40 protein-coding genes and 1 pseudogene (2 of these 41 cut by a window edge) are annotated in these 57,671 nt (G+C 33.6%); 21 read left to right on the top strand and 20 right to left on the bottom strand.

Going from position 1 to position 57,671, the window contains the following annotated elements; genetic code table 11:
* Positions 1-732: the beginning of an excinuclease ABC subunit UvrC gene (gene uvrC / locus AMD28_RS11905; protein WP_055444321.1), read on the bottom strand. 1,062 nt of this gene lie to the left of the window's left edge; 732 of the gene's 1,794 nt are visible here — the first part of the coding sequence; its start codon is at positions 730-732; its stop codon lies beyond the left edge, outside the window.
* Positions 733-864: 132 nt separating this feature from the next.
* Here uvrC and AMD28_RS11900 point away from each other — a divergent pair, with 132 nt between their 5' ends.
* From AMD28_RS11900 to AMD28_RS11885, 4 genes are read left to right on the top strand one after another with little or no spacing between them, the layout of a single operon-like run.
* Positions 865-1,290, top strand: a complete 426-nt coding sequence (locus AMD28_RS11900) for an ATP-dependent zinc protease family protein (RefSeq protein WP_055444320.1) — start codon at positions 865-867, stop codon at positions 1,288-1,290.
* Positions 1,287-2,159, top strand: a complete 873-nt coding sequence (gene rimK / locus AMD28_RS11895; protein ID WP_055444319.1) for a 30S ribosomal protein S6--L-glutamate ligase — start codon at positions 1,287-1,289, stop codon at positions 2,157-2,159. The genes AMD28_RS11900 and rimK overlap by 4 nt, the downstream gene beginning before the upstream one ends.
* Positions 2,160-2,166: 7 nt before the next feature.
* Complete coding sequence (locus AMD28_RS11890; RefSeq protein ID WP_055444318.1) at positions 2,167-3,135, top strand: succinylglutamate desuccinylase/aspartoacylase family protein; 969 nt, start codon at positions 2,167-2,169, stop codon at positions 3,133-3,135.
* A complete protein-coding gene (locus tag AMD28_RS11885) occupies positions 3,132-3,698 on the top strand; it encodes a 5-formyltetrahydrofolate cyclo-ligase (RefSeq protein ID WP_055444317.1) in 567 nt (188 codons plus the stop codon). Before AMD28_RS11890 ends, AMD28_RS11885 begins: the two co-directional genes overlap by 4 nt.
* On the opposite strand, the gene AMD28_RS11880 is transcribed toward AMD28_RS11885, so the two are convergent.
* The 11 genes and pseudogenes from AMD28_RS11880 to panC form a co-directional block, all read right to left on the bottom strand.
* On the bottom strand, positions 3,695-4,516 hold the full coding sequence (locus tag AMD28_RS11880; protein ID WP_055444316.1) for a M23 family metallopeptidase: 822 nt from the start codon (positions 4,514-4,516) through the stop codon (positions 3,695-3,697). The genes AMD28_RS11885 and AMD28_RS11880 overlap by 4 nt on opposite strands.
* A gap of 68 nt (positions 4,517-4,584) precedes the next feature.
* Positions 4,585-5,205: a lipoprotein signal peptidase gene (locus AMD28_RS11875; RefSeq protein ID WP_055444315.1), complete on the bottom strand. Its 621-nt coding sequence runs from the start codon at positions 5,203-5,205 to the stop codon at positions 4,585-4,587.
* A gap of 122 nt (positions 5,206-5,327) precedes the next feature.
* Entirely contained in the window at positions 5,328-5,948 is a 621-nt protein-coding gene (locus tag AMD28_RS11870; protein ID WP_152975590.1) for a DUF4097 family beta strand repeat-containing protein, read from the bottom strand.
* A 150-nt stretch (positions 5,949-6,098) separates the two neighbouring features.
* Positions 6,099-6,479, bottom strand: coding sequence for a TraR/DksA family transcriptional regulator (locus tag AMD28_RS11865; protein ID WP_055444313.1), 381 nt, complete (start codon positions 6,477-6,479; stop codon positions 6,099-6,101).
* A gap of 4 nt (positions 6,480-6,483) precedes the next feature.
* Positions 6,484-9,890: pseudogene (gene ileS, locus AMD28_RS11860) on the bottom strand (isoleucine--tRNA ligase).
* Positions 9,891-10,007: 117 nt separating this feature from the next.
* On the bottom strand, positions 10,008-12,938 hold the full coding sequence (locus AMD28_RS11855) for a PQQ-dependent sugar dehydrogenase (RefSeq protein ID WP_083478293.1): 2,931 nt from the start codon (positions 12,936-12,938) through the stop codon (positions 10,008-10,010).
* A 20-nt stretch (positions 12,939-12,958) separates the two neighbouring features.
* Positions 12,959-19,471: a GEVED domain-containing protein gene (locus AMD28_RS11850; protein ID WP_055444311.1), complete on the bottom strand. Its 6,513-nt coding sequence runs from the start codon at positions 19,469-19,471 to the stop codon at positions 12,959-12,961.
* 511 nt (positions 19,472-19,982) lie between these two features.
* Complete coding sequence (radA, locus tag AMD28_RS11845) at positions 19,983-21,341, bottom strand: DNA repair protein RadA (protein ID WP_055444310.1); 1,359 nt, start codon at positions 21,339-21,341, stop codon at positions 19,983-19,985.
* 92 nt (positions 21,342-21,433) lie between these two features.
* Positions 21,434-22,582 carry an alpha/beta hydrolase gene (locus tag AMD28_RS11840; RefSeq protein WP_055444309.1) on the bottom strand — a complete coding sequence of 383 codons (1,149 nt, stop codon included), beginning with the start codon at positions 22,580-22,582 and terminating at the stop codon, positions 21,434-21,436.
* Between the two features lie 128 nt (positions 22,583-22,710).
* On the bottom strand, positions 22,711-23,061 hold the full coding sequence (gene panD, locus AMD28_RS11835) for an aspartate 1-decarboxylase (RefSeq protein ID WP_055444308.1): 351 nt from the start codon (positions 23,059-23,061) through the stop codon (positions 22,711-22,713).
* Positions 23,062-23,237: 176 nt separating this feature from the next.
* Positions 23,238-24,086: a pantoate--beta-alanine ligase gene (gene panC / locus AMD28_RS11830; protein WP_055444307.1), complete on the bottom strand. Its 849-nt coding sequence runs from the start codon at positions 24,084-24,086 to the stop codon at positions 23,238-23,240.
* A gap of 195 nt (positions 24,087-24,281) precedes the next feature.
* Here panC and AMD28_RS11825 point away from each other — a divergent pair, with 195 nt between their 5' ends.
* From AMD28_RS11825 to AMD28_RS11795, 7 genes are all read left to right on the top strand, one after another.
* Positions 24,282-25,091 (top strand): glycogen/starch synthase, encoded by an 810-nt coding sequence (locus tag AMD28_RS11825; protein ID WP_055444306.1) that lies wholly within the window; start codon positions 24,282-24,284, stop codon positions 25,089-25,091.
* 15 nt (positions 25,092-25,106) lie between these two features.
* Positions 25,107-26,708, top strand: a complete 1,602-nt coding sequence (locus AMD28_RS11820) for a BamH family beta-barrel-assembly machinery protein (protein WP_055444305.1) — start codon at positions 25,107-25,109, stop codon at positions 26,706-26,708.
* Between the two features lie 6 nt (positions 26,709-26,714).
* On the top strand, positions 26,715-28,562 hold the full coding sequence (gene glmS, locus AMD28_RS11815; protein ID WP_055444304.1) for a glutamine--fructose-6-phosphate transaminase (isomerizing): 1,848 nt from the start codon (positions 26,715-26,717) through the stop codon (positions 28,560-28,562).
* A 174-nt stretch (positions 28,563-28,736) separates the two neighbouring features.
* A complete protein-coding gene (locus AMD28_RS11810) occupies positions 28,737-31,541 on the top strand; it encodes a TonB-dependent receptor (protein ID WP_055444303.1) in 2,805 nt (934 codons plus the stop codon).
* A 10-nt stretch (positions 31,542-31,551) separates the two neighbouring features.
* Positions 31,552-33,108, top strand: coding sequence for an SGNH/GDSL hydrolase family protein (locus AMD28_RS11805; RefSeq protein WP_055444302.1), 1,557 nt, complete (start codon positions 31,552-31,554; stop codon positions 33,106-33,108).
* 194 nt (positions 33,109-33,302) lie between these two features.
* Complete coding sequence (gene atpD / locus AMD28_RS11800; RefSeq protein WP_055444301.1) at positions 33,303-34,811, top strand: F0F1 ATP synthase subunit beta; 1,509 nt, start codon at positions 33,303-33,305, stop codon at positions 34,809-34,811.
* An 18-nt stretch (positions 34,812-34,829) separates the two neighbouring features.
* On the top strand, positions 34,830-35,108 hold the full coding sequence (locus AMD28_RS11795; RefSeq protein ID WP_055444300.1) for a F0F1 ATP synthase subunit delta/epsilon: 279 nt from the start codon (positions 34,830-34,832) through the stop codon (positions 35,106-35,108).
* A gap of 95 nt (positions 35,109-35,203) precedes the next feature.
* Here the strand turns inward: AMD28_RS11795 and AMD28_RS11790 are convergent, their stop codons facing one another.
* From AMD28_RS11790 to AMD28_RS11765, 6 genes are all read right to left on the bottom strand, one after another.
* A complete protein-coding gene (locus AMD28_RS11790) occupies positions 35,204-35,644 on the bottom strand; it encodes a LexA family protein (RefSeq protein WP_055444299.1) in 441 nt (146 codons plus the stop codon).
* A 43-nt stretch (positions 35,645-35,687) separates the two neighbouring features.
* Positions 35,688-36,950: a Y-family DNA polymerase gene (locus AMD28_RS11785; protein ID WP_055444298.1), complete on the bottom strand. Its 1,263-nt coding sequence runs from the start codon at positions 36,948-36,950 to the stop codon at positions 35,688-35,690.
* A gap of 66 nt (positions 36,951-37,016) precedes the next feature.
* Complete coding sequence (locus tag AMD28_RS11780) at positions 37,017-38,837, bottom strand: M61 family metallopeptidase (protein WP_055444297.1); 1,821 nt, start codon at positions 38,835-38,837, stop codon at positions 37,017-37,019.
* A 32-nt stretch (positions 38,838-38,869) separates the two neighbouring features.
* Positions 38,870-39,076, bottom strand: a complete 207-nt coding sequence (locus AMD28_RS11775) for a helix-turn-helix domain-containing protein (RefSeq protein ID WP_055444296.1) — start codon at positions 39,074-39,076, stop codon at positions 38,870-38,872.
* Positions 39,077-39,078: 2 nt separating this feature from the next.
* A complete protein-coding gene (locus tag AMD28_RS11770; RefSeq protein ID WP_055444295.1) occupies positions 39,079-39,591 on the bottom strand; it encodes a DUF2975 domain-containing protein in 513 nt (170 codons plus the stop codon).
* Positions 39,592-39,593: 2 nt separating this feature from the next.
* Positions 39,594-40,037, bottom strand: coding sequence for a hypothetical protein (locus AMD28_RS11765; RefSeq protein ID WP_055444294.1), 444 nt, complete (start codon positions 40,035-40,037; stop codon positions 39,594-39,596).
* 155 nt (positions 40,038-40,192) lie between these two features.
* Between AMD28_RS11765 and AMD28_RS11760 the strand changes: the two genes are divergently transcribed.
* The 5 genes from AMD28_RS11760 (at position 40,193) to AMD28_RS11740 (ending at position 44,319) form a co-directional block, all read left to right on the top strand.
* Positions 40,193-40,606 carry a putative signal transducing protein gene (locus tag AMD28_RS11760; protein ID WP_055444293.1) on the top strand — a complete coding sequence of 138 codons (414 nt, stop codon included), beginning with the start codon at positions 40,193-40,195 and terminating at the stop codon, positions 40,604-40,606.
* A 181-nt stretch (positions 40,607-40,787) separates the two neighbouring features.
* Positions 40,788-41,363, top strand: coding sequence for a hypothetical protein (locus AMD28_RS11755; RefSeq protein ID WP_055444292.1), 576 nt, complete (start codon positions 40,788-40,790; stop codon positions 41,361-41,363).
* A 7-nt stretch (positions 41,364-41,370) separates the two neighbouring features.
* On the top strand, positions 41,371-42,789 hold the full coding sequence (locus tag AMD28_RS11750) for a flotillin family protein (RefSeq protein WP_083478291.1): 1,419 nt from the start codon (positions 41,371-41,373) through the stop codon (positions 42,787-42,789).
* A gap of 95 nt (positions 42,790-42,884) precedes the next feature.
* Positions 42,885-43,850 (top strand): alpha/beta fold hydrolase, encoded by a 966-nt coding sequence (locus AMD28_RS11745; protein WP_055444291.1) that lies wholly within the window; start codon positions 42,885-42,887, stop codon positions 43,848-43,850.
* Positions 43,843-44,319, top strand: coding sequence for a hypothetical protein (locus tag AMD28_RS11740; RefSeq protein ID WP_055444290.1), 477 nt, complete (start codon positions 43,843-43,845; stop codon positions 44,317-44,319). The genes AMD28_RS11745 and AMD28_RS11740 overlap by 8 nt, the downstream gene beginning before the upstream one ends.
* Before the next feature lie 30 nt (positions 44,320-44,349).
* Here AMD28_RS11740 and AMD28_RS11735 read toward each other — a convergent pair whose 3' ends face one another.
* On the bottom strand, positions 44,350-45,852 hold the full coding sequence (locus tag AMD28_RS11735) for an aminotransferase-like domain-containing protein (protein ID WP_055444289.1): 1,503 nt from the start codon (positions 45,850-45,852) through the stop codon (positions 44,350-44,352).
* A gap of 78 nt (positions 45,853-45,930) precedes the next feature.
* On the opposite strand from AMD28_RS11735, the gene AMD28_RS11730 reads away from it, so the two are divergent.
* From AMD28_RS11730 to AMD28_RS11720, 3 genes are all read left to right on the top strand, one after another.
* Positions 45,931-47,748, top strand: a complete 1,818-nt coding sequence (locus AMD28_RS11730; protein WP_152975589.1) for a TonB-dependent receptor plug domain-containing protein — start codon at positions 45,931-45,933, stop codon at positions 47,746-47,748.
* 145 nt (positions 47,749-47,893) lie between these two features.
* A complete protein-coding gene (locus AMD28_RS11725; protein ID WP_055444287.1) occupies positions 47,894-48,757 on the top strand; it encodes a cupin-like domain-containing protein in 864 nt (287 codons plus the stop codon).
* 32 nt (positions 48,758-48,789) lie between these two features.
* The gene (locus AMD28_RS11720; RefSeq protein ID WP_055444286.1) at positions 48,790-49,284 is read left to right on the top strand and encodes a DUF6646 family protein; all 495 of its coding nucleotides are present in this window, start codon (positions 48,790-48,792) and stop codon (positions 49,282-49,284) included.
* Positions 49,285-49,295: 11 nt separating this feature from the next.
* On the opposite strand, the gene AMD28_RS11715 is transcribed toward AMD28_RS11720, so the two are convergent.
* Positions 49,296-49,769 carry a regulatory protein RecX gene (locus tag AMD28_RS11715; protein WP_055444285.1) on the bottom strand — a complete coding sequence of 158 codons (474 nt, stop codon included), beginning with the start codon at positions 49,767-49,769 and terminating at the stop codon, positions 49,296-49,298.
* A gap of 650 nt (positions 49,770-50,419) precedes the next feature.
* Here AMD28_RS11715 and AMD28_RS11710 point away from each other — a divergent pair.
* Together AMD28_RS11710 and AMD28_RS11705 are read left to right on the top strand one after the other, a co-directional pair.
* The gene (locus AMD28_RS11710) at positions 50,420-56,905 is read left to right on the top strand and encodes a GEVED domain-containing protein (protein ID WP_161804636.1); all 6,486 of its coding nucleotides are present in this window, start codon (positions 50,420-50,422) and stop codon (positions 56,903-56,905) included.
* A gap of 320 nt (positions 56,906-57,225) precedes the next feature.
* Positions 57,226-57,671, top strand: partial view of a GEVED domain-containing protein gene (locus AMD28_RS11705; protein ID WP_055444283.1) — the start only. The gene runs 5,542 nt beyond the window's last position; the window shows 446 of its 5,988 coding nt (coding positions 1-446); the start codon lies at positions 57,226-57,228; its stop codon lies off the right edge, out of view.

The following is a 57,671-nucleotide window of genomic DNA, read 5'->3' as shown; positions in this document are numbered from 1 at the left end:
TGCTTGATAGTTTTCTAGCACTTCTACTTTTTCCTTTATTTGCTGTGCTTCTTCAAAATGCATTTCTTCAGCAAACTGCTTCATTTGCTGTTTAAATTGCGAAAGCGAATCTTTAAAATTTCCTTTTAAAATTTCTCGAATTGCTACAATATTTTCTTCATAAGCTTGTGCTGTTTGAAAACCTTCGCAACCACCTTTACAGTTTCCTAAGTGATACTCTAAACACACTTTATATTTTCCTGTTGCAATTTTTTCTGGTGACAAGTCGTATTTACAGGTACGTATCTGGTATAAGCCTTTTATTAAATCTAAAAGCGTATACACGGTTTTCATACTGGTGTAAGGTCCAAAATACTCACTACCGTCTTTAAAAACTCTTCTGGTAGAAAATACTCTAGGGAATCGTTCTTTTTTTATGCAAATCCAAGGATAGGTTTTATCATCCTTAAGTAGTACATTATAGCGTGGCTTGTTTTTCTTAATCAGATTGTTTTCTAACAGTAAGGCATCTGTTTCTGTGGCTACTACAATATGTTTTATGCTTGCAATTTTCTTAACAAGTACTCGGGTTTTACCATTTTCATGTGTTTTGGTAAAGTAAGAGCTTACTCTTTTTTTTAAATTCTTAGCTTTACCTACATAAATAAGCGTGCCTTCCTCATCAAAGTATTGATATACTCCTGGAGCATTTGGTAAGGTTTTTAGTTGTATTTTTAAAGCAGGTTCGCTCATCTTGTAAATGTACTTATTTTAATTTTTTCTACAGAAAAAACACCATGCTTTTAACGGATAAATTTTTAATAAAAAAAAGATGATTTTGCTAACACATAATTATTACATTGCGCCACTTTTTTAAAATAAAAAATGACTAAAAAAACAATAGGAAGAGTAGATAAAGTAGACTTCCCAAAGCTTGATTTATATAACATAGATGTAAAAATAGACACAGGAGCCTATACCTCTGCCATACACTGTTCGCAAATTGTTGTAGATGGTGAAAATTTAAAATGCACCTTTTACAGTAAAGGACATCCTAACTTTAGCGGTAAGGAAGTAATTTTTGAAAATTTCACTAAAACAGATGTCAAGAGTAGCAATGGTTTTAGGGAAAATAGATTTAAAGTGAAATCAGAAGTCATTTTCTTTGGGAAAACGTACAAGATTAACTTAACTTTAAGCACAAGAGAGGAAATGAAGTTTCCTGTACTTATAGGTAGACAATTTTTAAAAAATAAATTTTTGGTTGATGTAGACCAAGAAAACATATCACACAATTTAAAAACATTATGAACATAGTTATTTTATCGCGTAACGCAAATTTATATTCTACAAACAGATTAGTTGAAGAAGGCGAAAAACGCGGTCACCAAGTAGAGGTTATAGACCCTTTAAAGTGTGATATTATTATTGAACAACACAAACCATCCATCTACTACAAAGACAGATACCTGGATTATGTAGACGCTATAATTCCAAGAATTGGAGCATCTATAACTTTTTATGGCTGCGCAGTAGTTAGACAATTTGAAGAAATGGGTGTTTTTACTATTGTAACTAGTGATGCTATTCAACGTTCTAGAGACAAATTACGTAGCTTACAACGTTTAAGTAAAGCAGGAATTGGTATGCCAAAAACTGTTTTCACTAATTATTCTAGAGATGTTGAAGAAGTTATAGAACATGTTGGTGGCGTTCCTGTAATTATTAAATTATTAGAAGGAACACAAGGACTTGGAGTTGTTTTAGCCGAAACCAAAAATGCAGCAGAATCGGTATTAGAAGCTTTTAACGGACTAGAAGCTAGAGTGATTGTTCAAGAATTTATTGGCGAAGCAAAAGGTGCCGATTTACGTGCTTTAATTGTAGATGGTCAAGTAGTTGGCGCAATGAAAAGACAAGGTAAAGAAGGTGAGTTTCGTTCTAATTTACATAGAGGAGGAAGCGCAAATGTGATTAAACTTAGCGAACCAGAATTAAAATTAGCGCTTAATGCTTCTCGTGCTTTAAAACTTCCTGTTTGTGGTGTAGACATGCTACAATCTAGTAGAGGGCCACTTATTTTAGAAGTGAATTCTACCCCAGGATTAGAAGGTATTGAAGGTGCAACCGGAAAAAATATTGCCAAAAATATTATCTCGTATATTGAGAAAAACAGATAGTTAATTTATGACAGACCATAAAGAAGCAATTACCATTCTTGGGGAAACCATAGCGCTTGGGGAAAGTAAAGAAATCTCTTTTGATGTTGCTAAACTTCATACGTTTAACTCTGTAGAAGTTCCTGTAATTATTGAACGTGCAAAAAAACCTGGTCCTACAGTTTTATTAACTGCAGGAATTCATGGTGATGAAGTAAATGGTGTTGAAATTATACGCCAAATCATTGCTAAAGGAATTAATAAACCCAAAAAAGGAACCATTATTTGTATTCCGGTGATCAACGTTTTTGGGTTTATAAATCTTTCTAGAGATTTTCCAGACGGAAGAGATTTAAATAGAGTTTTTCCAGGTTCGTTAAAAGGTTCTTTAGCAAGCAGAGTTGCATACAAACTGATACATGAAATTGTACAGGAAGTCGATTTTGTTATGGATTTCCACACAGGAGGTTCTGGTCGTTTTAATGCACCACAAATTCGAATTATTAAAGGAAGCGAAACGCTCGATAATTTAGCGGAAAGTTTTGGTGCTCCTTTTGTTGTTTATTCTAAAAACCTCAACAAATCTTTTAGACATACCTGTAGTAAACTAGGAAAACCGATGCTTCTTTTTGAAGGTGGAAAATCCTATCATATAGACGATAATGTTGCCAATCATGGTGTAAATGGTATTAAACGCGTGATGTATAGCTTAGGCATGCTTTCTTCCAAATTTAAAGTTTCTAAACCTAAAACAAACTGTGTTTTTATCAACGAAAGCAAATGGATTAGAGCAAAATATTCTGGTATGTTTAAAGCATCCATACCAATAAACAGTATGGTTAAAAAAGGAGATGTACTTGGTAATATTACAGATCCTTATGGCAAGTTTAACCATTTTGTAAAAGCAAGTAATACGGGCTATATCATTAATGTCAACGAATTACCAATTGTATACCAAGGGGATGCCCTGTTTCATATTTCAACCGAATTATTATGACAAAAGCAGAGTTACGAATAGCATACCGATTGCAACGCAGAGAATTAACTGCACAACAATTAGACGATTATAGTTTAGAAATCGCTAATCAACTCTTGCAATTAGATATTTGGAACTTTTCTTTTTACCACATTTTTTTAAGTATTGAAGAACAACACGAAGTAAATACCGATTATATTTTAAACATTCTATCTGGAAAAGATAAAAACATCGTGCTTTCTCAAAGCAATTTTAAAACAGGATTACTGAAGAATTTTTTACTGACAGATAACACCATCATTAAAAAGAACAAATATAACATCCCAGAACCTGTACATGGCATTCCTATTCCTTCGGAAAGCATTGAAGTGGTATTTATACCTCTTTTAGCTTTTGATGACAGCGGAAACAGAGTAGGCTACGGCAAAGGGTTTTACGATACCTTTTTAGCTTCTTGTAAACCTGGAACTATTAAAATCGGACTTTCCTTTTTTGAGGCAGAAGCAAGAGTAATTTCTGATATTTTTGAAGGAGATATCGCTTTAGATTATTGTGTGACACCAAAAGAGGTGTATCGATTTTAGTTATAATCTTTAGTATACTTTTCTTTTTCCACTAAATAGCCAGGTTGTAAACCACCTGCTAATTCAAACTTGGTTTTTACATATTCACGTGTTCCTCCAAGTCTTTGCAAAAAAACCGAGAAATGTAAGTGCGGACCAGTAGACCAGCCAACATTACCACTTTCTGCAATAATCTGTCCTCTCTTTACTTGCTCTCCAACCCTAACTTTTGCTCCTTGTCTTTTAATATGTACGTACTCTGCAATGGTGCCATCTTCATGAAAGATATAAATTAAGTTATTGAATTTTTCGCAATCTTCTGTTCCACAATGTCTATTAAATTTATCTACCACTTTAATAACGACACCTTTTCTTGCGGCCACTATTTTAGTTCCAATTGGCATGGTAAAATCTAATTGCTTTTTGTTTTGATGAGAAAAGCTTCCGTTATAGCCTTGATACAAACAATAACTCTCTCCTTTTAGATACGGCAAACTATATGCAAACTCGGTATCATATTTCTTTTGAAAATGATTTCCGTAGTTATACCATGTAGAACCACTTACTTTATACTTCTTGTTTTTATCTATTTTAGTTAAGGTAGTTAGTTCTATTTGCTTTGCATTGGCAGGAAGCACGAATATTTTCTCTACACCTGTGGAAGAATGCAAATTTTCTAATTGCAGTTTTATTTTAATAGAAACGACACAGTTTTCATTATTGTCGGCATAAAATACGGTTTTGTCTTTAGCGTTTTCATAGTACGTTTTTACATGTAACTGCGAAAAACTACTATTAAAACTAAAGAATAAAAGAAAACTTAAAACATATATTTTCATAAAAGTATTGCATTACACAATACAATATATAGAAAATATTCTATTAATTATAAACAATTGTAGAAAATTTACTCTTTGTGAAATGCTTTTTTATTAAACACAATAAGCATTATAAATCCTGTACTTATTGCCATATCTGCAACATTAAAAACAGGTTCGAAAAAAGTAAAATATTTACCACCATAAAACGGAAGCCACTCTGGCAAGTAGCCTTTCCATAAAGGAAAATAAAGCATATCTACCACCTTACCTTCTAGTATATGTCCGTTAACACCACTTTCTGGCAAAAAGGAAGCCACTTGATGGTAACTATCACTAAACAAAACACCATAGAAAGTAGAGTCTATAATATTACCTAAAGCACCTGCAAAAATTAAAGTAATTGCAAGAATAAGTACATTTGGGTTTTGTTTTTTAATTGCGGTAACTAGCCAATAACCAATACCAACAATAGCAACTATTCTAAAAAGGGTTAAAGATATTTTGGCTGTTCGATCACTAATAAAAGTAACAAAATCGCTAATCTTAGTTCCCCAAGCCATGCCATCATTTTCTATAAAGTAGATTTTAAACCAATCGAAAACTTCCACACTTTCGCCTAAAAGGAAATTTGTTTTTATATATACTTTGCTAATTTGATCTATTAGTAAAATAAGGATGATAAGTAATATTGATTTTTTAAGATTCATTTAGTTTGAAAATAAGACCTTTCGACTAGCTTTGCTAGCTACCTACAAACAAAATATATTTTGTTCTTGGCTATGCTCAAGGTGACATTCAGTTAATAGCAATGATTGCAAAAATAGGAATATTATTGACTTTTAGATACTGTAACGTTTCCGTTTATGGTTTTAATTATTATTTCATGACTCCCAGAATCTATTTCTTCTTGTTTAATATCTCCATTTTTAGAAGTAGCACTAATATTCGCTTTGTTGGTTTGTACAGCAATATTTCCATCTCTTGTGTATATTTTTGCATCCCCATAAAACGCATTAAAAAAACAATTACCACTATCGGAATTCACGCTTACACTTTTATAATTTCCGTTTACAATTAAATCACTTTCATATAAATTAATACCCATACTTAAATACTCTGGTATCACTAGATTAATTTCAACAGAGATTACCTTGTGCGCACTTAACTTATCGTTTGCATCTACAAATAAAGGTTGCTGTTTTATGGCTATATATAAATTGCTGTTTTTCGTTTCGGTGACTAAAACGATGTTTTCGTTATTTTCTCCTTCTACTCGAGAATGTACTGTAATTTCATGCACCGGTTTTGCATCCACAGTAATTTTAAATACATTTTTACCATTAATACTAATGGTTGAAATATCCCCTTCTGAAAATGTTTTTTCGTGAATGTTTTGCGCATGCAACATATAGGTAAAACAAAAGAGAAATATGTAAATACTGTGTTTCATTGCATTAAGATGCTTCACTTAGACTACGCTCGGTGCAGGTTAGTCTGGAAGGATAAAAGGTGATATAAATAAAAACGCCTCAAAGAAATTGAAGCGTTTTAGTATAGTTAAAAATCTCTTTATAATGAGATTCCTGCCTTTGTAGGAATGTTACTGCATGTTTTTAGCTTCAATACTTAAAGTAGCATGAGGTACTAATTTTAAACGTTCTTTAGCAATCAGTTTTTTGGTAACACGACACACACCATAAGTTTTATTTTCAATTCTGATAAGCGCATTTTTTAAATCGCGAATAAATTTCTCTTGTCTAATAGCAAGTTGTGAGTTAGACTCTTTACTCATAACAGCACTACCTTCATCAAAAGCTTTAAAAGTTGGTGAGGTATCTTCTGTACCATTACCAAGATCATTCATATACGCGCTTTTAATAAGCTCTAAATCGTGTTTTGATTTTTCAATTTTCTCTTGAATTAACGTTTTAAATTCTGCTAAATCGCTATCGTTATATCTTACACTTATGTCTCCTGCCATAATTTTAATGTTTTGTAATAAATAATTTGGTGTTTATAGCATCAAATGCAATTTCTATTCCATTATCTATTTGTTCTACAATCTCTAAGGTTTCGGTTAAGGTTTCCGCTTTAATATACGCGATATTAGTTTCTACAGCCTTAACAATTTGGTCGTCTTTTTGAATCTTCACATCTATTCGATCTGTAACTTCAAACCCAGAATCTTTACGTAAGTTTTGAATGCGATTAACGAGTTCTCTGGCAATTCCTTCTTTACGTAATTCTTCGGTTATAGTAACATCTAAAGCAACGGTTAAGTTTCCTTCATTTGCTACAAGCCAACCTTCAATATCTTGCGATGTTATTTCCACATCACTGAGTTCTAAAGTAATACTTTTTTCGTTTACTTCAACATCTAAAACACCGTTTTGCTCGATTTTTTTTATGTCTTCTGCTGTAAACTTCTGAATTTCTCCAGCAATCGCTTTCATATCCTTACCAAAACGAGGTCCTAAGGTTTTAAAATTAGGCTTTATTTGCTTCACTAATATATCGGAAGCATCCTCTAAAAGCTCAATGTCTTTAATGTTTACTTCATGTTTTATTAAATCGGCAACGGCTAAAATCTCTTCCTTTTGTTCCGCAGAATCTACAGGAATCATAATTTTTTGCAATGGCTGACGTACTTTAATTTTTTCTTTAGCTCTTAACGATAACACTAACGATGATATAGTTTGCGCTGCTTCCATTTTACGCTCTAAAGATGTATCTATAAAAGAGGCATCACTTACTGGAAACTCTGCCAAATGTACACTTTCAAACGTTTCTGTTTGTGTTGTTTTTGTTAAGTCTAGGTAAAGTTTATCCATGAAAAATGGTGCAATTGGCGCGCCAAGTTTCGCTATGGTTAACATACAGGTATATAAAGTTTGGTAAGCCGAAATTTTATCGGTTTGGTAATCGCCTTTCCAGAAACGTCTTCTGCTTAAACGCACATACCAGTTACTTAAATATTCTTGTGTAAATTCTGAAATTGCTCTTGCAGCCTTTGTTGGTTCGTAAGCGGCATAGAAATCGTCTACTTTCTGAATTAAGGTATTTAATTCGGAAAGAATCCAACGATCAATTTCTGGTCTTTCGTTTAACGGAATATCTGCTTCCGCATAACTAAACTTATCAATATTTGTATATAAGGTAAAGAAAGAATAAGTGTTATATAGTGTTCCGAAGAATTTACGTTTCACCTCTTCAATCCCATCGACATCAAACTTTAAATTATCCCAAGGATTTGCATTTGCAATCATGTACCAACGCGTAGCATCTGCGCCGTAAGTAGACAATGTTTCAAAAGGATCTGTTGCGTTTCCTAAACGCTTCGACATTTTTTGTCCGTTTTTATCTAAAACCAATCCGTTAGAAACTACGTTTTTATACGCTACAGAATCGAAAACCATTGTTGCAATAGCATGCAAGGTATAGAACCAACCACGTGTTTGATCTACTCCTTCTGCAATAAAATCTGCTGGAAAGGATTCGTTATTATCAATTTTCTCTTTATTTTCAAAAGGGTAATGCCATTGTGCATACGGCATAGAACCAGAATCAAACCAAACATCTATTAAATCGCTTTCACGTTTCATTGGTTGTCCGCTTGGGGAAACTAATACAATTTCGTCTACAATATTTTTATGTAAATCTATTTTAGCGTAGTTTTCTTCGGAGTTGTTTCCAACTTCAAAATCTTCGTAAATAGCTGCCTGCATAACACCAGCGGTAACGGCTTTTGCCATTTCTGCTTTTAATTCACCAACAGAACCAACGCATATTTCTTCCTTACCATCTTCTGTTCTCCAGATTGGTAATGGAATTCCCCAATAACGAGAACGCGATAAATTCCAATCGTTTGCATTTGCAATCCAGTTTCCAAAACGACCTTCTCCAGTCGATTTTGGTTTCCAGTTAATGGTTGTATTTAACTCATGCATTCTACCTTTTACATCGGTGATTTTAATAAACCAAGAATCTAATGGGTAATATAGAATTGGTTTATCTGTACGCCAGCAATGTGGATAGCTATGCTTATATTTTTCAACTTTAAAAGCTCTATTTTCTTCTTTTAATTTAATCGCTAACTCCACATCGATAGAACGTTCTGGAGCTTCACCATCGTTATAATATTCGTTTTTCACATACTTGCCAGCATACTCACCCATTTCTGGACGGAAACGACCTTGTAAATCTACAAGTGGTACTAAGTTGTCATTTTCATCTTTTACTAATAACGGTGGAATTTCTGGTGTTGCTTGCTTAGCAACTAATGCATCATCTGCTCCAAAAGTTGGTGCTGTATGTACGATTCCTGTACCATCTTCGGTCGTAACAAAATCTCCAGCAATAATTCTAAAAGCATCTTGCGGATTATCGTTTGGTAAGGCATACGGTAATAATTGTTCGTATTTAATTCCGACTAAATCTTTCCCTATAAATTCTTTTACTACGTAATATGGTATTTTTTTATCTCCAGATTTATAGTCTAATAATTCTGGTTTTGTTTGTACCTGTACATTGTTTTTTCCTGCAAACTGCTTATTTACTAAAGCTTTTGCTAACACTACATTTATTGGCTCAAAAGTATATTGATTATACGTTTCTACTAAAACATAATCTATTTTCGGACCAACGGTTAATGCGGTATTACTTGGTAATGTCCATGGTGTTGTAGTCCAAGCCATGAAATAAATATCCCCTTCGTTTTGTAAAAAATCTGGCAATGTTTCTTCTAATGCTTTAAACTGCGCAACAATGGTTGTGTCTGTTACATCTTGATATGCACCAGGTTGATTTACCTCATGCGAGCTAAGTCCGGTTCCTGCTTTTGGCGAATACGGCTGAATGGTATAGCCTTTATACATCAAGTTCTTAGAATAAATCTCTTTAAGCAACCACCAAACCGTTTCCATGTATTTCGGTTCGTACGTAATATATGGATCGTCCATATTTACCCAATACCCCATTTTATTGGTAAGGTCATGCCAAATATCGGTATAACGCATTACGGCTTTACGACATGCTGCGTTGTAATCTTCGACAGAAATAGTTTTACCAATATCTTCTTTCGTAATCCCTAATTCTTTTTCTACACCAAGTTCTATTGGTAAACCATGTGTATCCCAACCAGCTTTACGCTTTACTTGATACCCTTTCATGGTTTTGTAACGCGGAAAAATATCTTTAATAGAACGAGCTAATACGTGGTGTACACCAGGTATCCGTTTGCCGAAGGAGGTCCTTCAAAAAACACATAAGGTTCTGCACCTTCTCTAGTGGTTACACTTTTTTCGAAGATGTTATTTTCTTGCCAATAGCTTAAGATTTCGTCTGCAACTTTTGGTAAGTTAAGTCCTTTATATTCAGGAAATGTCGTGCTCATTATATCGTTTACTTTTAAGAGTTGCGAAATTAATGAATTTCAGTGAATTTGTTAAGTTTATAAAAAAGAAAAGCCTCTGAAATTTCAGAGGCTTTTCTTTTTCGTATTTTAAAGTACTTAAATTTTTATAAGTTTCTTAGATATTAAAGTTTTACTTCCTTCTGTAATTCTCATAAAATAAACACCATTACTTAATTCTCCTAAAGCATTAAAACGGATTTCACTTTGTGAATTAGTTACTGTTTTACGACGAATAATTCTACCTTGTAAATCGAATAATGTTACCGTTAATTCTTGATAATTAAAAGCGGAAGGCAATTTAACAACTACATTATCTTTTACTGGATTTGGATATACCGAAATCGCTGCCAAGCTATTATCTGGAGTAGACAAGGTACTATTAATAATGTATACGGTATAATCTTCTACTTCACCATCGGAAGCGTTATTAATCATATTTCCACAAGATTCATGACCATTATCACCAGAAGGAATCCAGTATTGTCTAGATGCAATACGCATTCTAGTATTTCCTGGTAATGCACTAATAGGAACTGTTATTGTTTCGTTATTAGGGCTACTACCATATAAATTATTAGATGCATGCTCCCAAACTTTTTCGTTGGTATCTTCAAAATCTCCATCTTGATTAAAATCTATCCATACAACAATTCCTATTGCATTGGTATAACTTGTAGATACTGATAGAGAATAACCATAGCCAGCTTCTAAACTTACAGGTGAAATGGATGTAAAATCAGTATAATCTTCATTTGCACTAGAAGAATTACTAATAAATGTTCCCATTTCTCCGTTGATTTGCACATTATTTATTTGTCCGTTATCATTTCCTCTTGCATCACAATAGGTAACTGCAACAGTAGTAAAAAACACGGTATTACTATAAGCAGATTGTGAAGTACCACAATCACTACTAATCTCTAACTCATAATCTGTTGCCAAATTTAAACCAGTAATTGTTGTTGCATTAATAGCAGAAGTGATAGTAGTCCATGTACCAGACACCTCACGATATCTAACATTAAATGTAACATCATCTATATTGTCCCAAGAGACATCTGCAGAAGTAGATCCTGGATTTACTGAGATATTTGTTGGTACCGTTAATGCATTAACGCTAACATTTTGAGTTGCAGTATCCGTATTTGTACCATCATTAAACATCCATATAATTGTTCCACTTTGTCCAGCAGTATAGGTAGTATTATCAGTTGTGGTTGCTGTAATTTCTGCACAAGCATTATTAATTAAAGTTGGAGCTTGCACAGTAATTTCACAATTACTTATTACATCTTCTAATATTGGAGCAGTAAAAGGGCTTGGGTTAGCATTAGGCTGCACTGTAACGGTAGAAGAACATTTACTTTCATTACCATCAGCATCGGTAACCGTTAACCAAACTGTTTGTATACTATCTGTATGTGAACAGTTAAAAGTATCTAAGTTTATAACTAAGCTATCGGTAGTTGCTGCACCAGCTGCACCAAAAGTTGAAGCATTATCTATATCTGCAGGAGTAATTGTTGCATTTCCATCTGCGTCTAAAGTAACTGTTATGTCTTGACAGTTTGCAACAGGAGGATTAGTAACTAATGCCCCAACATATTCCATTTTAACGATAGTTCCACCATTTTCAATAGAAACACCTGTTCCTGAAGATGGACCAGAAGTACCTCCGCTATTATCTGTAACCGCATAAATGGTTAACCCATCTGGAGAAATTGCAACGTCTCTATATCTATCATTAGAAGAATGAAATTCTTCATAACCGTCAATAGAACCTGGATCATCATCTCCTACAATATCATTTCCATCTGAAGTTAATTTCGCTCTATAAATAGTTCCCTTTTTTAAAGTTGGCACTAATAGAGATCTTCCCCAGCCTGGAATATTCCCAGCCTCATGGATATCAATACTGGAAGGTGCTACACTTGGCCATGTGAACCAACCTCCAGGAGGATCTGTTGATACGGTACCTCCATAGGTTCCTATTGGCGGCTGAAAATTTGCAGGTACGTCTCCTGCTGTTGGATACGATTCATATTCTGTTGCAGTATCTGCTCCTGACGGACAGTTATGATCACTAAAATCTCCTGCATTACAAGCATTTCCTAAAGAAGACCAGTTGCAATAGCTATATGCCATATTATCATAATATCCAGCTATTTCTGGCCAACCATAATTTTTTCCACTTTCAACTACATTTATTTCATCATCCACTTTTGCTCCATGTTCTGAATTATATAACGTACCATCTTGAGCAAAAATAATTCCTTGCGCATTTCTATGTCCGTAACTATATACATGACTTTGTACGCCATTTAAAACTGGGTTATCGGAAGGAATGGAACCATCTAAACTAATTCGTAATGTTTTACCTGGATAATTATCATAATCTGTTGGAGATGTTGGTAAGACTTGTGCTAAGTTAGGATTACAAGAATAATCAAATTGATTTGCTCCTTGATCCCCAATAGTATAGTATATTTTTAAATCTGGCCCAATAATAAGTCTTCCAGAGTTATGATCTCCACTACCTGGTAACCCTTCTAAAATAGATCCATTTGCATTTAAACTAGTATCTTCAGTCAAGGTTCCAGTACTGTTATCATAAACCAATCTTGCGATTCTTAATTTTAAACCATTATCTGCATACGTATATGCTACATATACATAATTATTTGTAGTGGTAGCAGGGTTGGTGAATAATGCAGGATGAATAGCCATTCCCATTAAACCTCCTTGTTTAGAGTATTCTACCTTAGTACTCAAATCTATCATGGTAGTTATTGTACCACCAGAAGTACCAATTCTAACAATTTTTTCACCTACACGTTCTGTTAACCATAAGTTTCCATCAGGCGCATAGGTTATTTCCCAAGGAAAGTTAAAAGCTAAATCTGCTGTTAAATTTGTTGTTGTCCAATCGGAACCACTAGTTACCGAAGAAGTCAGTGGAATCATTGGTCCTTGCGCATACATAACGCAAGTAAATAACATCATTAAAAAGGGTAAAGTTCTTTTCATTAAAAATATAGATTAGGGGGTTATTGTATTATAATTTTTTTAGTTATAGATGAATTACTCTTTGTATTTAAAGTAACTAAATACACGCCAGTACTTGTATTTTTAAGTGGGATTCCATTTTCTAATTCCGAAGCTTTAACACCTTCTTTAGCATAGACATTTTGACCTAACATATTATGCACAACTAAAGATTTAATATCTTCATTAAGTTGTTTAACGTACAGTAAATTTTGATTGGAATTAAAATAAAGCACTACATTATTATTTACAGTTACCTCATCGACACTCAAACTTTGATTTGAAAATACGATTTCGAAACGTTCATTAAAGACTCCTTCATCTGCTAAAAAGGTATACCCTTCATCTTGACGTAAATCATAGTATATATCATTTAAGTTATCTCTTAAATAGATTTCTTGACCTTCCTCTATATTTTCTATTTCTGAAATTTTGATATTATAACTGTTATTTCCCGATGTTTTTAATGCTAGAGGCACCACTTTATCTGGTGTTATTTCTCCGTACGATTGTATAGACATATATTCACCATCTAATAACAGGCTTAAATCATCATGATTATCATCAGTATTTTTTGCTTCGTATCCATAATCATAATCGTCTGAGGTTATATCACTAAAACCTAATAATAATTCTCTTCGCGTTTCTTGACCATCTAGCGCATTAAACTCTAATCTTATTTTACGCATAGTGGATGTAGATGAAACACCTTCTGTTGTTCTAAAAAACACAGAACCATTAGATGAAGATCCATCGGCATCTGCTTCTTTTATAAAAACACGTTGGCTATTATTAAAAACTACAGATCCGCTATTCTTTATTTCTGCCATAAAACCTTGTGCTACTGCCAAATATCTTGAAGGGGTTTTGGTTCCGTCTTGCGAACCATTATTTTCACCTTCGCCTCCTACAAATTGATATGCGCGTACAGAACCTGTTTTATTTACTTGTGCATAACCACCTTCATATTCTGTGGTTACATGAGAAGTACCTGCCCATTGTTGCCATAGTTGAATACTTCCTTCTAGGACAGCAGCATTATCATCTATAAATTTATAAACGTCTATAGCGGATGCATAAGGATTACCAAAAAGATATTCCGTTTTTGACACTCCTGGTACGGATCCTGAACCTCCAACATCGGAAACACTTACTTTTATGGTTCCATTATTAGGTTTACCTTCAAAAACATACTCCTGTGCAACCCCAACTCCTTTATGAATATAACCTATTCCTGAATTTATGTTTGTATTTGTTGTTAATGTTGCATAATCATAATAAGTTACACCATTTTCATACGTATACATCCAACGAGAACTTAACTTTCCGGTTTGGTGATTAGAACTAGTGAATTCTATAGCGTCTCCTGCATCATCCTTTAGCATGTTGATTTTAAAAGGCGTATTGTTTTCATTATTAGAAGTACTATTATTATTCGTCAAGGTTGTCGCTTCTGTATTTCCGACAGGAGAACCCCAATAGTTATACCAGTAATAACTAGATGCACCTTCTTGACGTCTTAATATTTTTCCTGTTTCAGAGGTTACTAAATCACTATTTTCTGTTTGAACAAGTTGTGAGTCTTTCAGTAAATCAATAGTACCATCAAGTTCTATATACCATGAATTATTAATATAATTATCGTCATTAACCGTAAACCTTTTCGTGTCTTGCACTAATAACCCTAAATTTGTGTGTGATGCTACTGTAGTGATATCATTATTTATTTCAACAATACTCCAATCTTTATTATTTGCTACAACATCTATATCCCAAACGTTACCATGCTCCCAATTTTCTTGAGCGGTCCATAAACCATCTTGAATTGTTTTGTATGGTAGTGGTGCTGTTTGAAAGTAAATTTTCTTGATATTATATAACTTAGCGCCATTCACTTGATCTATTGTTGGCGTAACTTTATCATCTGTAATATCATCTTTAAAGCTATCCATTTTATAATAACGAACTAAATTTGCTCCTATAGTATTTTCAGAAATATCTTTTGGAATTATTTTTCCTTGGTTAAAATTTTCTGTTTCCTCTAACTCCTGATATACAGTTCTTTGAATTTCTGTTTCCGTAAGACTGCTATTAAAGACTCTTACTTCATCTATTTCTCCATGGAAATAATTTAAATCTGTATCTGCTAGTCTTCCTATTGTAAAATTGGAAGTATCTTCATTAACTTCTCCAGAACCTAAAGGCGCTCCTTGTGCTTCACCATTAACATAAAGTACAGTTTCTCCTCTATTAGTTGTTGCTGCTACATGTGTCCAAATAGCATCTACAACTAAATCTATAGATGTTAAAACAGCACTACCATTTAGCATTACTGTTACCGAATTATCCGAATCATTAACTACGAGGTAAAAGTACTTTTGACCTGCAACAATTCTATTGGTGTTTAGTGTATTATCTCCCTCTGATTTGATCCAAGCCATGATTGTTGCGTTTCCGTTGGAAATAACATTATCATCTTCTACGTAATCATTTCTTCCATCAAAGAAAAGACTATAGGATTTATCTAAATCTCTAGGAGAACCAAAGTTATTATCATCTGTATCAAAAACATCTAATAATCCATCTGCATCCGCATCTGCATCACCATCAATAACTCCATCATAATTTGCATCTAATGCTGCGTATATGGTTTCACTAATATCTGTTCCATTAGAAGCATCATTACTAGCGTCATTACTATCTGTATCTAAATAGTCTGGGATACCATCTCCATCGGTATCTATAGGTGCATCATAACTAAAGGTACCATGATCGGTATCAAAACCTCCATCGGTATCATCATCATTATCATCAATAGAAGGTAAAATACCATCACCATCTTGGTCGTCATCAGTAGCATTAACTAAAGTATCTTGGTAATCGGAACCGTTTCCTACCCCATCTCCATTTATATCTATATCACCAAATCCATTATATTCTACGTTGTCAAAAACACCATCATTATCACTATCTAAATCGATATGATTAGGTACGCCATCCCCATCTGAATCTAAAGCAGTTAAACCTTCATAAGCATCATGCATTCCGTTTCCATTAGCATCTACCCAAACGTTGGTAGCGTCATTATAAACAGTTGCATCAAAATTATCATCAACATATCCCAACTCTACGACGTTAGGAATTCCATCATTGTCATTATCTAAATCAATAACATCTGCAACACCATCGCCATCTAAATCACAAAGTGTTTGTTTTACAAAAATATCGTCAATTGCTAAATCATTTCCTTGTCCTCCTAATTGAGAGTTTGTTAATACTACCGTGAATTGCGAAACTGTACTAATAAAACTTGCGGAAACCTCTACCCAATCTCCAGCTGGACTTGTTGCTGGTATTAATCCAGATGTTTCAGAAGCAATTACATTACCAACATTATCATAAATAGTTATGGTAACTTCGGGCTTATTTCTACTACTTACACCTGGAGCATTTGTACGATCTAAATTTATAGCATAAAACCCAAATTGTATTGGTACTCCTGTTGTTACTCCTATTATATCTTGACTATAAAAAATACCTGGATCTTCTGCTGCATTAAAAATAGCCATTCTACCATTTACATCTCCTGCGGTATGATCTCCACCTGTATACCAGTAATCTTCTGCCCAATCTGAAATATCTACATTAATATCGCCTGTAACACCATCTCCATTAGTAATAGTATGATGTACAGTATAATCTCCATCATTTACACTTGTTGGGTTATAGGTTGCAGGGCAAGAACCTGTCCCATCTTCGTAACAATAGGTAGTTGTTGCTCCTGCGTAATTACCATTAATTTGAATTCTATTGGTTCCTGCTCCAAAGGTTTCGTTTAAAAAAACAAGGTCTGTGGTTGTCGCATTCGGATAACTAGCACAAGTTATAGATTCATACGTATCTGTTAAGCCGTCATTATCATCATCAATATCAATATTATCAGGCACACCATCACCATCTGTATCTGGAAAAGTTTGTGCCCCCTCTCCTTCTACCACAAAAGTAAAAGGATTTTCATCTGGGTCATTAGATAAAATAGAAACCAAACCAGTAAATGTATTTACGCTATCTGGATCAAAAGCAATTGAAAATGTTGTTTCTTCTCCTGGCGATAATGTTGTTAATACTGGCTGTGTATCTACAGAAAAAGCAGCACCAGTTACACTTACATATGGTGATTGTAAAATTAAATCTGCTATACCTGTATTTTCTAGAACAAAAGTTCTAATTACTGCTCCAGAATTAATATCATAAATACCATAATGGGTATAATTATCTGTACTTGTTGTTGTAGTACCAGACACAATATTTATGTTATTTCCAGACACATCCAGATCTTGTGAAGTGGCATCATTTTTAATATTTACCACATAATCTTCAAACTCTTCATAATGACCAGATGTTGTACCACAAGGGTTATCGGAAAAATGATATCTTCGAGTCCCAACACGCATAAGGACATTACCTAAAACTGCTGTTGCAGGAATCGTTATTGTAGCTGGGTTAAAAGTGTTATTGACATTAGATAAAGAATTATCTTCTCCATTACTATCCCAAACCATTTCACCTATTTCAATATCTCCATCGCCATTTAAATCTATATATATTGCCCAACCAGACCTGTTTTCAGAAGCCATAGTATTAGAAACAGACAATTCCATTGCGTACGATTGACCTCTAAATAAGTCTGCACTTTGTGTCGCTGTATAATCACCATAACCACCATCATTACCAGAAGTATTATTTATGGTTGTTGTTTCTCCTGGCAAATACACATTCGTTATATAGTGTGTACCATTAGAATTGCTAGTTGGTACACAAGCCGTATTATTTATTTGTGTGGTGAAATTATATGTTGTTGAGTAAGCCGATTCTGAAAAACCACAAGTACTTGCTACTTGTACATCATATTCTGTTAATTCTTCTAATCCTGTTAAATTTATAGTATGGTTTGAAACGGCAACCGTAGTCCAGATTAATGATCCAGATTCCCTATAACGAAAAGAATATGTTTCATCTCCTAAAAAATCATCCCATGAAATTGTAGCAGTAGTTTGAGTAATTGCAGATGACATTATATTAGTAGGAGATACTAATGATTCTATATTTACTTGTTGGGTAGCGGAAGCAGTATGTCCAGCTCCATCATCATATAACCATGTAATTGTACCGCTACTTGTAAATGTTCTAGAATCTGAACTGGTAGGCGTTATTGTAGTAGCACAACCATAAGATAAATCTGCAGGTGTTGGAACCGTATAACTGCAATATGCATTAATATCTGCAAATGTTGGTGGTACTAATGCACCAGAATAATCCTGTACTGTAACTGTTGCTATACAAGTATCTGTTTGTCCTTCTGCATCTGTTACGGTTAAAACTACTGTATTATTACCTATATCAGAACAATCAAAAGTATCTATATCTAAAGTATAATTTGTAACTGCAATATCATCACTAGAGCCATTATCCACATCTATTGGATTTATAGTTGCGTTACCATCACTATCTAATTCTATCGTAATATTTTGACAAACAGCTTCCGGTGGTGCAGAGGCAGGTGTAATATTCATGATATAATCTTCATATTCTCCTGAGGCATAAGCAGCTCTGCAAGGTCCAAAATTAGCTCTAACATCACTTATTAAAGCTATTCGCATTCTAGTTTTTCCAGTATATGATCCAGCAGGAACATTGATACTAATAGGAACTACCACATTACCTGTTCCTGCAATGCCAAACTCAAATTCTTCGCCTGCATCATCTAACTGACCATTATGATTAAAGTCTACCCAAACAAATACTCTTTCATTTGCATTATTACTACTAATATTAACGGTAACATCTCCTGTAACTGTAGAACCTGAAGTTATAGATGCTTCTAGTGCAGTATAATTTTGGTATGCTCCACCAGTCCCTGTACTGCTGTTATTAATTGCTCCTATAGCAACATTAGTTATATAGTAAGTATTCCAGTTCCCAATTTGATCTGGAACACAATAAGTAGGTTCTGAAACTCCAGAGCCACCAGTAATATTTAAGGTATAATCCTCAACATCTCCTCTGTAGGTATTGGTAAAACTACAACCATCTGCAGATAATACCGAAGCATTACCATTACCACAACTGGAACAATACGCTGCTTGAATTCTTAATTTTGCAGTACCTGTAATTGCTGCTGCATCTACAACAAAACTACCTGTTACTTGATGCGTATTATTGTTATTTTGCCCAAAATTATTACTAAAAACCTGAGTATAATTACCATCATTATCATAGTCAATCCAAATTCTAATTTTAACATCTCCCCAAGTATTACCTCCCTTATAATTATTAATTGAAAAATTATAGGTACTACCTGCTGTTACATCTGTAGACTGACTAGTATAATCTGTATAACGGCTATTGTAATTAGTATTATTGATTCCTGTAGCGGAGTTATCCCCATCTATAGTAACGTTAGAAATATAATGACCGTTCCAATTAACAAGATCACTACCTCCAAGATTATTCATGTTATAACTACACTGAGCAGAAGACACTTTAAAAACAAACAAAAACAGTATACTTAGCAATATTTTACTAAACATATTAAGGGTAGCGTATTTTTTCATCGTTAATTTACAATTTGGGTTTCATCTAATCTAAGCCTCTATAAACAATAGAAAAACCTGTATAGATGCAACAAAATTACTTTATATCCACATTAAAGAAACTCTTTATCGGTGAAAAACGAAAAGGTGTCGACGAGTGGTAACGTTAATAGGTTAAATAGCTTCAATTTTTTAAGAGAAATTTTAAATTAAAAAACGCACATATACTTCATTTAAAGTTTATGTGAGAATTGCTTTACTAATCTGTTACTCAATAACTAACTATATATATTAGTGATGTTTGTTGCGGCATACTTTCTAAACTCACTTCGTGTATATATATAATAAATTAAAGACACTCTTATTTCCCATTACCTTTTCTGTACGTAACTTTTAAATGGCAAATAGGATGTAAAAAGTTTAAAGAAGAATACTATAGGATAAATGCTACCAATTCCTCAACCGTAGATATTAATTGAACTTTTATGGTTAGATTTTTAAGTGCTATTTTATTGTATTTAGAAACAAATATGGTAGAAAACCCTAATTTTTCGGCTTCTAAAATACGCTGTTCCACTCGCTGTACAGGTCTAATTTCTCCAGACAAGCCAACCTCTGCTGCAAAGCAATAATCTTTTGGTAATGCTTCATCTTCATTAGAAGATAAAATTGCCGCTACAACAGCCAAATCTATTGCTGGATCATCAACAGATATTCCTCCTGTTATATTTAAAAACACATCTTTTGCTCCAAGGCGAAAACCAGCTCGTTTTTCTAAAACGGCTAAAAGCATATTCAATCTTTTCGCATTAAATCCGGTGGCACTTCGTTGTGGCGTACCATAAACTGCGGTACTAACTAACGCCTGTACTTCTATCATAAGCGGTCTTAATCCTTCAATTGTAGAAGCAACGGCATTACCCGACAAATCTTCATCTTTTTTAGAAATTAATATTTCACTCGGATTAGAAACTTCTTTTAAGCCAGAACCTTGCATTTCATAAATACCAATTTCATTAGTAGAACCAAAACGGTTTTTATTGGCTCTAAGAATTCTGAAAAGATGATTCCTATCTCCTTCAAATTGCAATACAGTATCTACCATATGCTCTAATATTTTAGGCCCTGCAATGTTTCCATCTTTTGTAATATGACCAATTAATAATACTGGAGTTGCTGTTTCTTTTGCAAATTTAATGAGTTCTGTAGTACATTCTTTAATTTGAGAAATACTTCCACTAGACGATTCTATGTAATCACTATGTAGGGTTTGAATAGAATCTATAACCACAATATCGGGCTCTAGTGCTTCAATTTGCTTAAAGATATTTTGTGTTTTTGTTTCGGTAAGAATAAAGCAGGTATCATTATTAGCATGTATACGTTCTGCTCGCATTTTTATTTGTTTTTGGCTTTCTTCACCAGAAACATATAAAGTTTTATATGGTAGTTTTAATGCTATTTGAAGCAATAACGTACTTTTACCTATTCCTGGTTCTCCTCCTAAAAGGATTAAGGAACCGGGTACAATACCACCACCAAGTACGCGATTAAATTCTTCATCTTGCGTATCTAATCTTGCATCTTCTGAAGCATCTATGGCATTAATGGTTAACGGCTTTGAAACGCGTTTTTTTGTCGAAGTTGGTGTTTTCCAGTCGCTTTTTTCTGGTTTTTGAATCACCTCTTCTACTATCGTGTTCCACTCTTTACAAGAAGTACATTGTCCTTGCCATTTTGCGTATTGTGATCCACAGTTCTGACAAAAAAAAGTTGTTTTTACTTTAGCCATGCTTACTTTCCGTGCAAACGGAAATTTTTTTAATTACTGATACAATTATTCTTGTGTAAAACCTTCAAAACTCCTGAAAGACAACATGCTATTTAATAGCCAAAATCTGCTTTAATCTCGTCTGATTTCTCCAACATTAAATCCTTAGTTAGGCCAGCTATTTCTTCTAACATGAATGCAGACTGATAGGTTTTCATCGCTTTTTTAGGTTCATTGGTTTCTTCGTAAAAACGTGCTAAATAATAGTTCCCTAACATGGTTTCCGGATATTGCTTACGTGCTAATTTCCCTAATTCTTCGTAGTAAATATATTGTTCGCTTTTATTTATTGCTGCAGATATCGCTTTAAAATCATTTACCAATATTTGTTTTTTTATTCCGAATAAATCTTCAATAGTTTGGTATTTATCTAACAAATAAGTTACTGGAGACCCCTCTAATTTAAGAATAGTTTCTTTGTATTCTTTTTTACTGATCGGTTGAAAAACCAAGAAAATACTCTCTAGTGCTTTTGGTATAGCATGTGCTGGTAATGCATAATGAGAAGGCCCTTCAAAAGTATTAAAATTATAAAGGACATTTTTATTATCTAATGCTTTAATATTTGTGTTTAAGGCTTCCGTTTTTGCTTTTATAGATTTCACATCATTAGTAGATGTTGCTAAATAATAAAAGAGTTTTGTTTCAAAACCTTTTAATCTTTCCGGAATATAGGTAGGCATATCTGGTGCTAAATCTGGACTTATACTAATATACGCTTGGAACAAAGGCAATGGTTTCAACATAAAATAGTTAATAAAATTTGCTGTTTCGCCATGACCAATAGCAACTTTAAAATTTTCTGTTCTGTATGTTTTTTCTAAATGCGGAACGAGTTCCATACCTACAAATTCAAAAAATGCTGCTCCAGAGTCGATTGGTAAAGAGCTTTGTTCTGAATAATTAGTATCATCTCTTCGCTTATCTAATTGATTAACACCAACAACTATTGCTTCTGGCATGTCTTCCCAATAGGAATAATAATCGACGTTTCCTGCTACTATTTCAAACATATAATCCCCATCAAAAACTACAATTAACGGATAGCTCTTATTGGTGTTTTCATCATAACCTCTTGGTAATTGAATTTTTATTTCGCGCGTATCATTCAATTTTTGCGAATCGAAAGTTTCGTATTGTACTTGAGCGTTAGAAAATTGAAATGTAAAAAGTAAAACTATCGCGTAGATTAATGCCTTCATTTTTTTAAGTATTTGAGAATTGAAAATGCAAGTTACAAATTATTTTTTTCTGTTTTTAAAATAGAAAAGCCAATAAAAAAACCCTCAATACATTGAGAGTTCATCTATAATACTATTATTTTATTGCTTTATTTTAAAAGATTGGTTGCCTCATCTGGAAAAACCAAAGAAGGCTTAAATGTTTTTGCTTTTTTAAGTTTCATAAAAGCATAGGTAATTAAAATAAGCACATCTCCAGGAGACACTAACCTAGCAGCAGCACCGTTTAATGTGATTTCACCAGAATTTCTTGGCCCTGGAATGGCATATGTTTCTAAACGAGCGCCATTGTTATTATTTACAATTTGCACTTTTTCTCCTTGAATAATGTTGGCTGCATCCATTAAATCTTCATCAATAGTGATACTACCAATATAATTAAGGTCTGCGCCGGTAACTTTTACTCGGTGAATTTTAGATTTTACTACTTGTATTTGCATGTGGCAAAGATAATTAATTAAGTGAAGTGATTTAAACTTTTTCTTTTTGCTGCAAATTTATCTTATTTTAATTTGACTTTGACTTTTTTTCAACCTTAACTAATGCTATGCTTTCTAAAAAAGGTTTCATCGAATTAAAAAATCTATAATTTTCGCTACTCAACAAAAAATTCAAATTACTTCAGTGCGATATTGTCTATTAATCTAATGTCATCTGCATAGACAGCAATAAACGCTCTATAGTTTTTTGTTTTTGATTTTCTTTTTACTGTTTTTAATGTCTTTACGTCTGCTATAATAAAGTACTCTAACTTTAATAACTCATGTTTAGCAAACTCATTGTAAACCCATTCTGTAACTTTATTAGCACTTTTTGTGCCAAACTTATCTTTGGCAGTTTGTAATGTTTTATAAATAAAAGGAGCTGCAGTTTGATACGCTGGTTTTAGCCTTGTATTTCTAGAACTCATAGCCAAACCATTAGATTCTCTATGTATTTTACATCCTGTTATCTTCACAGGAATATGGTATTTCTCTACTAGTTTTTTAATAATTGCTAATTGCTGAAAATCTTTTTCTCCAAAATACGCATTATCTGGTGTTATAATTTCGAATAAACGTTTTACAATGGTACCAACGCCATCAAAATGTCCGTCTCTAAATCTACCTTCCATTTCGTGCTCTAGACCATCAAAACTAAAATGCTGGGCTATTACATTGTTTTCATAAATAGCATCTACAGAAGGCGCATATATAATAATATCTTTGGATACCGTTTTTAATAAATCTGCATCTTTCTCTAATGTTCGTGGGTATTTTTTTAAATCTTCGGCATTATCAAATTGTGTCGGATTAACAAAAACACTAACCACCGCAACATCATTATTCGCTAGCGCTTGTGCCACTAAAGACAAATGACCTTGGTGCAAGGCTCCCATAGTTGGCACAAAACCAATAGTTTGGTTTTTAAGCTTTAATTGGGTAATAAACTTTTGAATTTGTTTTATTTCTGAAAAGATATTCATATTTAATAAAAAATTAACGTGTGCAAACTTAATATTTTACTGACAAACTGCATAAAATTTTGTACTTTTGCGTGTTTTTTATTTTGAAATTTTTCAAAAAAACAAGTATATATAACCGCATATTGACGTTTTTAGAATCAATTAAAAGTCAATTCTGGGTTATATATTGTATAAAAAAACATTAAAAACAGCTATATGAAAGATAAGAGGATATTGTATGTATCATCTGAGGTCGTACCTTATTTACCAGAAACCGAAATTTCTTCAATGTCATTTGAAACACCTCGAATGGTAAACCAACAAGGTGGTCAGATTAGAATATTCATGCCTAGATATGGAAACATTAATGAAAGAAGACATCAATTACACGAAGTAATTAGACTTTCTGGAATTAATTTAGTGATTAATGATTTAGATATGCCACTTATTATAAAAGTTGCATCGATACCAAAAGAGCGTATTCAGGTTTATTTTATAGATAATGATGAATATTTTAAGCGTAAAGCGACTTTAACAGACGAAGACGGTAAATTATTCCCAGATAATGATGAACGCGCAATTTTCTTTGCAAAAGGTGTTATAGAAACGGTGAAAAAATTAAACTGGTCTCCAGATATTATTCATGTTCATGGCTGGCTAGCTGCTTTATTACCTTTATATTTAAAAGAGTATTATAAAAACGAACCACTATTTAATGAAAGTAAAATAGTTACGTCTATATACAATCAAACCTTTGAAGGATCGTTAAATAAAGACATGTCTAACAAAGTAAAATTTGATAACATTGAAGGTGACGCGATAGAAACGCTTAAAAAACCAACTTTTACAAACTTAATGAAAGTTGCTATTGACTATTCTGACGCTTTAATAGTTGCATCTGAAGAATTACCAAAAGACATTGAAACACATTTAGCAGCATCTAAAAAACCCGTATTAGAGTACAAAAATAAAGATGAATTTAGTGAAGCTTACACCAATTTTTACAACACAGAAGTTTTAAGCTAACTGCATCAAATTACTATGAAAAAGACAATTAAAGCAATTAAAACAATTAGCCTACTTTCGTTAATGACATTAACATTTGTAGCTTGTGACAAAGATTTTTCTACCCTAGAAAGTGATATTCAAGGATATCAAAATTTTAGCACAAAAGACGCCACTTTTACGGTTACAACATATAATAAAAAGATAGAAGCTGTTCAAACTAATGGTCTTTCTTCTAATTTACTAGGTGTTTATAATGATGATGTATACGGCTTAACCACTGCAAGTGTTGTAACACAAGCGACACTTTCATCTTATGCTCCAGAATTTGGTGACTCACCAGAACTTGTTTCTGTAATATTATCTATTCCTTACTTTGCAACACTTGAGGATACAACAGATGGAGAATCTACCTATTCTATGACGGCACAAGATTCTTTATTTGGGGATTCTCCAATAAAACTATCTATTTATAAAAACGGTTATTTTTTAAGAGATATTGACCCAGAAAATCTAGAGGAATCTCAAAAATACTATTCCAACGCAAATACAACTATAAACTTTGACAATCACACAGATGCTACTTTATTTGAGGCAATAGAAAGCCCTTATTTTACTCCAAGTAATGCGGAGTTAACGGTAACGACTATTGAAGATGGCGAAGAAGAGGAAGTAAAATTATCTCCAAGGTTTAGAGAAGAACTAAATATGCCTGCTAATTTCTGGGAAGATTTGTTTTTCAACAAAGAAGGTATGTCTGAATTAAGTAATGAAAATAATTTCAAAAATTACTTTAGAGGTCTTTATTTTAAAGCAGAAGCTGTCGATAATAAAGGTAGTTTGCTCCTGCTTGATTTTAGCAATGCAATGATTGAACTTAATTACACCAACCTTACTGGTGAAACGGATGAAGATGGTACCGCTCTTAGAGAAGATCAAACACTTCAAATAAACCTAAATGGAAACCGAGTTAATATATTTGAAAACAACATTACCAACACAGATGTAATCAATGCTTACAACAACCCTGATGAAATTAATGGTGATGATAAATTATATATAAAAGGGGGAGAAGGATCTATGGCTATTATAGATTTATTTGGTAATGAAGACACAGACAACAATGAATTACCAGATGATTATGAGATTTTTATAGACACGTATAAAGACCAACGCCTTATTAACGAAGCGAACTTAGTTTTTTATGTAGATGAAACTGCTGGTTTAAACAAAGATCAAGAGCCAAATAGAGTAATAATTTACGATATAAAGAACAACGTTCCCGTTATAGATTATTATATTGACAATCCAAACACTATAGATCCTGAGTATTCTGCCGAGTATCATTCCTCGATTTTAGAAAGAGATAGCGATGGTTTTGGTGTGAAATATAAAATCAGACTGACAGAATATTTAAATAATATTCTTTTAAGAGATTCTTTAAATCTTAAACTTGGACTAATGGTTTCCACTAACGTTAATGAGGTTTTACCATATAGCATTCTTGATAGTGAAGATAAAGTATCATCAGGAACAGTAATGTCACCAAGAGGAACGGTTTTACATGGTAGTAAAGCAAATGTCCCAGATGAAAAAAGAGTAAAACTAGAAATTTTTTATACAGAACCAGAAAACTAATAATTTATGTGTGGTATAGTAGGTTACATAGGTCATAGAGAAGCATACCCAATCATTCTTGAAGGACTAAAACGTCTGGAATACAGAGGATATGACAGTGCAGGAATTGCCCTTTTTGATGGTGAAAACCTAAAGATATCTAAAACCAAAGGTAAAGTTGCCGATTTACAAAAAAAATTAGAAAACGAAATTTCTACTAATGGTAACTTAGGAATAGGTCATACACGTTGGGCAACCCACGGTGTACCTAACGATGTAAACTCACACCCACACGCTTCAAACTCTGGAGATCTAGTAATTATCCATAATGGTATTATAGAAAATTATGCAGCTCTTAAAACAGAATTAACCAAAAGAGGTTACACCTTTAAATCTGACACAGATACTGAAGTTTTAATAAATCTTATTGAAGACGTAAAACTTAAAGAAAACGTAAAACTTGGTAAAGCGGTACAAATCGCACTAAACCAAGTAGTAGGAGCTTATGCAATTGCCGTTATTGACAAAAACAAACCAGACGAAATAGTTATCGCTCGTCTAGGAAGCCCATTAGCTATTGGAGTTGGTAAAGACGAATTTTTTATTGCTAGTGATGCTACTCCTTTTCTAGAATACACAAAAAGTGCCATCTATTTAGAAGATGAAGAAATGGCAATTATTAGATTAAATAAAGAGGTTAAAATCAGAAAAATCAAAGATGATTCTGTTGTAGCACCTTATGTTCAAGAGCTTCAAATGAATTTAGAGCAAATTGAAAAAGGAGGCTATGAACACTTTATGCTTAAAGAAATTCATGAACAACCTGATGCAATAAGAGATACCTACAGAGGACGTCTTTTAGCAAAAAAAGGGATTATTAAAATGTCTGGAGTAGATGACAATCTAGACAAGTTTCTTCAAGCAGACAAAATAACTATCGTTGCTTGTGGTACTTCATGGCACGCCGGACTAGTAGCCGAATATATTTTTGAAGATTTAGCAAGAATACCTGTTGAAGTAGAATATGCTTCAGAATTTAGATATAGAAACCCCGTAATTTCAAATAAAGACATCGTTATTGCTATTTCGCAATCTGGTGAAACAGCAGATACTTTAGCAGCAATTAAGCTTGCCAAACAAAATGGTGCATTTGTATTTGGTGTTTGTAATGTTGTTGGATCTTCCATAGCTAGAGAGACGCACGCAGGTGCTTATACGCATGCAGGACCAGAAATTGGTGTAGCATCTACAAAAGCATTTACAACTCAAATCACAGTATTAACACTAATTGCTTTAAAATTAGCCAAAGCAAAAGGAAAAATATCAAATCCGGATTACCACTATCACTTACAAGAATTAGAATTAATTCCTGAAAAAGTAGAAAGAGCATTACAATCAGAATCACATATTCAAGCCGTTGCAAAAATATATAAAGATGCAAAAAACTGTCTTTACTTAGGAAGAGGTTATAACTTCCCGGTAGCTTTAGAAGGTGCATTAAAATTAAAAGAAATTTCATACATACACGCTGAAGGATACCCTGCAGCAGAAATGAAGCATGGTCCAATAGCTTTAATCGATGAACAAATGCCAGTTTTTGTTATAGCAACAAAAAAAGGACACTACGAAAAAGTTGTAAGTAATATTGAAGAAATAAAATCAAGAGCAGGAAAAATAATTGGTATAGTAACAGAAGGAGATACCAATGTTAAAAACCTAGCCGATCATGTTATTGAGGTTCCAGAAACCTTAGAATCTTTAACTCCTTTACTTACCACCATACCACTACAATTATTGTCTTACCACATTGCAGTAATGCTAAATAGAAATGTAGACCAACCAAGAAATTTAGCAAAATCTGTAACAGTAGAATAGCAATAGCGTTTTTACAGAAACCTTATTATTGCTGTCATTTTTTAAGAAATTCTCAAATTTTAGCCCCTAAAATTAAAAGAATAGTACTATGCGTGCATAATTTTTAAAAAAACTTCTTAAAATTATCATAATATTTAATTATATTGGCTCAAATAATTTAACTAAAACTAAAAAATGAGAACAATTCTTTCAATTCTATTGTTGCTTTTTTGTGGATTAACTTTTGCACAAACAACAATAACAGGAACAGTGGTTGACGATAGCAACTTACCAATTCCTAGTGCAAACATTATTGTTGTAGGTGCCTCCGTTGGTACTGTTACCGATTTTGATGGTAACTTCACATTAACAGTAAATCAAAACCCTCCATTTACTATACAAGCAAGTAGCATTGGTTTTGAGCCTTCTTCACAAGAAGTAACGGCAAACAACCAAACCTTTAACTTTATTTTAGCAGAAGGAACTTCTTTAGATGAAGTGGTAATCTCAGCTTCTAGAACTCCAGAACGTGTTTTTGAGTCTCCAGTAACTGTAGAGCGTTTTGGTTTAAAAGAAATTAAAAATACAGCATCAGCTGATTTTTATGGTGGTTTAGAAAACTTAAAAGGTGTAGATGTAAACACAAACAGTTTAACATTTAAATCTGTAAATACAAGAGGTTTTGCAACATTTGCAAATACAAGATTCATGCAACTAGTAGACGGAATGGACAATTCTACTCCAGCTTTAAATTTTCCTATTGGAAACTTAGTTGGTATGATTGAAACAGATGTTCAAAGTGTCGAATTATTACCAGGAGCTTCCTCTGCATTATATGGTGCAAATGCTTTTAATGGTATTCTTTTTATGCGAAGTAAAAGTCCTTTCGATCACCATGGTATTAGTGGTTTCATCAAACAAGGTATCACTTCTCAAAAAGCTTCAGGAGATAATGCTTATACCGATTTAGGTGTACGTATAGCTCACAAATTTAGCGAAAAATTTGCTGCAAAAATAAATTTTGGTTTCCTAAAAGGAACAGATTGGGCAGCGAATAGTATTGACGACACAGACATGGTAGGTGGAACTCGTACTAGTAACATTAACTATAATGGTTTAAATGTTTATGGAGATGAAGTTTCAACAAACATAAGATCTGCTTCAGGTTTTGGTTTTATTCCAGATGTTGAAGTTAGTAGAACAGGTTATAATGAAGCAGATTTAACAGATTATAATGCGGAAAGTATTAAATCTGATTGGGGATTATACTATCGCCCAATTACAGATAGTAATTTTGAAGTTTCTTATGTTGGTAAAGTAGGAACAGGTTCTACTATTTATCAAGGAACAAATAGATATAACATCGATAACTTCTTCCAACAACAACATAAATTAGAATTAAAAAATGACAATTATTTCTTAAGAGGATATGTTGTCGCTGATAAAGCAGGAGATTCTTATGACATGGTGTTTACAGGAATTCAAATTAACAGAGCTTGGAAGAGTGATGCAGATTGGTTTGGAGATTACATAGGAACTATTGCTGGTATCGAGTTAACAGGTAACCCTCAAGGTTTAACAGAAGCACAAAAACACGCTTTAGCTAGAGATGTTGCTGATGAAGTAATTGATACGAATGGAAATGATGGTATTGAACGTTTTGAGCCAGGTTCTCCAGAGTTTAAAGCAGCATTTAATAGAAGTATAAATGACCCAGATTTAACTACGGGATCTAAATTTCAAGATGCATCTAAATATTACCATGCAGATGGTAATTATAACTTTAGTCACTTAGTTGACTTTGCAGATATTCAAGTTGGTGGTTCTTATAGAAAATACAATTTAAATTCTGGTGGTACTATTTATACTGATGGTAATAGCGAAATAGATTATTCAGAATTTGGTGTATATACACAAATTCAGAAAAATTTCGAACTTAATGATGACATGGAATTAAAAGTAACAGGTTCTGCTCGTTATGATAAATCAGAATTTTTTGACGGTTTTATTTCTCCAAGATTATCTTTAGGTTTAACACTAAACCAAAATCATAATATTAGAGGGTCTATCCAAACAGGATTTAGAAACCCAACAACACAAGATTTATTTATTGGTTTAGATTCAGGTCGTGCTATTTTAATAGGTTCTGCTCCAGACAATTTAGACAGATATTCTAGAAATTATAATATTAGTACAGTAGGACAAAACCAATACGGACAATCTGCTACTATTACACAAACAGGTGCTGCAGCGTATAACAATTCGTATACACAAAGTGCAGTTGAAGCTCTTGCAGCAACAAACAACCCTGCAGTTTTATTAACAGCAGATGCTATTGCTAACCCAGAGATTGTTAAACCAGAGAAAGTAACTTCTATGGAAATTGGGTATAGAGGAAAATTCAATAAGTTAATTGTAGATTTTAGTACGTATTATAATAAGTATCAAGATTTCATTTCTCAAGAAGTTGTAGTTGCTCCTTTATATGGAGATGTAGGAACTCCTTTATCTGTAGCAGCAATTGCTAATGGGGATTACCAAGCATATAGTGCGTATACAAATTCTAGTGTAGATGTAAATTCTTATGGTGCTTCTTTAGGTCTTTCTACTAAAGTATTTGGTAGTTTCGATTTAAGCGGAAGTTATACCTTCACAAAACAAGATTATGACGAAAGTGCTAATCCTGATTTCGAAACAAACTTTAATACTCCAGAGCATAAGTTTAAAGCTTCTTTTGGTAATACTAATTTATTTGAAAACTTTGGATTTAATCTTTCATATAGATTTAGTGATGATTATTATTGGGAAGCAACGTTTGGAGATGGTGTAGTACCAGAATTTCATACGGTAGATGCACAAATTAATTATAGAGTACCAAAATTAAAGTCTACATTTAAAGCAGGTGGAACAAACCTTGGAGGTAAAGAATACTTTACTGCTTATGGTACTGGTCATATTGGTTCTATGTACTACATAGGATGGACAATTAATAACTTATAAAATAACGAATATGAAAAATATAAAATATGCATTACTAGCTGCAGTCCTAGTCGGTTTTACAGCTTGTAAAAATGAAGATGATTTTATTGACGCTCCAGAACCTGAAGTAATTTTACCTACTTTAACTGCTGGATCTGCAGATTTCTCAAACTACGTTGCAATTGGTGCTTCGTTTACTGCTGGTTATACAGATAGTGGTTTGTTTATCGCTGGTCAAGAAGATTCATTTCCAAATACATTAGCAAAACAATTTGCAAATGCAGGTGGAGGAACTTTTACGCAACCTTTAATGAATGATAATTATGGTGGATTAATTGCTGGAGGTAGTCCAATATTTCACCCTTTAACTGGAGAAAGATTATTTGCTGAGCGTTTAGTATTTGGTGGAGCAGGACCTGTTCCATTACAAAGTGTAAACCCAGCAGCAATGTCTACTACAGATTTTGTTTTAAACAACCCAACAGGACCTTTTAATAATTTAGGAGTACCAGGAGCAAAAAGTTACCATTTATTAGCTCCAGGTTTTGGAAGTTTATCTAATTTCCCAGCCGCTGCAAACCCTTATGCTATTAGATTAACAGGATTAACACCTAATGCTAGCATCCTAGATTTAGCAGTAGATCAAGCACCTACATTTTTCACTTTAAGTGAAATAGGTGGTAATGATGTTTTAGGATATGCCGTATCTGGAGGAGATGGTAGTGACTTAATCACGCCTTTACCAACTTTTGATGGTGCATTAAACGCTATGGTTGCCATGTTAACAGCAAATGGTACAAATAGTGTTAAAGGAGTAGTGGGTAATGTACCAAACATTACTAGTTTAGCTCATTTTACTACAGTAACATATAATGTTATTCCTTTAGATAATCCAACTACTACAGCTGTAAATGCTGCTTATGCACCATATAACGCAGGTATTCAAGGAGCGTTTGCTTATTTAGTAAGCGTAAATGCAATTTCGCAAGAAGATGCAGATGCAGAAATTGCTAAAAGAACAATTACGTTTAGAGCAGCTTCAGATAACTCTATAGTTATTATGGATGAAAACCTTACAGATTTAACAGGTCTTAACTCACAATTAGTAAGTATGCGTCAAGCTACTGCTGCAGATATGTTTGTTTTACCTTCTAAAAACATTATTGGTACAGAAGCTGTTGCTGGAAATCCTTTAACGGTTTATGGTGTTGCAGTTCCATTAGAAGACAAATGGGTGTTATTACCAGAAGAACAAGAAGAAATTGCTACTGCAATTACAAATTATAACAATTCTATTAAAACAGTAACAGATGCAAATCCTAACTTAGCTTTAGTAGATTTAAATAGTATTTTAGCAGAAGCATCTACAGTAGGTGTTACATTTGACGGATACGATTTAAATACAGAGTTAGTATTTGGTGGTCTTGTAAGTTTAGATGGTGTTCATTTAACATCTAGAGGATATGCTTTAATGGCAAATGCCTTTTTAGACGCTATAGATACTGATTTTGGCTCTAACTTTAGAGCTTCAGGTAACGTAGCAAAAGCTGGAGATTATGGTGTAAATCATTCTCCATTATTACCATAAATTATATAAATATATATATTAAAAAACGCCTTCAAAATGAAGGCGTTTTTTAATGCGTAAAAATCTGAGAAATATGATATATTTTTTAAATTAAAACCACTATATTTGCAGCGCGAAAAAACCTCGTACTCCGCTCAAATGGAGTAAGATGTTCATCGTAATAAATTTATACCAAAACATTAAATATAAAAGTAATGTCAAAAGTTACAGGTAAAGTTGCACAAATAGTAGGTCCAGTTATCGATGTAGAATTCGCTGCTGGTGCTGAACTTCCAAAGATTTATGATTCATTAGAAATCAAAAAAGCAGATGGTTCGCTTTTAGTATTAGAAGTACAATCTCACATTGGTGAAGATACAGTACGTACTATTGCTATGGACTCATCCGATGGTTTGAGTAGAGGAACAGAAGTTAACGCTACTGGTGCTCCTATCCAAATGCCAGTTGGTGATGACGTTTACGGTCGTCTATTTAATGTAATTGGAGATGCTATTGATGGTCTTGGAGATTTACCTAAAGCTGGAGAAGCTGGGTTACCAATACACAGACAAGCACCTAGATTTGAAGATTTATCAACTTCTACTGAAGTTTTATTCACAGGTATTAAAGTAATCGATTTAATTGAGCCTTATGCAAAAGGTGGGAAAATTGGTTTATTTGGTGGTGCTGGAGTAGGAAAAACAGTATTAATTCAAGAGTTGATTAACAATATTGCAAAAGGACACGGTGGACTTTCTGTATTCGCAGGAGTAGGGGAAAGAACACGTGAAGGAAACGATTTACTTCGTGAAATGTTAGAGTCAGGAATTATCAAGTATGGTGATGACTTTATGCATTCTATGGAAGAAGGTGGTTGGGATCTTCAAAAAGTGGACAAAAATATAATGAAAGAGTCTAAGGCTACTTTCGTATTCGGACAAATGAACGAACCACCTGGAGCACGTGCGCGTGTTGCATTATCTGGTTTAACAATTGCTGAATATTTTCGTGATGGAGCTGGAGAAGGACAAGGGAAAGATGTACTTTTCTTCGTAGACAACATCTTCCGTTTTACACAAGCTGGTTCAGAGGTATCTGCATTATTAGGTCGTATGCCTTCTGCAGTAGGTTACCAACCAACATTAGCAACAGAAATGGGAGCAATGCAAGAACGTATTACTTCAACAAAAAGAGGTTCTATTACATCTGTACAAGCGGTTTACGTACCCGCAGATGATTTAACAGATCCAGCACCAGCAACAACGTTTGCGCATTTAGATGCAACAACCGTATTATCTCGTAAAATTGCTGAGTTAGGTATTTATCCTGCAGTAGATCCTTTAGATTCTACTTCAAGAATTCTTACTGCTGATATTTTAGGTGATGAGCACTACGATTGTGCACAACGTGTAAAAGAATTATTACAACGCTATAAAGAATTACAAGATATTATTGCTATTCTAGGTATGGAAGAATTATCTGAAGAAGATAAAATGGCTGTAGGTAGAGCAAGACGTGTACAACGTTTCTTATCGCAACCTTTCCACGTAGCAGAGCAATTTACAGGTCTTAAAGGTGTGTTAGTAGACATTAAAGAAACTATTAAAGGATTTAACATGATTATGGATGGTGAGTTAGATCACTTACCAGAAGCTGCTTTTAACCTTAAAGGAACTATTGAAGAAGCTATCGAATCTGGAGAGAAAATGTTAGCTGAAGCTTAATATTTAAAACAATAAACTATGTATTTAGAAATTGTATCACCAGAAGCTACATTATTTAGCGGAGAAGTAAAAAGTATTGCTGTTCCTGGAATTAACGGAGAATTTGAATTACTTAGTGATCACGCTCCTATTGTTTCCCTTTTAAAAGAAGGAAACGTGAAAATTTATGGCGATATTTCTTTAGAAGAAGAAGTAAAAGATAAATTTACTACAGGAAGCGATAAAGCAACTTGGTTAGCGATTAACTCTGGTACTTTAGAAATAAATAACAACAAAGTGATTGTATTAGCAGACTAATTACAAACACAAATTTTATAAAAAAAACGCTTCAGAAATTCTGAAGCGTTTTTTGTTTTATAGCTATAAGGTTACATTAAAAATAGATTGAAAAGCTAAACCTTTTTAATCACATTGGTCACTATTCCCCAAATAACAAAATCGTTATCATCTGTAATTCTAATAATAGGATAATTAGGGTTTTCTGGTTGTAACCAAAGACCTTCATCATCTATTTTTAAACGCTTCACCGTAAATTCGCCATCTAAAAAACAGACAGCAATTTTATTATGTGCTGGTTCTATACTTCTATCAATAACGAGTAAATCTTTATCGTCTAGTCCTGCTCCAATCATCGATTGCCCGCTTACTTTTGCAAAAAAAGTGGCTTCCTTATTTTTAATAAGTTCACGATCTAGGCTAATTCTTTGTTCTTTAAAATCTTCAGCGGGAGATGGAAAACCTGCAGAAATTCCTGTATCAAAAAGTACAGCTCCTGAGTTTTCTAAAATCTCTGGAGTAAAGAATGTTAGGGTTTCCGATTTATGTAGTAACATTTCGTTTCATATTATTTCTTAAATATACGCAATTAAAAGATTTTCACACTTTCACTTTTATAATATCGTTAAAATTGGTTGTGTATTTAGGTGTTAAACGTTCTTGGCGCATTTTCCAGGTACGTTTTAAATCTTGACTCCCTAATTTTATTTTAGAGCTTCCGTACTTATTATTTACACCATCTATAGCACGCATTAAATATTTATGCTTTGGATTTTCTTGTTCAAATAAATGTAATTGGTAATTATCTATGGGCACTAAACCAGAAACAATAACTCCTGCTCTTTTGTATTTAATACCTTCTTTAAAAACAGAAACCACCGCTTTTACGGCTTCATTGCTAATAATTAAGGACGAATTGGTTGGATAAGGTAAACTAATCATTCTACTTACTCTGTGCTGCTCCACATCGGTTTTATGTCTGTCACTACTTAACAACACAACAATGACATGACAACTAGAACCTTGTTTTCTAAGTTTTTCGGCACAACTGGTTGCAAAGGTAGAAATGCGTTCTTTTATATTGTCCAAATCTGAATATGTATATTCAAAACTACGTGTAGTAGCAATCATTTTCTTGGTATTCGTGCTTTCTTCTAATTGTAATGTTGGTATCCCTTCTAAATCGCGTTTTAAACGAGATTCTATTACAGAAAAATTACTTTTTACCCAAGCATCTGGTAATTGTGTAAAATCATAAGCTGTTTTACAACCTTTGTCTTTTAAACGTTTACTTAATTTTCTACCAATACCCCAAACATCATTTATTTTAGTCCATTTTAAGGCTTTGATTCTTTTTTCTTCGGAATCTATAACATAAGCACCCTGTGTTTTTACAGGAAACTTTCTAGCTATTTTATTCGCAACTTTACTTAATGCTTTAGTTGGTGCAATACCTACTGAGGTTGGTATTCCTGTCCATTTTAAAACGCGTTTTCTTATTTGGATTCCATAGTCATGAAAATCATAATTTTCGAAACCTTTGAATTCTAAAAAAGATTCGTCTATACTATATACCTCAACATCTGGAGTAAACTGTTTCAGTATTTCCATAACACGCGAACTCATGTCACCATACAAAGAGTAATTGGAAGAAAGCACATGAATATTATTGGTTTTACAAAAAGCTTCCCATTTAAAAATAGGTGCTCCCATTGGTAAATCCAACGCTTTAGCTTCGTCACTTCGTGAGATAACACAACCATCGTTATTACTTAAAATAGCGACTGGTTTACCTTGTAAATTAGGGTTAAATACACGTTCGCAAGAAGCATAGAAATTATTACAATCTACTAGTGCAAACATAGAATGCAAAGGTATACCAAAAGTGTTTTGTTATTTCTTCGAAAAAAAAATCTTATTAACTAAAAATTATTCTTTGGATTCTAACCAAGCTGCTCTAGCTTTTTTCTGCGCTTTGGTTAACGGTTTTTCTTTCGTTTCTGAAACAGCAATAGAATAACTAGGATTGGCTACAAATGTCATTGTTGCTTCCCTTCTATTCCCAAAACGTTCAAAAACTACTTTGGTTACATCGTTTGGTTTAAAGTTTTTCAAAACAGCGTCTAGTTCTAAAGCATCCGAAAGTACATATTCCCCAATTTGAATAATAGTATCGCCATTTTCTAATCCCGCATTATATGCAGACAATCCAATAGTAGTATTGCTAGTAACAACTCCTTTTCTAACCTGTGCACCAAATCCGATTTCAGAAGTATTTTGTACTAAAGTTACACCAACCATATCGAATAATCTTTTATAATTTGGCATGCCACTTTTGTGGATATAGTTATTAAAAAACGCATCTCCAAAATCCTTTCCGGCGTAACTATTTAAAGTGTTTTGTAAATCGGAAATGGTATATGGTTTTTCTTGTTTTCCGAAAGTAGTCCACACCAATTTCATATAATCGTCTAATTGCAATCCTTTCTCTCTTAATGATAAATCTAATGCAAGGCCTAGCATACTTCCGTAGGAATAATAAGAAATAAAGGTATTGCCTCTATTTACAGGATCTACAGAACGCGCAGCATCTACAAAAGGTGCTTGGTAACTCATCTCGATCGGATTAAAAAATTGGCGTCCTGGAGAAGTCCACACATAATTAAAGGTTCCTGTTAATCCGTTTATAAATGCTTCTTGCTTAATTAATCCTGCACGACAAAGTGTTAAATCGTCATAATAACTAGTAAAACCTTCAGCAAACCAAAGTTCACCACTCATGTTGGCTTCTTCAAAATTGAAAGGTTCTAAAGATTGCGGACGAATACGTTCTACATTCCAACAATGGAAAAACTCATGAGAAACGGTTCCTATATTTCCTTCTAAACCACCATCTGCTAAAGATCGCGTGCTCGTTAAAATAGTAGAATTTCTATGTTCCATACCATCACCAGAAGCGTTAGAGATATAACAGGCCAAAAACGAATATGCACCATAATCATATTGTGGTAATTCTCCAAAAACGGCTTTTTGTTGCAGTACGGTTTTCTTTACTTTTTCAAAATACGTATCTAGTTCGGCTTCGGTACCATTATGATGCAATACAAAATTTATGGTTTGTCCGTCTACATCAAAAGAACGTGTACTATGGTTGCTTAGTTCTGTCGGACTATCCATAAAATACTGCAAATCTCTAGCGAAATAGGTGTTACCTTGTAGGTGTTTTAATTGTGTAGCGACTTTCCAATGTAAATCTTCACGGACATTAAAAGTTACTTCCATCCCTTGATTAGCCAAGCTAGGCATATACATAAAGGTTGCTGGAATATTTAAATGCGCATGCGTCTCATCTATTTGTGCGTAGGTTCCTCCTCCTCGATTAGCGAATAAAGTATAGCTTAGTTTAATGGTACCATCATGTCCAGAAACTTTCCAAGAATATGGATCTGTACGATTGGTTTCTAAAATATTTCCTTGGCTATCTGTAATAACTACCTGATACACATTTTTAATAAATTCATGCAATGCATAACGACCAGGAGAGGTTCTACTCATTCTAATCTCTGTTTCACCAAGGGCAATATTTGAAAATGTTACTTGAATTTGCGCTTCGTGATGCGCTGCATTTTCAAAGGAAATCGAATAGTTTGTAGATACTTCTGGATTAGAAGATATATTTTCACTAGCAGGTTGTGCTTCCGCGAAAGCGAATGTAAAAACAAGTAATAAGAGTAGTAACACTTTTTTCATAAGGAATATTTTAAAGCTCTAAGATAGTATTTTTAGTCTTCTTTATATTCTAAAATATCACTTGGCTGACAATCTAATGCTTTACAAATGGCTTCGAGTGTAGAGAACCGAACGGCTTTTGCTTTTCCAGATTTTAAGATGGAAAGATTTGCGGTAGTGATACCAATAATTTCTGCTAACTCTTTACTTTTCATTTCACGCTTCGCAAGCATGATGTCTAGATTTACTATTATTGGCATAGTTATATGGTTAGTTCATTTTCTTGTTGTAATCTCCTTGCCTTTTGAAAAACTTCACTTAAAAACATGAAAAATAATCCCATTATAAAAAATAGTACAACAGAACTGTCTAGCTCAAAATGAAACTTGCTTTTAAAAACAATAAAAAACAGAAGTTTACCGATAACCTCTCCTAAAGAACATACTAAAAAAAGGATTCCTATTTTTTTAAAATTAGTAATTACTAACGCACTAAAATAATTTCCAGATTCCAAATCTTTAAGACTTCTTTTTAGATATATAAGGGATTGAAAAAAACAATAAAATAAAACAACAGGTACAACTCCAGATAATCCTATTTCAAAAAGACTCATAGTACCATAGTCTAATTGTTCACCAAATATTTTTGGTTTTAAATCGTGTATTTTTCCTGTAATTATTTGATTTATTATCCGGAATAACTGTGCTATTAAGCCAATGAAAATTAAATAATAAAAAACAGTAATAAGTCTTTTTAAAATTAAAATGGTTCTCATAATTATATAGTTAATTCGTTTTCTTGTTGTACTTGAAATCCTTGTTTAAAAATAGAAACTAAAAACAATGCAAACACGATTAATAAAATATTAGGAAATGAAAGCGAGAAAGCTTCCAAGTATTGCATTTTTAAATAGGAATGGGTTACATAAAAATTAAGCGCAGTTGCCACTACATTACATATAACAAACGCATATAAATACGTAATAATTTGTTTAGTAAATAGCACTTTTTTCTGAAAATTAAATAAGATAAATGCTAGCGGAATTAATAATGCTAAATAGCTTATTAAAGGTGTTAAATTGGGTAATACTGGCCAATTTTTATACTGAATTAATTTTGGAATAAAATAAAAAGCGCTTATCAATACAAACGCTATACATAAAAGAACGAACCAAAAGAGTACTGCCGAAACCGATTTTTTTCCAAACATTTTAATTTTCATAATCTATATTATTATTGTTTAACGATAACAAATATATAAAAATTATTGATAAACAATAATTTTTACATAAAACATTTTTCTTTTTATACGAATCCCTTTCTTTATCTTTACAAGAAAGTATAATGAAAACGTTTCCGCTTTTGCGGAAAAAAAAGATGAGCGACATATTTAAAACCATAGCGAAATACCAATACTCTACAGAAGCGCAAATCATAAAAGGTCGCTTAGAATCGGAAGGTATTCCTGTGTTTTTAAGTGATAATTTCACCATCGAAACAGACCCTTTGGTTAGTAATGCTATTGGTGGAATAAAATTAAAAGTATATGCAGAAGATGCACTGCAAGCCCAACATATTCTAGAGACCATACAAAAGTACTCTGTAGATGATGAAGGGAACGCGATAAAATGCATAAACTGTAGTAGTAATCATATCGCAATGGTTTCTACCATTACCGATTTTAAATCCTTCTTTTCTTTTATTATTGGTTTCCTGTCTGGAACGCTTCCGTTTTATACCAAAGACAAATACCGGTGTGAAGATTGTAATACCGAATTCGATATTAAATAGTAATATTCTGTAACAAATCCTTTAAATAAACTACATATATATGTGCGTATACTATTTAAAGCTTGCAGTATGCGAAACTAAAAAAGAAGCGTACATACATTTCTATGCTTCCATCCAAATAAAATTGTAAGACAGGTATAAAGGTCTTATATTTCAAAAACCTAATTAACACCTATTTATTATGACCGAATGGTTTTCTAACTTAGAATTATTTCAAAAAGTTTTTTGGAGTATCTCTTTCATTGGCTCTTTTGTTTTCATAATCACACTTGTTTTATCCTTTGCAGGAGGAGACTCTGGTGATTTTGGAGATGTAGATGCAGACATTGAAGCAGATACCGGAATTGGCTTTCAATTTATAACCTTTAAAAACTTAGTCGGATTTTTTACACTATTTGGATGGAGCGGAATTGCCTGTATTGACGCTGGCTTTTCTAAACCAGTAACTATTATAATCGCATTTATTTGTGGTTTAATCATGATGGCAATTATGGCTGCTATGTTTTTTTATATGAGTAAATTAAGTGATAGCGGAACCTTAAAATTAAAAAATGCTGTAAACGCTGTTGGAGAAGTCTATTTAACCGTTGGAGCAAATAGATCGACTATTGGAAAAGCACATGTAAAAATTCAAGGTGCTTTAAGAGAATTAGATGCTTTAACAGATTCTAGTACCCCATTAAAATCTGGAACGGTTATAAAAGTAAAAGCGATTACAGATAACGGAATATTAATCATTGAAAAACTAAACAACTAAAAAAACTATGCTATTAACACTACCTCAAGACGCCTTTAATTTAGGCTTTCCTATTGCTGTAATTTTTGCAGTACTATTTATTTTCATCTTCTTTATTGTTTTAATAAAACGCTATAAACGCTGTCCTTCGGATAGAATTCTGGTTGTTTATGGTAAAGTTGGTGGCGGACAATCGGCTAAATGTATTCATGGTGGCGCCGCTTTTATTTATCCGGTAATTCAAGATTATCAATTTCTAGATTTAACACCAATCTCTATTGAGGTGAATCTAGTAAACGCATTATCTAAACAAAATATTCGTGTAAATGTACCATCTCGTTTTACGATTGGTGTTTCTACAGAACCTGGAATTATGCAAAATGCTGCGGAAAGACTTTTAGGTTTAAACCAAGATAGCATTCAAGAACTAGCGCAAGAAATCATTTTTGGTCAGTTACGTTTAGTAGTTGCTTCTATGGATATTGAAGAAATTAATAACGATAGAGATAAGTTTTTAACCAATATTTCTCAAAGTGTCGAATCGGAACTTAAAAAAGTAGGTCTAAAACTAATCAACGTAAACATTACAGATATTGTTGATGAGTCTGGATATATTGAAGCATTAGGAAAAGAGGCTGCTGCACACGCCATTAATGCCGCTAGAAAATCGGTAGCCGAAAAAACCAGAGATGGATCTATTGGGGAAGCAAATGCTGTGCAAGATGAAAGAACACAAGTAGCTGCTGCAAATGCACAAGCTGTGGAAGGAGAAAACACTGCAAAAATTGCCGTTGCTAATTCCGATTCTTTACGTCGTCAACGGGAAGCAGAAGCAGAACGTGTAGCGATTGCATCGGAAAAAGTACAAACAGCAAAAGCATTACAAGAATCGTATGCTGCCGAAAAAGAAGCGGAAACAGCGAGAGCGGAAAGAGAACGTTCTTCTCAAGAAGCAGATATTATTGTACCTGCGGAAATTGATAAACGTAAAGTAGAAATTGATGCCGAAGCGGAAGCAGAGCAAATTAGAAGAAGAGCAAAAGGGGAAGCAGATGCAATATTATTTAAAGCACAAGCCGAAGCACAAGGGCAGTTTGAAATACTAACCAAACAAGCTGCTGGTATGGAGCAAATAGTAAAAGCTGCAGGAAACAATTCTAAAGATGCTGTACTTTTATTAATCGCTGATAAATTACCAGAATTAGTAAAAATGCAATCCGAAGCCATCAAAAACATTAAGATTGATAAAGTTACGGTTTGGGAAAACGGAGGGAATAAAGATGGAAAATCTTCTACCGCTAATTTCCTTTCCGGAATGTATAAATCGGTACCACCTTTACAGGAAATGTTTAATATGGCTGGAATGGAATTACCAGAATATTTAAAAGGTAAAGATCCTAAAGCAAACGAAACTTCTGCAGAAGTCATCGAAGACAAACCAGAATAATAAAAATTCTAGTATTAAAAATCCGCTTTTATAGCGGGTTTTTTTATGTTCTACTATTTTCAATTAATGCCTATATTTACATAAATCTTCATTTTATGAAAACACTAATAAGACTATTCAGTATTACGCTATTACTAGTAACGGCAACGGTTTCCGCACAACAAGACCCAGAAATATTCGAAAAATTTGAATCTAAATTCTATACTATTGATGGGTATAAAATTAACGTCGAAGTGTTGGGTTCTGGAGACCCTATTTTCTTTCTTCCTGGCGGACCAGGAAACTCGCACGATTATATGCAAGGGAATTTTGGACAATACTATAAAACCAATACGGTAGTGTTTTTCGATTGGTTAGGTCGCGGTAAAAGTGATGATGCCAAAGATGCTTCCGAGTATTCTGTAGAAGCTGATGTAGCGCTTATGGAGAAACTTCGTATCCTTTTAAAATATGATAAAATATCGCTAGTTGGACATTCGTACGGAACCGTTCCTGCGCAAGCATACGCCATCCAATACAAAGACCATGTAGATAAAATGGTACTCATAAATGGTTTTCATTCTGGTGCGATGTGGCAAGCCAATTGCGATAGCTACAACCATTATGCAAAAACACATTTTCCGGAAAAATGGAAACAAGTAGATTCACTGCGTGAATTAGGTTACGTGTCTAGTCAAGAACCACTAAAAACCGTGTATGGTAACTTTCCAACCAAATACATTTACTATCACAACACCAGCTTGAAACAAAATGCACCAAAGTATAAACATAGAGGTTGGGCAAATGATGTGTATACGAGTATTATTGGAAGAGATGGTGATTTTGATGTTTCCGGAAGTATGATTAATCAAGATTACCGACAACAATTAAAAGACGTAAAAGCGAAAACACTTATTGTTGCAGGACGTTATGATGGTGTTTCTACTCCAGAATTTGCGGTGCAATACAAAATCTTTATGCCACAAGCACAATTTGAAATGTTTGAGCAAAGCGGACATAACCCGTATTTAGAAGAACCGGAGAAATTTTTTAACCTGTTTAATACCTTTATGAATGAATAAAATAGTTTACAAAAGAAAAGTGCCAATAATGAAGTTTATTTTTGGTTTAGCTTTTTTTGTCATGGGATTATCTTGGTTAACGTCTGGTAACCTTTTTGGTTTGATTATTTGCGGAATAGCAGCTTTCTTTTTTCATTCGGATGGTTCTGAAATAGATTTAGAAACAAAAAAATATAGAACTATTATTTCTTTTTTCGGTCTCCATTTTGGAAAATGGAAAGACTTACCTGCAATAGATTATGTATCGGTATTTGCTACTTCAGAAACAACCACAGTAAGAGCCTTAAGTGCAGAAGCAAATGTATCTAATGCTGTTATTCAGTTAAACTTATTTTACAATGGAAATCAAAAAATAACAGCTTACACCACAACGAGTAAGGAAGATGCTTTTACAATGGCAAAAAAAATGGCTGAAATTTTAAGTATTGATGTATTAGATGCTACCAAGCCAGAATCAGAATGGCTATAAAAGCATCGGTAAAAAAACTTTAAGAAAAGCCTAATAAATCCCATGCATTACTTCTTCAAAAGATTGTTTTAAAATAGTAACCACAGCTTCTATTTCTACTTCGTTTAAATGTCCAAAACCAAATCGTATCGCGCAAATATTTTTGTTTTGATACAGTATGGTTTTCGGTAAAAATAAATTGTGCTTTTTTGTTTTTTCAGCAAGCTTAACAAGCGATATTCTAGGTTCAAAATGCAACCAAACGGCTAAACCTCCTTCTGGCACTTGCCAAGTTGCATACTTATTAAAATGTGTCTCTAAACAGGCACATAAATAATCACGTCTTTGTTTATACACCGTAATATTTTTTTTAATTAATCGGTGTATTTCACCTTCATGAATAAGCTCTGTAAGTATTTGCTTCTGAATTAAATCACCTTGCTTATCTAGTATTTGCAAATAGTTTTTGGCTTCCTGGATAATGTTTTCTGGAGCTACCACAAATCCGATTTGAAAATTAGGAAAAAACGACTGTCCCAATCTTCCTAAATAAATAACAACACCGTGGCCATCTGCACTTGCCATAGGAACCATAGCAGAACCATCAAACTGAAAGTCGTAATCAAAATCATCTTCTATAATCGCAAAACCATATACCTTGGCTAATTGCAATAGCTTTAATCGTCTTTCGGCACTAAGTGTTACTGTAGTTGGGTATTGCCTGTGCGCACAAACATACACACAACGAATGCTGTTTTTGGTAAAGTTTTTTTCAATAAAATCGACATCCATTCCATGTGCATCTACAGGAATCGTTATAATGTTAGCACCTGCCTGTTGAAAAATCATGTTCGATTTATACGGACTTAAATCCCCAACAAGAACCACATCGTTTTCTTTTATTAAAAGTTGCGACACAATATACAAGCTCATTTCGGTACTTCGAGTACTTACAATATTATTCGCTTTAATATGAAAACCTCGTGTAGCATTTAAATAATTACAAAGCTCCTTACTAAAAGTGGTGTACGATTCATCTTGGGTTTGATTCCATTTTGAAATTAACGAAGCTCGCTTCATCGATGCGCTATACCATTTTGAAAATTGGTGTGTAGGATGCAGTCTTAAATCCGGCTTTCCATCATTGATTACATATTTATGTATCGAAAATTCTTCGGTAGAAGCCAAATGAAAAGAAGATTGAAACGGAAACCCTGCCGTTTCTGGATACGTTTTTAATTTATCTAATCCTTGAGACGTTCCTTTTATTGCAGCAGTTTTCTTTTCGGGTTTTAATACAAACGTTCCTTTGTTAGGTATAACATCTACCCAACCTTGTGATGCAAGCTCCTCATAAACAGCAACTGCAGTATTTCTATTTATAGAAAGTAAGTCACTAAATTTTCTAGTTCCTGGTAAAGCAGTACCTTCTGTCAAATACCCACGCTGTATCGCATTGATAATTTGCTGTGCTATTTGAATATAAATGGAAGTGTTTGGCGACTTCTCAAAATATATTAAAGATTGTAACTTATCGTTAACCGGACTATGCATTGTTTTAAAACTGGACTACTTTAGTGATCCGGAAAGTTACTAATTTTGCCGCGCTAAAAAACACGAATACCTTTTATTATGAAATTAAACGTTTTATTTATTTTGCTTGCTGTATTTTCTATAAGCCTTCAAGCACAAGAATTAGAAAAAGAACAACAATTAGATTCTGTAGTTATTACCTCCACACGAATCGATTTACCGTTTTCTAAAAACTCCAGAACCATAACCGTTATCACCCAGGAAGACATTAAAAAAAGTGCTACCACTAATGTTGCCGATTTATTACAACAAGTGGCAGGTGTAGATATTAGACGTCGTGGAACAGCAGGTAGCCAAGCAGATTTATACATTCGTGGTGGTGGTTTTGATCAAACGCTACTATTAATAGACGGTATTAAAATGGACGATGCACAAACCGGACATCATACCATGAACATGGCGTTACCAATAGAAGTTATTGAACGTGTAGAAATTATTAAAGGTCCTGCGGCTCGTGTTTTTGGACAAAACGCATTTACAGGAGCAGTTAATATTGTGACCAAAAAGAACATGGGAAATCTGGTGACACTAAATGCACAAACGGGATCTTATAATCAATTAAATGGTGGCGTAACGGTTGGAAGTCAATTAGAAAAATCTTCGCATATTATACATGTTTCTAGAAATACTTCGGATGGATACCGATATAACACCGATTATGATAATCAGAATTATTTTGTAAAAAGCACGTTCAACACAGATAAAGCACCTATAAATTTCATCGCTTCGTTTCAAGAAAGAAAATTTGGTGCCAATGGTTTTTATGCTAGTCCGTCTGCAATTAATCAATACGAAGAAACACAAGCTAGTTTAGTTGCAATTTCTTCCGAAATAAAAAAAGAGAAACTAACCCTGAAGCCAAAATTATACTGGAAACGCAACCAAGACATGTATGTGTATATAAGACAAGATCCTTCTATTTATAGAAATTTACACCAAACCAATAAAGTGGGTGCTGCATTAGATGCTTCCTACAAATCGAATATTGGTATCACAGGTTTTGGTGTAGATGTAGCAAAAGTGTTTTTATCTAGTAATAATTTAGGATCTAGAAATCGTTTTATGACGACTATGTTTTTAGAACATCGTTTTACGTTTGTTGATGATAAATTAGATATAACTCCTGGAGTTGCGGTGAATTATTTTTCCGATTTTAAATTTCATGCCTTTCCTGGTTTAGATGTTGGTTATAAATTAAATGATGCTTTAAAAATCTACGGAAACATTGGTTATACCTACAGAATACCTACGTATACCGATTTATATTATAACAGTCCGAGTGAATTAGGAAACGAGAATTTAGATCCAGAAGAAGCTATTTCCGAAGAATTGGGAATTAAATTTAATACCGGAAACTTCAACCTTTCCTTTGCTGCTTTTAACAGAGACTCTAAAAAATTAATCGATTTTGTAAAAGAAAATGAAACCGATTTATGGCAAGCAACCAATATTAGAGATTTAAACACCAAAGGAATCGAACTTCATGCTTCTTATGGTTTTAAGATTGGTACTTTTAATCAAAAAATTGCAACAGGATATACTTTTTTAGAAGACGATTTAAAAACAGTTTCTTCTAACTTCTCTAGATATTCTATCAATTCTTTAAAACACCATGCAACAGCAAGTTTTCAAACGCAGTTTATAAAAAATATATCACAAAATATTATTTATAAATATGCCGAAAGAACTTCGGGACAAAGCTATGCCGTTGTAGATGCAAGTGTAAATTACAATCTAAAAGCATTTGAAATTTCCATAATTGCAAACAATATTTTTAATACGGAATACACAGAAACTAACTTGGTACCAATGCCAAAAGGGAATTTGTTATTTGGATTAAAATACACTTTTAAGTAAATAGTATTAAAAATAGATAAACAACTAAAGCTATATCCAGAACAAGTAAATTCTAGATATAGCTTTTTTATTAAAACAATCAACGAACGTTTGTTGATTCCATTTACTTTCCTTTTAGTAACTTTGGGCTTTTAAACCCATCATATTGAAACTCCATCTTCAAGACATTCCTAGAGTAAAAACCATTACAAAACAGGAATTTTTAGACCACTACTTTACACCGCAAAAACCTGTGGTGATAGAGCGTTGTATTGAAGATTGGCCTGCTTTTACCAAATGGAATTTAGACTACATGAAACAGGTTGCTGGTGATAAAACGGTGCCGCTGTATGACGACAGACCTGTAAACTACAAAGACGGTTTTAACCAAGCACATGCCACCATGAAAATGAGTGCGTATGTAGATTTATTGAAAAGTGAGCCCACAAAGTACCGAATTTTTCTTTGGAATATTTTAAAGGAAGTACCGCTGCTTCAAAAAGATTTTAGCTTTCCCGATTTTGGTTTAAAACTCATGAAAAGCTTACCAATGCTTTTTTTTGGCGGAAAAGACTCGCATACGTTTATGCATTATGACATTGATTTCGCCAATATTTTTCACTTTCATTTTGAAGGTAAAAAACAATGCATCCTATTTAATCAGGACCAAAATAAATACTTATATAAAATACCCTATTCTTTAATAACCAGAGAAGATATAGATTTCTCTAATCCAGATTTTGAAAAATGGCCAGCACTACAACATGCTAAAGGTTTTACTACCGAATTAAATCATGGCGAAGTTTTATACATGCCAGAAGGCTATTGGCATTATATGAAATATAAAACACCTGGTTTTTCTATGAGTTTACGATCTATTCCTAAAAACCCAAAAAATCTAGCAAAAGCAGTATATAACATTGCTATCATGAGACATTTTGATACTATTATGCGAAAAATAAAAGGACAAAACTGGATTGATTATAAAAACAAGCAAGCAATACTTAATACTAATAAAAAAATTAGCTAATTTTGCTAACGTTTTAATTTAAAAAATTTCAAATGAAAAATATATTTTTATTTATCACTTTATTAAGTGTTAGCTTTTTACATGCACAATCCTTTTCAGGAAATGGAGATAAAAAAGTACAAGTTGGTGCTAATTTTCAAGACAATGCGACGGGTATTTTCGCGAGTTTTGATTATGGTTTAGGCGAAAACATTTCGGTTGGTGTTTCTTCTAGCTATTCTTTAGGAATTAACACAAACTATGTAGGTAAAGCATTCGATGAGCGTTTTGATGTAAAAGCAAGAATAAATGCAAATATTGGAAATGTTATAAACATAGATGATGCCTTCGATTTATATCCTGGTTTACACCTTGGTTTGAAGAATTTTGGTACACACCTTGGCGCTCGTTATTTCTTTACAGACGGTTTTGGAGTTTTCACCGAATTAAATGTTCCTCTTGCGAAATACGATACTGGAAAATTAGATCCTTCAGAAAAGTTACACAACCAATTTTCTGTAAATGCAGGAGTTGTTTTCAACCTGTAACCGCTTTTTTTTTACTTAATCAAAGTATTTACAATATCATAAACTAGCGGACTTTCCCAACCTCGATAGAGCAAGTAATCTGCTAGTTTCTTTTTTTTCTTATAGCTATTCGGTTCTTTAATTGTTTCGGCTTTTTTTTCTGCCAATGCATGAAAAGTTTCTAGGTAGTCGGCGGCATCAATTTCTTTAAGAGCAATATCAATAATTGTTCTACTAATATCCTTTCGTTTAAGCTCTAGCTTTAACCTATTTTTTCCCCATTTTTTAATTCTGAATTTTCCTCGAACAAAAGCCTTAGCAAAGCGCTCTTCGTTTAAAAAATTGTTTTGTATTAAATGCACAACAATAACATCTATGGCATCGGGAATCATGCGCATGTCTTTCAGCTTTGTAACCACTTCCTTATGGCTACGCTCTTGATATGCACAGTAAAACTCTAGTTTTTTTTGTGCTTCATCTAGAGAATAGGTTTTGTGAGTATTCATAAGCCTTTACGTGCATTTATAGTTTCAGCAAATTAATTATTAATTAACCTAAAAGACCAACTAAAAACCTATTTACTTAATATATTTGGATATGCTATTTTTTTAACAAAACGAAAATAAATATTTTATCCTGAATAAAACTACAGGCTTGATATATTAACAGTATTATTCCCTTTTTTAGTTCTAAAGAAAAAACAGCCATAGCAAAACAACATTTGGATGCTATATACACAAGAAATTGGCATTATTAATAATAAAAAAGAAACAAAATCAATAGATATGCTTTTATTTTAGAAATATGTAGACAAATATCTTGATATAAATGCAACAAAAACTAAAAAATAAATTGGATAAAAAAACACAACTAAAACTACGGTTTTCATTAAAATAATAAGCGCAAAAAACTTGTAAGAAAAAACAATTTAAAACTTTAGCACACAAGGTTTTAAACCTTAAAATAAAACTTCATTTATAGTGCTACACACACAAAACAAAGGGCTTCTCGTGGTGTTCAAAAAAAACATAAAAAACCTAAGGTTAACCATTTGATAACAAAAAAATAGCTTTAATCGCTTCGATTTTATACAATTTAATATAAATTGCATACTTGTTTTATGCTTTTTTTTGAAGCATTATTAAGACATTTCCCTATGACTAAAACCTACGCCCTAAACCTACTAGCGTTCCTATGCGCAATTCTGTCCTGTTATTCGCAATGGACTGAAAATTTTGAAAGTCCAACCAGTACCGGCTATGGAACTGGAACTATTACCATAAATGGTCGAGTTTGGACTAGAAGTAATGCTGGAAATTTTGATTATGCCAATACAAGTGCAGGATCTAAAGGATTTACCATAAATGATGATAAATCTAATGCTCATATAACTACTCCTGTTTTAAATACCTGCGGAACAGTTACTTTCGATTATGCCTACATAAATGGAAATTCTTCCAATGTTTTTGAATTACAAACTTCTACAGATGGAACCACTTTTACTACAGTGGACACCAGAACTCTTGGAGCAGCATCAAATCAAAATTACACCAATTACTCTTTCAATATAAATAGCTCTAATACTACAACATATATAAGAATATTAAGCGACAATAAAAATGCGCATCTATTTATTGATAACTTTTCAGTAACTGCTTTTGCTGCTTCTGGCCCAAACATCACCGCAACTCCAGCAAACATTTCAGGTTTAGATTATGTAATAAATAATGGTCCATCTACAGAACAAAGTTTTAATGTAACTGGCACCCTACTTACCGCAGGTATAGATATTATTGCACCAACAAATTTTGAAATTTCAGATACTGCAGCAGGCCCTTATAGTAGTACCGTAAATATTTCTGCTTTAAATGCCAATAGTAGTAATACCATTTATGTAAGACTTAAAACGGGTTTGACTATTGCATCATATTCGGGAACAATTTCCATGACCAATGCAACTTCTGGTGTAACAAGTACACCAACAGTAGCTGTAAGTGGTGAGGTAACAGATATTATTTATTGCGATTCTACCCCATCTTCGAATGACAATAGTGGAATAAGCTCCGTAACCGTTGGCTCTGTAACTTTTCCCGTTACCGATGTTACACAATACACATACACTGGCGCTGTGCCAGATGTAACACAAGGGATAACTACTCCATCTTCCATTACTTTTGAAACTTTATTTACTTACGATACACATATTTGGATTGATCTGAATAATGATGGTGTATTTGATAACACAACAGAAAAAGTCTTTACAGGAGAATCAGCAAATGCTAATCCAACTACATTAACTACGGATTTTAATTTAGGAGCAACTGCAGCTCTTGGGCAACACAAAATGCGTATTGGAACTGCAGATAGTGGACAAGGAACACCCAATTCTTGTTATTCGGGTACTTATGGTGTAACCATTGATTTAGAAGTGAACATTATTGCAGCAACAACAGACACGCAACTTAACTTTACCACTGCTACGTATACTGCCGACGAGTCCGATACTAGCGTAAGTGTTTGCGTAGACATCATCAACCCTAGTGCTACAGCTACAACCGCAAATATTGTAATGACTTCTACAACCACTACACATATTAGTTCTTATACACAAGCCATTAGTTTTCCTGCAAATAGCTCAGCACAACAATGTGTAAATATTCCTATTACAAACAATACTATTTGTGGAGACGATGCCACATATACCTTTGAAATTCAAAATGTTTCTGGAGGTTCTAACGCTAGTGTTGGTAATATTTATGAAACTACACTAAGCATCAATGATAATGATGCAGTAAACGCAACAATTATAGATGAAAACTTTTCTGCTTTCGGAAATTTCACAGAAGTAAGTGAAACAGGGCCATTAACATGGAGTGTTTCTGGAGGATATGCTCAAATTAATGGATATGGTAGTGGTTCTGGCCAAAGAGATTGGTTAATTTATAATAGTGCCATCAATTTTGACAATCTTAGTAATGCAAGCTTAGTCATTGACTATCAAGAACAATACTCTGGAAACAATGTAGAAGTATTTTATTCCACAAACTTCAATGGTACTTTTTCAGCTGCAAATACAGGTAGCGCAACATGGACAAGTTTAGGGGAATTAGAGGAACTTTCTTCTAGTGGTTCATGGGGTATTGATACAAAAACTATTGATTTATCAGGAATAAGTGGTTCTTCCGTTTATATAGGTTTACTTTACACATCTGCCTCAACTAGCAACGCTGAAAGTTGGAGAATTGATAATGTAGAATTAACAGCTATCGAATGTTCAATTCCTGCTCCAGAAATCAACATCCTAGGAAACGCAACAGATATACCAGACGGCAACACAGCAATAGACACTGCAGATGACACCGATTTTGGAGATGTATTAATTTCAAGTGGTGCACAAGTCCATACTTTTACTATAGAAAACACGGGAGATTTAGTTTTAAATATTTCTAGTATCGTTTCCAATTTAGGAGATTTCACCATAGGGACTTTCCCTGCTACAATTGCTGCAAATTCTAGCACCACATTTACAGTTTCCTTCGATCCTTCCACCGTTGGAACACAAACAGCAACCATAACCATCACAAGTGATGATGCCAACGAAAGTACATACAACTTCAACGTAGAAGGAAATGGTACCGATATACCAAGTATTGTATTAAGTTCTTCCAATCCTGCAGTGACCGCTACCAATATTCAAGCGGATGCAAATGTGACGAATACGGTTATTTATGCCTTTGCTTTAGCAGTAACTAATTATCAAGCAGAATTAACCGCTTTTAATTTTACAACTTCAGGAACCGCTTTAACTTCAGATATTACAAATTTTGAAGCGTATTACTCTACAGATAACACTTTTAACGCAGGTACAGATACCAGTTTAGGAAATATAACTACAGCTTTAGCTGCTGGAACACATAGCTTTTCTGGTTTTTCACAAACAATTTCTAACGGAAGCACTGGTTATATTTTTATAACCGCCGACATTCCTTGTGGTGCTACAAACGGAAACACCATACTAGTAGAAGCAATAACACCAACAGACTTTTCTTTTACCAGTGGTTCAGCAACAGGAACAGCCTATACTAGTGGTACACATAGCATAACAGAAGTAACCCCTAATAACGTAACCGCTTTAGCAACTACAAACTGTGAAAACGGTAGTGTAGGGCTTTCATGGACAGGCGTAACAGGTTGTTTAGATAATTATGTAGTAGTAGCTTCTACAACTACAGAAACAGCACCAACAGGAAATAGCTTTACTGCTAATACCGTGTATGGCTCTGGTACTGCTTATGGTAACGGATATGTTGTTTATCAAGGTACTACAACTTCTACCAGCATTACAGGCTTAACAAACGGCACACAATATTACTACACAGTCTTTACAAAAAACGGGGATTCCTGGAGTACAGGAGTAAATGTAGATTGCACACCAACTTTAGCGTATTGTGATCCTGGATCATGGTCTAGTAGTGATTCTGAAATAGAAGGCGTTGTACTAACAGGTGAAAATAATGCAATAAATAATATTACTTCCAATATTTGTACAAATACCGTACAAGACAATACTGCAATGACTGCAGATTTATATGATGGAGGTTCTTATACACTTACGGTTGAATTTGGTGATTGTAATGGTGGTAACCTATATTATGGAGCTGGTGCGGTTTGGATAGATTGGAACCAAGATGGTGACTTTGATGATGCAGATGAACAAATTGGAACTTATGATATTCAAGGTGGAGGAGCAAATGAATTTCATGCATTTACTATAAATGTACCCTCTGGACAAGCACTAGGTAATTATAGAATGCGTATTGTACAAGATGAATACGGCACCGAGGTATTAATAGATCCTTGTACTAGTCCTGGTTATGGAACCATTGCAGATTACACAGTAGAAGTAATCCCTTCTTGTACGCCAACACATACATTTACTTCTATGCTACCAACAACGGGGCCTGAAGAAACAGAGATCACAGTAACAGGAACAGGATTTACAACAAGTACTACAGCTAATTTTGGTGGTGTAACTGCCACAGTAGATTTTATAGATGCAAGCACTTTAATTGTCCACGTACCTGCTGGTGCCGCAACAAGCAATCTTACCCTTACGGAAGCAGGTTGTAGACTCCATGCAGATATATTTACAATCCTGGAAGCTGGAGGAACTTGTTATGGACCTACCAATTTTACCGATTTAATAATATCAGAAGTGTATGATTCCGAGGCTAATAATGTTTGGTATATGGAATTATATAATCCTACAGAAAACCCTATTGATTTAAGCACCTATGCTATTGAAAGATATTCTGAAGAAGCAAATGGTGGAACAGGTGGTATTACAAGAACAATTGCTTTATCCGGAACACTTGCACCACACGCGGTATATACTATGAATTTAGGAACTAGCAGTTCCACTTGTACAGGTATTGCTTATGATGTGATAGATAATGGAGGCGGAATTAATGCATCAGACAGCATGTACCTTACCAATAACGGTGCAATTATAGACGCTGTAGATGCACCTGCTGAAGATGGATATTCTATTTTAAGAGATCCTACGGCTACAGGACCAACTGCAACGTATAATGCGGGAGATTGGACAACCGCTACTTCAGAAAGTTGTGATGATTTAGGAATCTTTTCATCTGCAGCAATAACCAATGCTCCTTTAGTTTCTTCCATTACAAATACAAGCGATTGTGCCGTTTTAGATTTTTCTGTAACGGCAACCGAAGGCGATACAGATACCCTTGGCGATTTAACCTACCAATGGTATTATCACAATGCTGTTAATGATTCTTGGATAGCAGTTACAAACACATCTCCTGCAGGATATACTATCTTAGGAGAAGATGGTGATAATTTATTAATTGGAGGAGATACGAATCCTTTAAGTAATTTATTCAACTACCAATTTTATTGTGAAGTAACAGAAGCAGGTACCTGTGTAAATATTTCAAATGCGGAAATCACAAAAGCCAGCGCTACCACATGGAACGGAACAACCTGGTCTAATAATGCACCAAACCTAAATACCCTAGCAATAATTGATGGGGATTATGACACGAGTATAAACGGAAGCTTTAGCGCTTGTAGTCTTCTTATTAACGCTGGAAAAACATTAGTAGTAACTAAAAACGAATATGCAGAGATATACTTTGAAGTTACCAACTACGGTACATTTAACATATTAGACAGTGGTTCCCTAGTTCAAATAGATGATAATGCTGTAAACTCGGGTAATATTAGCATGCAACGTACTACTTCTATTCGTAAAATGGATTATGTATACTGGTCTTCCCCTATTTCTGGTTTTAACACTAATAACATATCTCCTGCATCACCAACGAGTAGAATCTACAGCTGGAATCCTACCGTAATTAATGGTAATAGTAGCCAAGGTAACTGGATTTCTGCTGCAAACACGACCATGACACCTGGTGTTGGTTATATTGTTAGAGGACCAAATACCTTTAACTCATCTACAGCCACAGGTTTTACAGCAACCTTTAATAATGGTATTCCTTTAAACGGAGAACATAACGTTACCATATCTAGAGGCGCTAATCCTACTGGTTATAATGTTAAAGACGATAATTGGAATTTATTGGGTAATCCGTATCCATCGGCTATTAGTGCAATAGATTTTCTTAACTTAAACACAAACGTAGAAGGAGCTGTAAATATCTGGACACATGGTACGCTACCTAGCACTACAATTACAGATCCTTTTTATTATGATTTTGCTGCTAATTATGACGAAAACGACTACCTAACTTATAACCTTTCAGGACCATCTACTGGACCGGGTACTTTTAATGGTCAAATTGGCGCAGCACAAGGTTTTATGGTAAATATGGTAGATGGAGCAGCTGCTTCAGAAACGGTTATTTTTAATAATTCATTACGTAATATTACCTTAAATAATTCTGAATTTTACCGAACTGCCAATACAGAAAAAAACAGAATCTGGTTAGATCTTGTTCCAGAAGGACAACCAGCAAGAAGAATTTTAGTCGGTTATATAGAAAATGCAACCATGCAAGTAGACCGACTGTATGATGCACAATCGGAATTAGATAGCAATAAAAACTTCTATTCGGTAATAGATAATGAAGCCTATAAAATACAAGGTCGTGCATTGCCATTTGTAGATACCGATGTAATTCCTTTAGGAATAAAAGCTACCAGCGCTTCTAATTACAGTATTGCTCTTTTTGCCGTAGATGGTTTATTTGAAACAGAAGAACAAAACATTTACTTAAAAGATAATGCCTTAGGGTATATACATAATTTAAAAAATGCACCGTATACTTTCTCGCTAGATGCAGGAGTAATTAATAATAGATTTGAAATTGTATTTCACAACAACCCTTTAAGTATAGACGAAAACCAATACCATAACAGTTTCACGCTAATAGAACAACCAGATGGTAATGTACTATTTAGCACAGGAAATGATTTACAAATTAAAAACGTAAAAATCTATGATGTTTTAGGTCGCTTGTTGTACAACTTAAACGGAAATAGCAGCACAGAAATCTATAATCTAGATCATTTAAGCCAAGCTGCCTATGTAGCCAAAGTAACTTTATCTAATAATATGGTGCTTACTAAAAAAGCGGTAAAAAAATAACACCCTACAAAACATTTCTTTTTTTAACAAAAGGCTTAACCTCATGGTTGAGCCTTTTGTTTTTTATACACCCAAACAGCATAAAAAACGGTAAGTAATTACAAACATGCTAATTACCTTTATTTCTTAAAATTTTAAATAAAAAAATATTCATTTTTTACAATTCATCGATTGAATATGTTTTTCAAAGATTATTTACACTAAAGCGCTAAAAACGAAGTAATTTGGTAACATACTTATGCTTTTCATTTTTAAGCATTACTGTATATTTGTATGTCAATTTTTTTTTATTAAAAAGTTAGCATTAATTAATTATCCCTATGAAAAAGAATTATTTACTTTTATTAATAGCATTTTTATGCAGCATTGTGTTTGGTTTTGGGCAGACAACCGTCACTTATGATTTTTCTGCTTCAGGAGCAGTTACTGGTTTAAATGAAGCCTCTCCAGGAATTACTCTAGATGCAAATATAGGTTTTGGGTCTTTTAAAAACAGTGGCACATCTAATCCGGCTTTAAATGGTGGTCAACTAAGGTTATATCAAAATGCAACTAAAGGTGGTTCAATTATAATATACGCTTCTAATGGCGCTACTATTACAAAAGTTGTTGTTAATGCCTCGGGCACAACTGGACCTGCTGGATATACAGTAGATGGTACTTTTGTTGCAAATTTTAGTGCTTCAAACACGTATACCATGAGTGGTTTAAACGCAACATCTGATGTTGAATTTTATCAGAAAGATAGTAGTTCTGGTAATAGAAT

The sequence above is a fragment of the Lacinutrix himadriensis genome (assembly GCF_001418105.1).
GTDB classification, from domain to species: domain Bacteria; phylum Bacteroidota; class Bacteroidia; order Flavobacteriales; family Flavobacteriaceae; genus Oceanihabitans; species Oceanihabitans himadriense.
The sequence above is the reverse complement of the archived record's forward strand: the minus strand, read 5'-3'. Positions and strand labels throughout refer to the sequence as shown.

What these genes read in the sequence shown, in the direction of transcription:
- AMD28_RS11880 (WP_055444316.1), bottom strand. Translation starts at nt 4,516, where the DNA reads ATGAAAATATATGTTTTAAGTTTTCTTTTATTCTTTAGTTTTAATAGT.
- AMD28_RS11790 (WP_055444299.1), bottom strand. Translation starts at nt 35,644, where the DNA reads ATGTTACTACATAAATCGGAAACCCTAACATTCTTTACTCCAGAGATT.
- AMD28_RS11885 (WP_055444317.1), top strand. Translation starts at nt 3,132, where the DNA reads ATGACAAAAGCAGAGTTACGAATAGCATACCGATTGCAACGCAGAGAA.
- AMD28_RS11765 (WP_055444294.1), bottom strand. Translation starts at nt 40,037, where the DNA reads ATGAAAATTAAAATGTTTGGAAAAAAATCGGTTTCGGCAGTACTCTTT.
- atpD (WP_055444301.1), top strand. Translation starts at nt 33,303, where the DNA reads ATGTCAAAAGTTACAGGTAAAGTTGCACAAATAGTAGGTCCAGTTATC.
- AMD28_RS11715 (WP_055444285.1), bottom strand. Translation starts at nt 49,769, where the DNA reads ATGAATACTCACAAAACCTATTCTCTAGATGAAGCACAAAAAAAACTA.
- panD (WP_055444308.1), bottom strand. Translation starts at nt 23,061, where the DNA reads ATGCAAATACAAGTAGTAAAATCTAAAATTCACCGAGTAAAAGTTACC.
- AMD28_RS11770 (WP_055444295.1), bottom strand. Translation starts at nt 39,591, where the DNA reads ATGAGAACCATTTTAATTTTAAAAAGACTTATTACTGTTTTTTATTAT.
- AMD28_RS11740 (WP_055444290.1), top strand. Translation starts at nt 43,843, where the DNA reads ATGAATAAAATAGTTTACAAAAGAAAAGTGCCAATAATGAAGTTTATT.
- panC (WP_055444307.1), bottom strand. Translation starts at nt 24,086, where the DNA reads ATGAATATCTTTTCAGAAATAAAACAAATTCAAAAGTTTATTACCCAA.
- AMD28_RS11850 (WP_055444311.1), bottom strand. Translation starts at nt 19,471, where the DNA reads ATGAATAATCTTGGAGGTAGTGATCTTGTTAATTGGAACGGTCATTAT.
- AMD28_RS11825 (WP_055444306.1), top strand. Translation starts at nt 24,282, where the DNA reads ATGAAAGATAAGAGGATATTGTATGTATCATCTGAGGTCGTACCTTAT.
- AMD28_RS11840 (WP_055444309.1), bottom strand. Translation starts at nt 22,582, where the DNA reads ATGAAGGCATTAATCTACGCGATAGTTTTACTTTTTACATTTCAATTT.
- AMD28_RS11760 (WP_055444293.1), top strand. Translation starts at nt 40,193, where the DNA reads ATGAGCGACATATTTAAAACCATAGCGAAATACCAATACTCTACAGAA.
- glmS (WP_055444304.1), top strand. Translation starts at nt 26,715, where the DNA reads ATGTGTGGTATAGTAGGTTACATAGGTCATAGAGAAGCATACCCAATC.
- AMD28_RS11785 (WP_055444298.1), bottom strand. Translation starts at nt 36,950, where the DNA reads ATGTTTGCACTAGTAGATTGTAATAATTTCTATGCTTCTTGCGAACGT.
- AMD28_RS11890 (WP_055444318.1), top strand. Translation starts at nt 2,167, where the DNA reads ATGACAGACCATAAAGAAGCAATTACCATTCTTGGGGAAACCATAGCG.
- AMD28_RS11745 (WP_055444291.1), top strand. Translation starts at nt 42,885, where the DNA reads ATGAAAACACTAATAAGACTATTCAGTATTACGCTATTACTAGTAACG.
- AMD28_RS11735 (WP_055444289.1), bottom strand. Translation starts at nt 45,852, where the DNA reads ATGCATAGTCCGGTTAACGATAAGTTACAATCTTTAATATATTTTGAG.
- AMD28_RS11710 (WP_161804636.1), top strand. Translation starts at nt 50,420, where the DNA reads ATGACTAAAACCTACGCCCTAAACCTACTAGCGTTCCTATGCGCAATT.
- radA (WP_055444310.1), bottom strand. Translation starts at nt 21,341, where the DNA reads ATGGCTAAAGTAAAAACAACTTTTTTTTGTCAGAACTGTGGATCACAA.
- AMD28_RS11875 (WP_055444315.1), bottom strand. Translation starts at nt 5,205, where the DNA reads ATGAATCTTAAAAAATCAATATTACTTATCATCCTTATTTTACTAATA.
- AMD28_RS11805 (WP_055444302.1), top strand. Translation starts at nt 31,552, where the DNA reads ATGAAAAATATAAAATATGCATTACTAGCTGCAGTCCTAGTCGGTTTT.
- AMD28_RS11870 (WP_152975590.1), bottom strand. Translation starts at nt 5,948, where the DNA reads ATGAAACACAGTATTTACATATTTCTCTTTTGTTTTACCTATATGTTG.
- AMD28_RS11795 (WP_055444300.1), top strand. Translation starts at nt 34,830, where the DNA reads ATGTATTTAGAAATTGTATCACCAGAAGCTACATTATTTAGCGGAGAA.
- AMD28_RS11865 (WP_055444313.1), bottom strand. Translation starts at nt 6,479, where the DNA reads ATGGCAGGAGACATAAGTGTAAGATATAACGATAGCGATTTAGCAGAA.
- AMD28_RS11775 (WP_055444296.1), bottom strand. Translation starts at nt 39,076, where the DNA reads ATGCCAATAATAGTAAATCTAGACATCATGCTTGCGAAGCGTGAAATG.
- AMD28_RS11730 (WP_152975589.1), top strand. Translation starts at nt 45,931, where the DNA reads ATGAAATTAAACGTTTTATTTATTTTGCTTGCTGTATTTTCTATAAGC.
- AMD28_RS11855 (WP_083478293.1), bottom strand. Translation starts at nt 12,938, where the DNA reads ATGAAAAGAACTTTACCCTTTTTAATGATGTTATTTACTTGCGTTATG.
- AMD28_RS11750 (WP_083478291.1), top strand. Translation starts at nt 41,371, where the DNA reads ATGCTATTAACACTACCTCAAGACGCCTTTAATTTAGGCTTTCCTATT.
- rimK (WP_055444319.1), top strand. Translation starts at nt 1,287, where the DNA reads ATGAACATAGTTATTTTATCGCGTAACGCAAATTTATATTCTACAAAC.
- AMD28_RS11780 (WP_055444297.1), bottom strand. Translation starts at nt 38,837, where the DNA reads ATGAAAAAAGTGTTACTACTCTTATTACTTGTTTTTACATTCGCTTTC.
- AMD28_RS11900 (WP_055444320.1), top strand. Translation starts at nt 865, where the DNA reads ATGACTAAAAAAACAATAGGAAGAGTAGATAAAGTAGACTTCCCAAAG.
- AMD28_RS11820 (WP_055444305.1), top strand. Translation starts at nt 25,107, where the DNA reads ATGAAAAAGACAATTAAAGCAATTAAAACAATTAGCCTACTTTCGTTA.
- AMD28_RS11720 (WP_055444286.1), top strand. Translation starts at nt 48,790, where the DNA reads ATGAAAAATATATTTTTATTTATCACTTTATTAAGTGTTAGCTTTTTA.
- AMD28_RS11810 (WP_055444303.1), top strand. Translation starts at nt 28,737, where the DNA reads ATGAGAACAATTCTTTCAATTCTATTGTTGCTTTTTTGTGGATTAACT.
- AMD28_RS11755 (WP_055444292.1), top strand. Translation starts at nt 40,788, where the DNA reads ATGACCGAATGGTTTTCTAACTTAGAATTATTTCAAAAAGTTTTTTGG.